Raw genomic sequence first — 57,671 nt, 5'->3', positions numbered from 1 at the left:
TATTAAAATAATGAAAGAATTGGGTGCGGCCGGAATTGTCTTCGGGGCAATAAACAATCAGCAAAAAGTAGATTTTGACATGCTCTCTATGGTGTTAGAAGAAGCGAAGGGACTCTCCGTAACGTTTCATCGTGCGATTGATGAAACAAATTCACTAGAGGCTTATCAATCCCTATGCCATTCTAGTTATAAAGTAGATCGAATCCTGACATCAGGTGGAAAACCGGCTGCGCATGAAGGACTTGATATATTAAAAAGAATGATTGAGGAGTCGCAGAAATCCGCAAACTCCCCAACCATCATGCCAGGTTCAGGTCTTTCCGCCAATAATATTGAATACATTCACGACCAGCTCCATGCTGCAGAATATCATTTTGGCTCTGCAGTAAGGATTGATGGTGATTTTAGCAATCGAATCAACGGAGTTGAGATTGAAAAAGTAAGGAAAAAATTAGTTAATCGGTATTAGCCGTCCAACTAAGAATACGAAGTAGTTTTTAACAAAAAAGAGTTGCAGCATATTAATTTTAGCAGCATTGCTTTTATCGGTGTCAGGAACTTAGACTAATCTTCATCCTGTATTCTATATCTCAAGTTATTTCGAATTTATCGCTATGGCGAAATAGCGATTAGGCAGCCATTCAACTGTTGCTTCATTATTGTTTTTCTTTCCTTTGGCGATCTTCCAATCCTCGCCTGAGAGGCCTAAATCATAAATACCTACAATATTTCCATCCGCTTTTGATCCGAGACTAATCAATCCATGAAGCGGTTTTTTTAGTTGATTCACATTTACGGTACTACCGTCAGGACGGATTCCATCCAAAGTAAGTTGGAAAATGTCACTAACCTTTTCAATCAAACCATTTTTATTATGTCGGGACTCTAGGAGGGATGTTGTCGCTTCATCCGACAAGCGGTGCACCTTGAAGGAAATGATTCCATCCGCGATTTCTTGCTTTTTCATCAAATCAGCCACTTCTGATAAAGTTGTTGAATCTATCGACCATGTCGCTTTTCCCAACATCACGTCTAATTTTTGATTCCCAAGCATTTCTGCTGCTGCTGTCGGCAGACGCAGTTCTCCTTCTTTACCTTCGAAAGTAATGGTAAGATTATTTTCCTCTAGCATTTTTTCTAAATCAGCTGTTGTTATTTTGACTAAAGATGGATCCTTCACATTAAGTAGATATTTTTTTCTAAAAGTATCATATTCAGCAGTTATAACCGTTTCTCCTTCGCTCAATGCTGTAACAAGACCTTCTGAATTAATGCTTGCTACAGATGGATCGGAGCTATGATAGGTTATGTTTTCTGTCTGTAGCTTTTTGCTGTTATCTCTATAAATACCATTAACTATTACTTGGTTCTTTTCACCAAGATTAAGTTTCTCTTTCCCTAATACCTCTATGTTTTTCACCCGTGGACTTGTTTTTGTAGCTTCTAAAGACTCTTTTACCAATCCAAGGAAACGGCTAATTTCCTCATGTGGAGGTTCGGTAAGAGTATTAGGATGGCCCTCATCTCCTGGTACCCATAGTAACTCAACCGGAATATATCCACGGTAGCTGCTATTTCTTACATCTGTAAATAGTCGATCCATATCGATTTTTACATCTGTTTCTTGTCCAGCAGTTTTCTTCTTTACTTGGAAGTTATTGGTGTAAGGGAGTGCCGCCCGCATGTCATGATACCAATTATAATCATATCCGTAGTTATTACTTCGGAAATTCCTAAAATAACCAGTATCATTAATAATTCCAATGTTAGGATGATCAACCCAGTTTAGGATTTGGATGATCTGTCCAGCAGTAGAAGTCATGTCACCATGGTTCTGAAGGCCGATCTTAACCCCCTTAGATGCCCCATATTCTGCAATTTCTCTTAAAGGAGGAGCAATTCTATCTCTGGCTATTGTTTCCCAGCCAAGGCTTTTAATATCTTTTGGTACATCACCAGAGAATACACGCATGACAGGTGCACCCATTTCTGCTGCTACATCAATCCAATATTTTATCCGTTCAACATCGAGAGCACGTCTTTCAGCATTAGTATCTGCAAAATCATTTTGTACACCCGTTCCGCTAATTTCCATTCCAAGTTCTTTACAAAGATCCTTTAACCGCTTAACGAAGTCATAAATCTCTTCATCTGATTTAGTAGGCATCGTTTTATTATCGTATCCTGGAATATAGTAAGCCGTAATATCTACCGCATCAAATCCAGCCTTTTTGGCTGCTCGTATTGCCTCAAAAGTATCGATTGGAGGTGGGCCATCTGATTTGTTGTCTCTCCAAGCGTTCAAATTTACATTATAGCTGTACAAATTAAGACTAACCTTATAATCACCAGTGTAATATTCACCTGTATATTGATAATCAAGATTTTTGTCGTATTTATAATCGTAAAATTGATTCTCGTCAATTACGTCATCATCTTCACTAAGATCACCAATCAGCTTTATTCTAAAATCCATAAACTCATAATTATCTTTATATTTTAGAATAGCTTCTTCGGTTGGAACATAAATCGTTAAATTTTGAACATCCTTAAACCAGTATCCCGTTGGAAGCATTTCTGGCGGCTCTTCTCCAAGGGTGAGAGATGTAATCGTAGTTCTATAAAATGCCCTATTACCCATAGCAGTTAATTTGGGCAGTTCCACAGCCTTTAAATTTCCTCCTCCAATTCTCCCTTGATAAAACGCTCTTCCTCCAAGGATTTTTGTATTAAGAAACTTTACGGTTTGAAGGCTTTGGTTTTCTTCAAACGCTTTTTCGGGCACAGTTGAATTCTCAAAATCAGCCTTGTCTACAAGCTCAAAAGTTAGAAGGCTAGTAAGACTTTCATTAATAAATTTCGTATCGGTTCCGTTCAGAATTCCATCGGTAATAGTAAGACTGGTAATCTCTTTATATCCGATACCAATACTATCAACTGCTTCTTTTAGTCCACCCCCGGCATTTGATATACGAATCGAAATAACACCTTCTCCATCCGGATTGGTTTCTGCAATTGCTGAAAAAGGCATTAAAGCAATTAACATCACTGTGGTAAGAATTAAACTATAAATCTTTTTTAATTTAAACATGTGAAAAACCACCTTTTTATTTTAGGTAATCGTTTACATAAATGTTTTAAACTATCAAAATCTAACTTCTTTTCATGTAAAATGACCACGGTAAAGTATTGGATGAAATTAAAAAGTTTAACATCTTCATAGAAAAAGGGACCTTTACATCAAGTAAAGTGCCTTTTAATTTTATTGATTCAGCATTATCCTCAAGTATGTTTTAATATCTCGTCTAGACGAGGCGTCAATATGTTTATCTGACATTCCTTCAACAAACTTCAGAGAATTCTCCAAATGCTTTTGGCGTTGATCAGCTGTTTTTGCTTTTTCAGCTGAGCTGATGTGAGCTTTGAGTGCATCTTTTTGTCCATGTTGAATTGTAGCATCATCAATTAACTGATAAAGATTATTAAATGTCAGTTTATCTCTTGTGACCTCAATCGTGTAGGTTTTCGTGGATTTATCCGTTCCTGTTACAACGATCGTAATGGTGTTCACCCCTGCGTTAAGCAGAATCTCTTTGCTCGGCTGACCGCTTTCGACGATCGTTCCGTTCACTTCTACAGTCGCCTCAGCCTCTGCTTTCATTGGTGTAACCGTCAGGCTTGTAACGCTATTTGCTACTAGCTGCGTGTAGCTCGTCTTTTCCGATGTAAAATCTTCTTTCAATGCGCCCGATGACAAGCTAATATCGCTCAAATCAGAATAAATATTGTTCCGTTTTGTATCTTCCATCACTTTTTTCATCATCTTAAGAAACGCTAATGTTTCTTCATAAGGAGGTGTGTCAAGTTTTCCCGGGTAGCCTTCGTCGGCGGGAAGCCACAAAAGTTCAACTGGTATATAACCGCGGTATGAGCTTCTTCTAATGTCCCTAAACAATCTTTCTAGATCCATAAGCTCTTCTGATTCGGCTCCGGCAGGTTTTTTCTTGACTTGAAAGTTGTTTGAATACGGGAGGACAAGTGCAATATCCTTATACCAATCATATTGTCTGCCATCAGTAGTCAAAAAGTCTTTGTAGAATCCAGTGTCATTCACGATGCCAACATTGTCTCTATCAAGCAATTCCAAAAACCGCAACACTTGGTTCGCCGTTGCCAGCATATCGCCATGGTTTTGGATGCCGATTTCTACGTCTGGATAATTATCTCTTGCGTAATCCGCAATTACCCGAACGTCAGGCACAATTCGGTCTTGCATAATCGCTTCCCAGCCAGTGCGCTTAATATCAACAGGTGGAGGACCAGTAAACACTCGGATAATAGGCGCGCCCATTTCATGTGCTACCTTAATATAAAACTTAATGCGCTCAATATCTAAATCACGTCTCGCCTTATTAGGATCAGCAAAGTTATTCTGAATGCCTGTACCGCTTATCGCAATACCCAATTTAGCGCTGAATTCTTTAATCTCTTTGGCATACGCGAGAATTTCCTCTTGCTGTTTAGGTGTCGGCATTGCTGTATTGCTATACCCGGGTAGGTAATAGCATGTGACGTCGACAGCGTCAAATCCGTGATCATGCGCCCACTGTATCGCCTCAATCGTCGTCATTGGGACAGGGGAAGTACGCCCTTGTATCCATGAGTTTATATTCATGTTAAATGTATACAAGTTGAGGCTAGTTTTGAACTCACCGTTATAATATGGCAATGCTTGATCTTGATCCACACGTAGATAGTCATAGTCAGCGTCAATGTATTCAGGCGCTCGCTCTACAACAGGTAAAACTTCGCCACTATCCGCGATAAAATCTAGTGCGCTCCAATCAATCTGATCGTTATTTTCAAGTTTGATATATTCATCATATGCTGCCTTGTCGGGCACATGTATGGTCATATCTGTCACATAATTAAACCACAGACCTTGTTTGCCTTCAGGCACAGTAAGCGTGGGCGGTACGCTTCCCAAGTACAACTGCTCTAAGCTCACACAAAAATAGAATGCCCGTTGTTCTATAACTTTAACTTTTGGAAACCTAGCTATTTTAAGCATGCTAGCAGTAGAACCCTTTGTTTGGGCAAATGCTTGCGAGCTTATTGTTGTAACATTCGGAAAGTCAACCTCAGTCAGGCTTTCAAATAAATTGAACGCTTTCACCCCGATTGTCGTTACGTTATCCGCTTTGACTTTTGTTAGATATCTATTGCCTTCAAAGGCATTTTTGGGAATGGTCCCGTTTACGAAATTAGCTGTACCAATAATGTAAAGTTCTTCAAGTTTTTTAAGACTGGTTGCAATAAAGGCACAGTCAGCAGGGTCTAAAACGCCCGCTTCAATGGTAAGTACTTTGATATCACTATAGTCGAATTTATATTTGTCAATGGCGTCCTTCAGCTTTTTAGTTGTAAAATTATTAATTACAACCTCTTTTGTTGCACGTGGTCCAGCGTCAGCATCTTTTTCGGCGTCATCGTCATTTGAAGTAAAGGTACAGCCAACACAATTGTTGATCCAGTCCTCGTCGTCTTTGAAGACAGAGACTGCAACTGTAGGAACATAAATGATGAGATTATCGGTATTGACGTCTTTGAACCAGTCGGTGGGTTCACCTGGAAATTCATCAAACGCAACTGGAAGATATGTTTTGTTAAATGTGAGTGATTTAAGACTTGTATTACCCTTGAAAGCCCCCGGACTGATCGTTCTAGTTAAGCCAAACTCGGCTTTCTCCAATAAGGAACAACCCTCAAAAGCCGATGAACCGATGTTAGAAGTATCAATTCCTATTTTTACGTCCTTCAAATTTGTAAGTCCTTTAAAGGCATTATTAGGCAATTTACCACCGTTCCATGTTAGATAAGTAGGGTCATCCGGCTTTTCTATCGTGAAAGATGTCAGGTTTTTATAATTACTAAAGGACTTACCCGCAGGGTTAAAGTCAGCATTCGCTAACGTTTTCTTTGCTTTACCTGCTTTGACAATAATAGTCTTCAACTTAGCGGCTTGCTCGGGATTTGTGCTGTCATAGCCGGCTTGCGCCAAAAGGTCAAGAAGACCAGTATTTGTATCAAAAGTGATGATAGCTTCCCCATCGGCGGCATTGTCGGCTGCTTGAACCTTCGTGCCCAATGTAAATTGAAGCGATGTCAATGTTAAAAGAGTCGCTAAAATAATGCTCAGTACTTTTCGTGCCTTTTTATACATGCTCTCACTCCTTTTATTCTAATTCGGGTTGATTTTTGCCACGTATTCTTGTAAATTACTATTCAATCACCTCCCAAAAAATTAAATCCCCTTAAGTAAACGTTTACATATTCTTCTTACCTGCACTTTTAAAAATAGCAGAGTAGGAGACAAAAAGGATATATTTTTTAAATATTCCGAATAGTCTTTAATGTAAACGTTAACCAAAAGTGTAACACTTCTTTTAATAAAGTCAATATTATAATGGTCACTTTTTGATCAGAAGTATATGAGTCGTTTGTTAGTTAGTAGTTGTCTAAACTAGATCTTTTAACGGGGGGAAAGTTTGTACTTTACCTGGCTCAAGTAAGCTATTGAACTATAATTTAGAACTGAAAACTAAATTTATAAATTTAAAAAATTAAAATTTTTCAAAAAATCATCTTGACATTGTATTATAAGATTCATAAACTTGGATTAAGTAAACGTTTACATAAATTTACCAAAGTGGACGTTTACTTTTAATTTATTTTTATAAGTAAACGTTTACTTAGAAGGAGGTGTTCAATCCTGAAGAAACAACCGAAAAAGAAATATACGACACTCCGTGACGTGGCCAAGTTGGCAGAAACATCTATTGCTACCGTATCTTATATTCTCAATGGTTCTGAGGGGCGCTACGTAAGTGCAGAATTAAGAGAACGAGTTCTTCAGGCTGCTAAGGAGCTAAATTACGTAAAAAGTGCTGTTGCAAGTAGCTTAAAGGGTAAGGATCGGGGTATCCTCTCGGTATTAGTTCCTCAGTTCGATAATCCATTTTTCACTCGGATTATTGTAGCAATTGAAGAAGTGGCACATCGTAATGGGTATTTTATTTCCATTAGCACCACAGTGGACGATATGGAGAGAGAAAGAGAAATTATCAAAAAAATGATTGAACAGCGTGTAGATGGTTTAATTATCAGCCCTACCATTCAGGGAACTGAAAATACGGACCATCTTAGGAACTTAGGGATCCCTTATGTGATACTTGAAAGACCGTTGATTGGACTTAGTCAATATGAATTCGTAGGTTCAGACAATTTGAGTAGTGGATATTCGGCTACAAAACATTTAATAGAAAATGGTCATACACGGATTGGCTTTCTCGGGTGGGACACCTTTATTAACGTCCAAGACAGGAAAGATGGATACCTGAACGCAATGGAGGAATCCGGTCTAGAAGTAAAGCAACAATGGATTCAACTAGGTTCTCTTGAAAGAGATTCGGGTTATCGTTTAATGAAGCATTGCCTTGATTCAAATATTACCGCTGTAGTATTTGGCCACCACATTCTGGCAGAAGGTGCGATTCGATTGTTAAGGGAGAGAAAGATAAGTATTCCAGAAGAGATGTCTGTTGTTATTGTCGGTACCCCTAGTTGGGCGGAGTTAAGTCTACCGAAATTTACCTGTGTCAAACAAGGTGAGGAGCAGATTGGCGAAATCGCCGCGGAAATTTTATTGAAAAACATAGCAGGAGAAACTGAGAGCCAGACATGGCATAAAGAAAAAGTTTTTTGTGAAGTTGTGCCGGGAGACTCTGTAAAAAATTTAAATAATCAGGGGGAATTGTAATGAAAAACAAAAAAGGAATCGTATGGGGAATTGTAATTGCGCTTGTTGTTGTACTTGCACTAGCATGGCCGAAATTTTCGGATAAATTCCAAGCTGAACCAAAATCAAATTGGCCTGAGAAAGATATTACCATGGTAGTTCCTTTTAATCCAGGTGGCGGAACTGATTTGACAACGAGAGCATTAGCAGATGAAATGTCAAAGAGTCTTGGGAAAAATATATCTGTCGTTAATACGCCAGGAGCTAGCGGTTCAGTCGGTACGCTAAGTGTACAGAATGCGAAACATGATGGCTATACAATGTTAGGTAACGGCTTCATGGCATTTGTCAGCTACCCAGTTATGGGATACACAGAACAAACACACCGTGATTGGAATATTTGGATTGCCACTCTTTCTCCGAACGTTATTGCTGTGAAGGAAGATTCTAAATACACTGATGTTAACTCACTAATAAAAGATTTGAAGGATCATCCTGGAGCGGTATCTGTAGGTACAGCTGGTATTGGTACAGGCGGACATATCGCAAGTGAAGTATTAAAGTCAGCCCTTGGATTTGATTACAAACATGTTCCATACCAAGGAGGAAATCCAGCTATTCTAGCAGCTCTATCCGGCGAAGTAGATTTTGTTCCACAATTATCGATGGAAATGGTAGATATGCTTAGAGGGAAAAAATTAAAAGGACTTGCAGCTCTAACAGAAAAGCCGCTTGAAATTGATGGAGCAGATCCAATTCCGTCCATTGCTGATACTCATCCTGAATTGAAGTCAATCGTTCCATTAGGAGAAACCTTTGGTATCGCAGTACCTAAGGATACTCCAAAAGACGTTGTAAAGAAGATTGATGAAGCGTTTAATAAAGCTATCAAAAGTGAAACAATGAAAAAATTTGCGAAGGAAAAAGGTGTAGAGGTTCTTGGCTATAGCGGCGATGAGGCACAAAAATTTGTCGAGAAGCTTGCAACTACTGTGGACTGGGCATTGTACGATGGTGGAGTTGCAAAGATTTCACCGGAGAAATTTGACATTGCAAAGCCAAAAAAATAATTCCAATGAAATTAGGTGGGTAACAAATGGAAGGGAATATTAAACATCTCGATTTTATTTCGGCAATCTGTTTGTTTCTGGTCTCTGTCTATATTATATGGGATAGCTGGAGAATTCATGAAGATGTTGGAGGTCCGCTTTACGCTTCGCCAGGACTGCTAACATTATTTCTTGGAACGATGATTGCGCTATGTTCCGTATTATTATTTATTAGATGTTTGAAAAATGTAGGATTCACAGGCAATATAAGTGCATTCAAACATTGGTTTACAGAATTCATCAAGATGAAAGAAACATTAAATACGTTGTTAGGAATAGGAATACTTGCATTATTCGTATTTATTCTGCTTCCTAGATTTCCGTTTTTGATTTCTTCATTCATATTTACGTTTATTTTGATGAAAGTGATGGAGGCTGGTTCCATTCTTAAAATCACTATTATATCTGCTTGTGTAAGCGGATCGATCTTTACGCTATTTGAAATTATATTTAAAGTACCATTACCTTAAAGAAAGAAGATGAATAACATGGCCTTACAATATATTCTCGATACGCTTTATCAACTTGTTACGCCAGTTAATCTTCTGACGCTAGTGCTTGCCGTGTTTTTCGGTCTATTAGTCGGTGTACTGCCGGGATTAACTTCTACAATGGCAATCGCGCTTTTGACTGGTTTGACTTATGGGATTTCTTCAGAGACAGCGATTTTATCATTAATTGGGGTGTATGTTGGGGCAATTTCTGGCGGAGTACAAACAGCCATCTTATTAAACATACCTGGAACCCCAGCTGCAGCTGCAACGGCAGTGGATGGTTATAAGATTGGGCAAAGGGGCGAAGCAGGCTTAGGCATTTTTCTCGGAAATGCCTCTGCTTTCCTAGGTACTTTATTCGGAGCAGTTTGTGTCTTAATACTAACACCGCTTCTGTCGATGCTATCTTTAAAATTCGGTTCTTGGGAGTTCTTTTTACTAGCTGTTTTCGGCGTCATGATTTGTGGTAGTTTGACATCAGGAGGCGACTCCTTAAAAGGTTGGATTTCCGGACTAATTGGGTTATTTGTTGCCCAGATTGGCTTAGATGCCTTGAACTCTTATCCACGGTTTACATTTGGAAGTATGGCCTTAATAGGAGGCATTCCATTAATTCCGATTATGATAGGATTGTTTGGATTTCCTGAAATCGTAAGTTCTTTTAAACATCAAGAAATGAAAGCCATTAAACAAGTCATAAATCTACGAGTAAAAAAGGGACTTTCTATTTTAAAAGGAAAGTTTCCTACCGTATTTAGATCCGGCTTCCTTGGAGTCGCTGTTGGGATTATTCCTGGAGTCGGGGAAGATGTGGCAGGTTGGTTGTCGTATTGGGCAGCGAAAATGCGCAGCAAAAAGAAAGAAGAGTTTGGTAAAGGTTCATATGAAGGTGTTATCGCAGCAGAAACCGGTATTAATGCGACGATTGGTGGAAACCTTATCCCTGTTCTAACTTTAGCTGTACCGGGAAGCACTTCTTCAGCTGTGTTACTAGCAGCTTTATGGTTACACGGATTTAGACCGGGGCCATTATTGTTGAGCGAATCTCCTGGATTTATCTATACAATGAGCATGTATTTGGTAGCTAGCGCATTTGTTATGCTGCTTTTGGGACTTCTCGTCTCTCGATATACGGTGAAAATGCTCAAAATTGACAAAAGAATTCTAATGCCAATCGTCTTCGTATTTTGCGCAGTTGGTTCATTCGTTATTGATAACTCAATCACCAGTGTTTACATGATGTTCATATTCGGAATTCTCGGTGTGCTTTTATCAGCAATGAAATATCCAGCCGCTCCATTTTTGCTAGGTGTCGTACTTGGTCCAATGGCTGATTCGAATTTAAGACGGGCATTGGTTTTGTCTGATGGAAGTCTGGCTCCTTTCTTAACTAGACCGTTATGTCTTGTATTCGTAATTGGTATTATCTTAATGATTTTAGCTCAGTTAAAAGTTTTTGATAAGTTAAAGCCAATTATTTCTAAAAAGAAAAACATCTCGGGGTGACTTTGGAATGAAAAAAGTGAATGTTGGTATCGTCGGCAGCGGGTTTATTGCGACAATCCACATAGATAGTTATAAAAAGGTATTTGGGATTGATGTTTGTTTGAAGGCAGTGGCATCAACCAATAAAAAGGTACAGTCTTTTGCAGACAAATACGGTATTGAAAAAGTTTATTCGCAGTTTGATCAGTTGCTGGAAGATCCAGAAATTGATGTTGTAGATATTTGTACTCCTGCCCACCTGCATGAGTCAATGATCATACGTGCTTTGTTGGCAGGAAAGCATGTTATTTGTGAAAAACCTATGACCGGCTATTATGGAACAGGGGAAGCAAATGTTGGGTCTACTGTTTCCAAAGAAGAGATGTATCATGATGTGATTCGTCGGATGGATAAACTAAAAGTAGTGGCCGAGCAAAGCGGCAAGTTATTCATGTATGCAGAGAATTGGGTGTATGCACCCTCGATTACAAAATGTGCAGAGATCATCAAAGAGAGAAAAAACAAAGTCCTTTTGTTAAAAGGTGAAGAGAGTCACAGTGGATCTCATGCTGCTCATTCTGCTTTATGGGCACAAACTGGCGGCGGTGCATTAATCCGTCAGGGATGCCACCCATTATCAGCCGTGCTTTATTTAAAACAAGTGGAAGCTCAGGCAAGGAATGAAGAAATTCATATTGAAAGCGTTGTTGCGGAAGTTGGAAATATTACAAATCATTTAACTGAGCAAGATAGAGGTGTTATTGCTGCACGCCCTGTAGATGTTGAAGATTGGGCAAATGTGAGTATTACTTTTTCAGATGGTACGAAGGCGGCAGTGATGGCTGGAGATATGATTGTTGGGGGAGTTAGAAACTTACTAGAGGTCTTTACCTCAGAAAGCGCACATATTTGTAATATGACACCAAATAACCATACATTATCCTATTTCGCGAATGAAATGAATATGGATCAAATTTTTATTAGTGAGAAAGTGGAAACGAAGCAAGGCTGGCAATTTGTAAGCGCAATGGATGAGTATGTAAGGGGATATATAGGCGAATTCCAGGACTTTATGGAGTGTGTTGCTTTCGAGAGAAAACCGAAATCTGATTTTAAGCTTGCATATGATACTACGAAAGCAATTTATGCTGCTTATTGGTCCGCTGCTGAAGGCAAAAGGATTTATCTATCGACCAAACATTCTATTAAAATTTGAACTTAGTATTAGGCAATTAAGGAGACATTCTAAATGCAAAAAAGTGATGGAATGAACTACGCTCCGCAAGGAAAGCCTAAACCAGTAATAGGCAAAGGTGAATTTGTTTTTGCTGCGATGGCACTTGATCATGGGCATATTTACGGTCAATGTAACGGTCTATTGGAGGCGGGGGCAACATTAAAGTGGGTTTATGATCCAGACCCTGCAAAGGTAAAGAAATTTTGTGAAGTATACCCAGGGGTGAGTGTGGCAAGCTCTGCTCAAGATATTTTACAGGATCCGGATGTGCACCTAGTGGCGGCGGCGGCTATTCCTTCTGAACGTGGATTGCTTGGGGTCGAAGTGATGGAGCATGGGAAGGATTATTTTACTGATAAAACTCCTTTCACATCCTTTGAACAATTGGAACAGGCAAAGTCTAAAGTACAAGCAACCGGACAAAAATATATGGTTTATTACAGTGAACGCTTACATGTGGAAAGTGCTGTCTTTGCCGGTCAGCTTATTCAAGATGGTGCGATTGGTCGAGTAGTTCAAGTGCTCGGATTAGGGCCGCATCGATTGAATGCGCATTTGCGCCCGGAATGGTTTTTTCAGCAAGAAAAATATGGGGGCATCTTATGTGATATTGGCAGCCATCAAATCGAGCAATTTCTCTTTTTTGCTGGATGTAAGGATGCAAAGGTGCTACATAGCAAGGTGGCGAACTATCACAGCAAGCAATACCCTGAACTGCAGGATTTCGGAGATGCTACCTTACTTGGTGACAACGGAGCAACCAATTATTTTCGTGTTGATTGGCTAACACCCGACGGACTGGGATCTTGGGGTGATGGGAGATTAACCATCTTAGGAACAAAAGGGTATATCGAACTTAGAAAGTATATTGATATTGCCCGTGATCCGAGTGGTGATCACCTGTATATGGTGAACGATGAAGGAGTACATCACTTGGAGCTAAGCGGAAAAGTCGGATATCCTTTCTTTGGAGAATTGATTTTGGATTGCTTAAACAGGACAGAACGAGCGATGACGCAAGAACATGCGTTTAAAGCTGCTGAACTTTGCCTGTCAGCTCAAAAACAAGCGATGGTTGTAGAGTAAATCAACAATGACCTTAAATACAGTCAAAACAAAAAAGAGCTGCAGCTTGAAAAGATCAAGCTGCAGCTCTTACTATTTTCTAAACCATTTTATCAAATCGAACACGTTTATTAATAACGTACATAACAGGCATGCCAACTGCCATCACGACAAACTCACCAATTGCTGTTGTCAGCCACGTGAACATGAACGGCAGATCAAACGCCAAATGCAGTTCAAGGGCAATCAAGAACATCGTGAACGTGAAGACAAGTGTATTGACGATCATTCTCGCCCAAATGCCTTTAATAAAGCGTGCACACGCAATCGTGATTAACAAGGCAATCACCGATTGGCCGACACCGAAAATCAGGTCATATGCCTTCATTGGTGAAAAGAATAAATTCGTCAAAAATACACCAAGGACGATTCCATAAATGTACTTTTTGTTAAAAACAATAAGATGATTAAACATTTCCGATACACGAAACTGTACCTGGGTAAATCCAAATGGCTGGATTAAGGCCGAGACTGCAATATACAATGCAGCAATAATCCCGTTAACGACAATTCCCTTTACCTTGCCTGCCGCGGCAGTTCCGGTGGAATTAGCCCCTGCATTAGCTCCCATTGGCTGCGCTAATGTATTAGTTGTTTTCTCCATAATCATTTCTCCTTAGTTTTTTTACGTGGGAGGTTCTCGAACCACGTTAAATATAATACTTGCAATCTAATATATTAATATAAATAAAGGTGCCCGTCAATGACACTATTTTGGAAAAAATTTAAATATTTTTCAAAAAACACATCCAGATTAATAAAATTCTTCCAATTTGTGCATCCTATAAGAAAAAAAGGAATGGCTGATAGATGAAATATAATAAAATGTTTTTACTCGCGATGATGCTAGTATCTTGGCTGTCATTGCCGCTCTTAGGGAAAAAATCGTTCCGGCGATTTTATCCTGGGGCCTTGCTTGTTTGCATCTGGGTAATTTGTGAAAGTCTTTTAGCAAAAAAACGGGTATGGTGGCGCTTTTATGAAAAACTCATTCCAAATGTAATGGGGGAAATTCCTTTTATTGTCGGGCCGTTCTTTATAGGTTCAATATGGATTCTAAAGTTCACATTTGGAAACTTCCTCCGCTTCTTGGTGGTGAATTTAGTAACGGACTTTTTGTTTGTATACCCCGGAATGATCATCCTCAGAAATATGGGAGTGGTTTCACTGGTCAGAATGAAACATTATCAAATGGGGATTTTATTTATGGCAAAATCTGTGCTAATGTATTTGTTTCAATTATTCGTCGAAAAATTAAGGAAAAAACCGAAAAATATTATTCAAAAAATACTTTCATAAAAATAAAGCACCACAAGTCGGATGAAATCGTTCAACTTGCGGTGCTTTATTTTGCATGGCTTGTATTATCAGAAAATCTGTAAAATGTTACAATTAGTATAAAGCCGATATTTGGAAAATAGATAAAAGGAGAATAGGGATGGAAAAAGAACAAATTTCATTGGCGAAAACTGGGGACTTAGCAAGAATAGAGCGACTTTTTCAAGATTGTAAAGAGGCACTGCAACAAAAGGGGATCTATCAATGGGATGATGAGTATCCGAATAAAGAGTATTTTGCACATACGATTAACGAAAAAGAAATGTTTATTTTACATAATGAATCGGAAATATTAGGAGCCATGGTTTTGAATGAATGGGAAATTGCTGAATGGGATGCGGTAGATTGGTCTAATAAGAATGGAAACTATTTAGTCCTTCATTCGTTTTGTACACATCCAACCGTTCAGGGAAAAGGTCTTGGTGGAATCATGCTGCAATTTGCAGAGAAAATGGCTAAGGAACAAGGATATGACGGAATACGGCTCGATGCTTATTCCGGAAACAAAGGATCATTAGGCTTTTATGAGAAAAGAGGCTACAACAAAACAGGCGAAGTATTTTTCTCTTCGAAACCTGCTGAGCATGGAACGTACTTTTGTTATGAAAAGTTGTTTTAATATAGTGGGAATTTACGAAATCGTCACTAAGGAGGGAAGCCAATCAAGTGAGCACTAATAAAACAGCCCTTGTTTTAGGGGCAAGCGGTCTTGTCGGTAATGAGTTAGTAAAAACACTTATCCAGCGAAATCAATATAACAAGATTCATTTGTTAATCCGCAGACCGATTGAAAATTTTGAATCACCAGTTTGCGAACAGTTTATAGCTGATTTTGATAAGCTAGAAGCCTATTCCGAACTATTTCAGGTAACAGATGTTTTTTGTTGTTTGGGAACAACGATTAAAAAAGCGAAGTCAAAAGAAGTGTTTCGGAAAGTGGATTTTGAATATCCGTTAGAGGCCGCAAAATTAGCGTTAAAGGGCGGCGCAGAAAAATTTCTCATTGTATCCGCAATGGGGGCAGATTCCAAATCCCGATTTTTCTACAATCAGGTAAAAGGTGATGTTGAGAAATCGTTAAAAACATTAAATTTGCGATCATTACATATATTTCGCCCATCTTTGCTATTGGGTAAACGTAAAGAGTTTCGCTTTGGAGAAAAACTAGCGGCGAAAGCTAGTGGATTATTAAATAAAGTTATGGTAGGACCGTTGCGTCCCTATAAAGCAATTGAGGCGAAAAAAGTCGCACTAGCAATGGCTATAACTGCGGAATCAGGCAAAAATGTTATGAATACTTATCCTTCACATGAAATTGAAAGAATCGCGAATCAAAAATAACTCAGGGAAGTGTCCGTTTCTCTGAGTTATGTTTCATATTATGAAAATGCCTTCAAACCTATGACCCCAATGATAATCAACCCAACACTTACGATCCGTCCGATGTTTTTTGATTCCCCAAAAAGGAAGATGTTAATGAGTACAGCGCCTGCAGTGCCAATGCCGACCCAAACGGTATAGGCAACACTCAGCTGCAAAAAATGGAACGAGGTATATAAAAAAGCAAAGGAAGCACCGAATCCGCCGATATAAAGCAAACCATTTCTGAAGGTTTTCCGTTGACTATATAAATTCAATCCAGCAGCACCGGTAATTTCACCTACAGCCGCCATAAGAACAAACAACCAGCCCATGTTTTAGGCAGCTCCTTTCGCGGTTTCTTTTTCCTCAACTTTTGCTTTATTATCAGCAAGGTTTAGACCGATGACACCAATTACGATTAAAGCGACGAATAAAAACATACCCGTATTAAAACTTCCGCCAAATAGGAAAACATCCATTAACGCAGTTCCAACAGTGCCAACTCCCGAAAAAACAGCATAAACCGTTCCTGTTGGAAGACTTGCACATGCCTTTGGAAGGTAGTGGAAATCGATTAAGATGATCCCTATTACAATTCCCCATTCCCACCAAGTCTCAGCAGTATTAAAACCGTACACCCAAATAAGTTCAAACAAACAAGTTAAAACTACATAAAACCAGGCTTTATTCATTTTATTCACCTCTAGAAGATGCCTGCTATGGTCTCATTACTATTCCCTAAGCGAAACCGACATATTATGTTAGGATACCATATCATCTGAAAAAGCTGCTTGAAGTTGCCTGTAAAAGCATGGGGAATTTCCTTTAGTAAGAAATTTGGTGTGATTTAAATCACAAAACTCTTGCTGGATAATCATTATAATAAATTTAAACAGGGGAAAAATAAAAGAGGATGGTGAAGAAATTGGAATATACTTTTAAGTCACTTTATAGCGAAATTGGCGGACAGGAAACAATTGATCAGCTGGTCAATGCGTTTTATCCGCGTGTATATGATGATCCCGAATTGGCACCATTATTTGAAGGGGATATGGAAGAGATTAAGCGGAAGCAAAGGATGTTTCTGCCGCAATTTTTGGGAGGCCCAGCGCTTTATAGCCAGGAATTTGGTCCACCTGCAATGAGGGATCGTCACCTGCCATTTGAGGTAACTCCTAGAAGGGCACAGTGCTGGCTTCGCTGTATGAGAGAAGCCTTTCAGGAAATTGGACTTGATCAAAACCCGGCAGGACGTGCCTTTTATGATCGATTAACACAAGTTGCCGGAATCATGGTGAATACACCAGACAGTGAGTAACAAAGATCCCGACACCGGTGTCGGGATCTTACTTTGTTTAAAATGAAAAACTCCTCTGCAAAAAGAGGAGTTTTTCGGATTATCATCATTATTTTTTCAATTTAGCCCATGTAGCATCAAAAGCTTTCAATGCTTCGGCAGCAGTTTTTTGACCGCCAACATATGCTTGAAGTGTTGCACCAAATTCTTGACCTGCGCCATCAGGATATTTCATAAACTGCCAAGAATAAGTTTTGTCTTCTTGTGAATATTTTTGAAGATCAGCACCTAGAGGTCCAATATCTTCTGCTTTTGCTTCAATTGTTTTAAAAGCAGGAAGGTATTTGAAATCCTTCACTAATGCTTCTTTACCAGCATCAGATGAAACCATCCAATTTAAGAAATCTTTTGCTGCTTTTTTGTCTGCTTCAGGTGCCTTGTTATAAACGACCCAGTTTGTAGGTACGTCAACCATTAACTTATCGGCTTGTTTAGCATCGTCAGTTAAAGCAAGTGGAATAAAGCCAACTTCCATACCAGGGTTTAATTTATCAAGCATTGGCTGAATCCAGTTACCTTGCTGAATCATCGCAGTTTCGCCGTTAGCGAATTGGGTAACTTCCGTGTTATAGTCAGTTGTTAATGGATTTTTGTTACCGTATTTAACAGTTAAATCAACAAGCTTTAGGTAATCTTCAAAATATTTATTGCCTTCAATCTTAGATTTACCATCGTTTAAGCCAGGGATGAAGTTTTCATCGTCAGCTTGTTGGTACGCGAATGGAACGTTAAGACCATGGTTTGCTAACACCCACCATTCAGCATAGCCAACTGAGAATGGAGTGATTCCAGCATCCTTCAGTTTTTTCGCAGCTGCTTCTAACTCTGAATAGGTTTTTGGCAGTTCTTTAATACCGGCTTTTTCAAATAACTTTTTATTGTATGCGAAGCCGTAGCCTTCCATGTTAACAGGCTGTCCGTAGATTTTTCCATCCATTGTCATTGGCTTTAATGCATTTTCATAAGCATCTTTTACCCAAGGCTGATCAGATAAATCTTCAAATTTATCTTTCCAAGTAATAGCTTCTTGATAGCCGCCGTTACCAAAGATATCAGGCGCTTTGTTGGAAGCAAATTTTGCTTTTAGAGCTGCCGAACCATCTGCACCGCCGCCTACTGATTCAATGTTAAACGTAACATCAGGGTGTTCTTTTGTGTATTTATCTGTTAACGCTTTCAATTGATCTGCAATTTCAACTTTTCCGTTAAAGATATCGACCACTACTTTACCATCTTTGCTGCCGCTGTCTTTCTTATTTCCAGAAGCACTGTCGCTGTTACCACAAGCCCCTAATAAAAGTGATGCGGATAAAATCCCTGCTGCGATTGAATATTTTTTCAAAGCCATTTGTTTTCCCTCCTGGTTTGTTAGATCTAATTTTTATATAAATCCCTGCTGCCCGTTTTAATTCAGACAGCAGAGGTTGTTCCCAACATAAAATTACTTACTTTATTGAACCGCTAGTTATACCCTTGATAATGTGTTTTTGCATCGAGAAGAAGAAAATTAACAAAGGTATGATACCAAGAACAAGTGCTGCCAGTGCTAAATCCCATTGTTTTGTATACTGGCCAAAGAAGAAGAACGTTGCCAATGGAATCGTTCTTAATCCAGGATCCTGTAAGACTAATGATGGTAATAGGTAGTCATTCCAAATCCATAAGCTGTTCAGGATGACAATGGTAACAGTGATTGGTTTTAGTAATGGAAACACAATTCTCCAGAACACGCCAAACCGTGAACAACCATCAATAATGGCGGCTTCTTCAAGTTCTACAGGAATTCCTTTGACAAACCCATGATATAGGAAGATGGTCATTCCGGAACCGAAACCAAGGTACATGATGACAAGGCCCCAAATACTGTTTAACATTCCCAAGTTACCTGCTGTTTTAATGAGCGGAATCATAATCGATTGAAACGGAATGATCATCGCCGCAACGAAGGTCATGAAAATAATATTGCTGATTTTCTTTTTTGTTCGAACCAGCATGTACGCTGCCATGGAGCAAAAGATCACCAAGACAACATTACTCACAACGGTGATAATCAATGAATTTGTAAAAACCTTTAGATAATCTAATTTTTCAAAAGCGTTCACATAGTTATCCAACATCAATACTTTTGGTAATGCTGATGTGTTCGTTAAAATCTCGGCGAACGGTTTCAAGGAGTTTGTAATCAAATAATAGAATGGAACTAAAAAGACAAGACCAAGCAGGATGGCAAAGATTTCACCAATAAATGTCTTGCTTGTATACTTGTTTCCCATTAGGATTCAACCTCCCTCTTCTTCGAAATCGTTACTTGAAGGACGGTAATTGCTGCCACAACGATGAAGAAAATTAATGCTTTTGCTTCACCAATACCGTAACGGTTATTGACGAATGCTTCGGTATAAATGTTAAGCGCTAACATTTCGGTTGATTTAAATGGACCACCGTTCGTTAACGATAGGTTTGCATCGAAAATTTTAAAGGATGAAGCTGTTGTTAAGAATAAACAGATCGTTACGGCTGGTGCTACGAGTGGCATCGTGATGTGGCGTAAAATCTGCCATCTGTTTGCCCCGTCTATTTTCGCCGCTTCGATTAATTCCTGTGGAACGTTTTGCAATGCAGCAATATAGATAATCATGATATAGCCTGCACCCTGCCACACACTAACAATCACAATTCCCCAGAATGCAGTCTTTGCGTCTCCTAACCATGCTAACTCGAAAAAGGGAATTCCGGTTAGCTCTCCAAGGGAGGCAAATCCTTTTACAAAAATGAACTGCCAGATAAATCCTAGTAACAACCCGCCGACCATGTTCGGCATGAAGAAAACTGTTCGCAAAATGTTACTTGCTTTCAACTTCTGTGTCACTAGCAAGGCTAATCCAAATCCAATCACATTCGTTAAAATAATAGCTACTACTGTATATTTGGTTGTAAGTAGGAAGGACTGCTGAAATTGCTTGTCCTCGGTAAATAAGTATTTAAAGTTATCTAGTCCAACCCATTTGATGTCTCCAGTAATTCCATTCCAGTCCGTAAAGGAATAATAAATACCTGTAAAGAAAGGGACTAGGACTATCAGGGTGAAGGCAAGAAAGACCGGTCCAACAAATAGGGCGAATAACCCTGCATCTTTCAGTTTCTTCTTATTCTTTAAGGTAACCGATTCTTTGCTATTTGTGATTGTTCGTTGATTTATGGCCGTATGTTCTACGGTCTCTACTTTACTTTGGTTATTCACGACTGCACCTCCTATAACTTAATTTTAGGGATTTTAGAAAATTATGAAACGGCTTACATTGACCAAAAGGGTGGAAAATATTGAACTGTCTTTAAGAATCACAATATTCCCCTCTCTATATGAAAGGCTTTGTTAAGTTATGATACTATAAGGGAAATCTCCTTTTTAGGAGGAACATCACTGAAAAATGTTGAGCAAGGGGAGGAAGGTTAGTCATAATTCACTCATGATGAACACTAACCGATGAAATATGGGCTGGAGCATTCGAAAAAAATTAATCATTTTTTTAATAGCAGCAACGGTTCTCCCTTTTGGAACTTCCATCGCTATTACGTATTATCAAACGACTACGTCTCTTAATAAGCGATTTGTTTCGACCAATCATGAACTGATTGAAAAAGGGGAAGAAGAGCTTACCGTGTATTTAGACGATGTTGCGCAAATGTCTTCGGTACTTTACCGCTATACTCCTTTTATGAGTGTGATGAGAGATGGCATCTCGCAGGACTATATTAACAATCAGGAAGAGGTGCGCAGGGCACTAGCCTATTTATTTAACTCTCGTCCTGAAATTGAACAAATGCATATTTATATTGATAAGGGAAAGGATTCTTATACTAATTATCATTCAAGAATTAGCGGCAGGGGGAAGTATGAGAATATCTTTTCAAATCCCTACTATGCCCGGTTACATCATTCTGATGATTTTTCGGTGATTCAGCCGCCGCATGAAATTTATAGTTATAATCAGCAATCAGTCATTCCTAATTCCCAGAAGAAGAATGTGTTAAGCTTCCATAATTCCTTAATCGACCTTCCGTCAGACCATTTTTTAGGGCTTTTGTCGATTGATATTAACCTTTCAAAAATAAGTGCAATTGCCGGCCGATTATACACAAAAGATGTAGAAGATCTTTACATAATGGATGATAACGGAACAATTATTTATTCTTCAAATGAAAAAGACATTGGAACTAAGAACGACGAAAAGTGGTACAAAGATGTGAAGCAGAGACCGCTTAATGGAAAAAGTATCGAGTGGAAGGATAAACAATTTTCAGGCGTTATTGTTTATCAAAGATTTTCCGAACCGTATAAGAATTGGAATATTGTAAAACGCATTCCTTATAATGTCTTATATCAAAGTGCCCGACAAACAGCGCTAATGAATATATTTATTGGGCTAGTTACACTTGTGGTTGTCTTATTAGCCACCATGGTCATCTCATTTAAGATTACAGCTCCGATTAAAGTATTGATTAGTAATATGAAAAAAGTAGAAAAGGGTGAGTTTGAGGCTGATTTTGACTCATTAGGAACAGATGAAATCGGCATGCTCGGCCGCCATTTTATACGAATGATTAATCAAATCAATGAATTAATTTTACGTGAATATAAACTAGAACTTGAAAATAAATCCTCACAGTTGAGGGTGTTGCAATCGCAAATCAATCCGCACTTTTTATATAATGCCTTTCAATCGATTGGCACATTGGCGCTTAAAATGCAGGCAGTCCCGGTGTATTCGTTACTGACCTCATTATCAAATATCATGAGATACAGTATGAATATGAAGGAAGATATCGTTCCGTTCGAAAAAGAAATCAAGCATGTTAAGGCATATCTTTCCTTACAAAAACAGCGTTTTGATGAGCAGCTCGACTTTCATATAAATGTTGAAAAAGAAGTTGAAGCGATTCTCGTCCCGAAAATGATACTTCAGCCAATTGTGGAAAATTGTTTTAAGCATGGGTTTGATCAACAGATTGAAAAAGCAGTGATTCATATTGGGGCAACCATAAACGATGAAGATATGGTTTGTATCAGTGTCAATGACAATGGAATCGGAGTATCAGAAGAGCAATTGGATGGAATCCGCCAAGAATTGTTTGAGGGGCGTATTCTAGAAGGGAAGCATAGAGAATCCATCGGGTTAAAAAACATCTATGACCGTCTGCAGATTTATTATGGCACTAAAGCTGCCATTTCTTTCGAAAGCGCGGAGGAAGGCTTTACGGTTAAAATCTGGATTCCCAATGTAATGCAAAAAGAGGTGGAGCATTCATGAGAGTTTTAATTGTCGATGATGAAAAACATGTGCGCGAAGGAATTAAGCTCCTTGGAGAATGGGAGCGGAACGGAGTCACAGAAATTTATGAGGCGGCGAATGGCGAAGAGGCGATTGGGCTGATTCAAACCTTTAGGCCGCAGATCATTTTTTCAGATATGAAAATGCCGAAAATGGATGGAACGCTGCTGTTAGAATGGATTAAAGAAAACCAACCTACTAGTAAAACGATTGTTGTGACTGGCTACGATGACTACTATTATATGCGGAAGGCCATCCATTTCGGGAGTTTGGACTATCTATTAAAGCCTGTTGATCCAGAGATTTTAAATCTTACATTGGAAAAGGCGGTTAAGGAATGGAAGAAGGAAGAAGCGGATCGAGAGAGAAAGGCGAGCAGCGCCCAATTAATCAATGAGATGAAGCCTGTTTACCGTGATCGAAAGCTGACTCAGCTTATTACTAGTGAAAGTATTGAGGAAGATTTGTATGAGGAATTCGGTTTTCTTCCATCGCTCCATTATACAGTTGCATTAGTCAGGATTAATCGTATGGCGAGTATGGCGTTAAATGGTGACAGGGACTTAGCGTACTTTACCATCTTGAACATCATTAATGAATTATTGTTGGAAAACGAATGTGGAATTGGTTTTCGTTATTTGGCTAGTAAGGGCGAAATTGTTATCATCTTCTGGAATCAGTTTGAACGTATGGAGGAACTGTTAGCGCAAATCTACAAGACAATTAAACAGGTCATTCATGTTTTTTGCCCAATAGCAATTGGAAAAGCAATTGATAAACGTACAAAATTAATGGACTCTTATCAGCATGCAAAGCAGGTTTTGTTAAATGGTAATCTGTTGGAGCAAACGGAGAGCCGAGTATATCGACAGGATATACTGCCTGGGGAAACGCTAAAAAGTTTGATGTCTTATTCTTCCGATATTGAGCTAGCAGTACAAGCAAATGAAATCGGAGCATTTGAAGAATTGATTGAGCAAATTACAGGCGATTATACGGAAAACCATTATTTATCCCTGAAGCAGCTGCTTCATTTCGAAAATGAATATTTGGTGATCAGCCATCAATGGTATAAGAAATATGACATTTCCATAAAGGCTGTAGAAGAGATTGAAAGACGAATTGACGGATTTTTTGACAAAAACGGCACCTTTCTTTTGGATGATTATATAAAAAGAATCAAACAGGAAATTTCCTTCTTTTTAAAAAGAGTAAAACAGAAAGCAAGCCAGAAAAATAGTAATGTGATTGTTGAAATTGAAAAATATCTACAAGCCAATTTTGACCGTGATGTGAAATTGCAGGAAATATCGAATCATTTTTACATAAGCAGAGAATATATATCGAGGAAGTTTAAACAGGAGTTCAATATAAACATCTCCGATTATATTGTCAATATTCGCATGGAACGGGCAAAAACTTTATTGAAAAATAGCGAAATGAAAATCTATGACATCGCAAATATGATTGGGTATCAAGACGATAAGTATTTTCGCAAGGTGTTTAAGAAGGTGGTCGGTGTTACACCGAATGAGTACCGGGCAAATTAACACCGAAGATATCTCAATTTAAAATAAAAGGTCTTTTACAAATGATGTTCTTGAAATAGAATTAGTATTATTGTTATATTATTTTTACTTAACTAAGGGAAGGAAGATAAGGCATGGCTACAATTGCAGATGTTGCCAAAAAAACAGGACTGTCTATTACGACAATCTCAAGGGCATTAAACAATCATCCATATGTATCTGATAAAACAAAAAAGTTGATTTTTGATACGATGGAAGAGATGGATTTTTACCCTAATAGCGTTGCCCAGCAATTAAGGGGGAAAAGTACTAAACTTATAGGTGTTGTAATCTCTTATATCACGAATCCATTTTTTGCTTATTTAGTTGATGCAATTGAGAGAGAAGCCTATGAAAGAGGATTTCAGGTTGTAGTTTTGCAAACCCTAGAGGATCCAAAGAGGGAATTGACATTTATTGATATGCTTAAAAAAAAGCAATTAGATGGCATCCTTATGACAAATACTGAAAATGATACGGAAATCATAAAAAAATACCTATTGGATGGAAGAATCGTAATGTGTAATCGTTATATAGGTAATGAAAAGCTTCCAATTATTCATATAGATGAAAAGCAAGCGACTTATGAAGCAATTAAACATTTACTTGAAAAAGGCTATCGGAAAATTGCTTACTGCACTGGGTCAAATTATCACAAAAATGACCACAGGTATGAAGGATATTTACAAGCATTATCAGAGTATAATCTTGAATTTGATGAAGATTATTATTTTTCATATAGACTAAATATTAAAGATGGTCAGCGGACTCTCCATGATATTGTTGCATTAAAAGAGAAGATGCCAGATGCTGTATTTGCAAACGGAGATGAAGTTGGGGCAGGAATTATCAGTGAAGCGCCCAAATTGGGAATTAAAATTCCCAAGGATTTAGCAGTAGTTGGTTTTGATGACCAGCCAATTGCAGAAGTTCTTCATCCGTCACTAACAACTGTCCGACAGCCTATTAAGGAAATGGGGAAATATGCTGCTGATGTATTAATATCCAAATTGTTAGATGAAGATCCACCTAAACCAATAGAGCTAAGGACAACATTAATTATTAGAGAAACAACATGAAAACGATTAACATAAATTTTTGAACAATGTATGAAAACGTTTGACATATGAAAACGATTGACATATAATTTTTTTAGAAATGAGAAAGGTATATTTGAAAATAAATATAGTAGAAATTTTTTTAGTAGTTTATGAAAACGATTGACATATTGATGTGGGAGCTACTTTTTGTTTAAATATAATCTTCTTAATATTGAAGTATTTTAAAAAATTTGTAAGGGAGAAAAGTAGAGATGAAGAAAAAAATAATTAGTTTGGTAGCAGTACTATGTTTAATGCTTGGTGTTCTTGCAGGCTGCGGAGGATCTGACGGTAGTAAGTCGGACAAGACAGAAGTGACATTGCTTATCGGTAAAGAAGAAGTAGCTAAAGAATTAGATGAAATGGTAAAAGCATACAATGACAGTCAAGAAAAATATACGGTGAAAGTTTTACCGTTAGCAGGACAAAATGTAAATGAAAAATTAAGTTCATTATATGCATCTAAAAATGCACCAACCATGATTAACATGGGAGTAGCTGCTGAATTAGAAAACTGGTCTGATAAATTACTAGACTTGTCAGATATGGATATTGTTAAAGGGATTGATCAAGTCTATCTTGATACAACAACTGTAGATGGAAAGATTTATGGAATCCCCGCTACAATTGAGGCCTTTGGATTATTATACAATAAAGATGTGTTAGATAAAGCCGTAGGAGGTAAGTTTGATCCAACTACGATCAAAACAAGATCAGATTTAAAAGCTGTATTTGATAAAGTTGAAAAGTTAGGTAAACGTGCTATTCAAATTTCCCCAATGGATTGGTCATTAGGAGCTCACTTTACAAATTTAGTATTTGCAGATCAGTCAGAAGATAGTTCTAAACGCCATGACTTTTTAAATAATGTAGCTGCTGGAAATGAAAAATTAGAAGGTAATAAAACGTATGATAACTGGGTAGCTACTTTTGATTTAATGAAAGATTACAATCAAGCTAAGAAAAATCCATTAGCTGTTGAATATGACACGTCTACATTAGCATTGGCAAATGGAGATATTGGCTTCTGGTTTATGGGAAACTGGGCTTATCCACAGTTAGCTGAAGCTAATCCCGATGCAAAGTTTGGCATTCTACCTGTACCGATTTCGGATGATGAAGGTGCATACGGCAACTCGCAGATTTCTGTAGGTGTACCACAATCATGGGTTATTGATAAAGATCAATCTAGTAAAGCGCAACAACAAGGTGCGAAGGACTTTTTAACTTGGATGTATCAAGATAAAGCCGGACAGGATTACTATGTGAATAAATTAAAATTCTTACCAATTTCTAAAGACTTTAAGGGTACTTTAGATGATCCTTTATCAAGTGCTATTGTTAATTATGTACGCTCTGGAGATACTTTAGAATGGATGAATACTTACTATCCTGCTGAAGCGTATCCAACCATGGGCGCGTCATTACAAAAATATTTAGATGGTAAAATCGACAAAAAGGGCTTAACAAAGGAATTACAAGACTATTGGTTAAGCACTAAGAAAAAATAATAGACTTTTATTATAGCAGAAAAGTTAGCAAGACAGCTTTTCTGCTATTGCTTATTAGGGCCTTTATTTTAAAGGAGGATAAAAAAATGTATCAAGAAAAAAACTTATTAGATAAAATAAAAGTTTTTCTCACTTTTGGCGGTATACCTATTTTTGCCTTTTTAACTGTAGTATTTATTCCGTTTATTATCGGTGTTTATATGACCTTTACTAACTCGACAGGTACAGGGATTTCAACTGAGTTTGTAGGATTAAAGAATTATTTAAATGCTTTCAAGGATCAACAGTTTTGGGATGCATTATTGCTAACCTTCAAGTATACAATCGGCTCTTTAATCATTACAAACGTTGTTGCCTTTGCTTTAGCATTAATTGTTACCAGTGGGATGAAAGGCCAAGATACATTCCGAATGGGATTCTTCACACCAAACTTAATTGGCGGGGTGTTACTGGGTTTTATCTGGCAATTTATTTTTTCAAAAGTATTAGTCTATTTTGGTACGGCATTTAACATTGAACTATTAAGCAGTTCATGGCTTGCAGACCCTAAAACAGCATTATGGTCATTAATCATTGTCGGTGTCTGGCAAAACTCAGGTTATATGATGCTCATTTATATAGCAGGTCTGTCCGGTATTCCTAAGTCGTTATTAGAGGCTGCAGCATTAGATGGTGCCGGCAAATGGAGAATTCTAACAAGGATTAAACTGCCGTTAATGGTGTCATCGTTTACAATCAGCATTTTCTTAACACTTCAAAGAAGCTTTATGGTGTATGATACAAACCTTTCCTTAACAAAGGGCGGGCCATACCGGTCAACCGAGTTAATTTCCATGCATGTATATAATGATGCCTTTTTATATCATAATTACGGCACAGGTCAAGCGAAGGCTATTATTCTATTTCTAATCGTTGCCGCAATCGCGATTACCCAGGTAGTTGTAATGAAAAAGAAGGAGGTTGAAGCATAATGAAAAAAGTGAATCTCAGTAAAATCTCTTTATGGATTATTAGTGCACTAATTTTCGTTTTGTACATTTTTCCTTTCTTAATGATTATTGTCAATTCGTTTAAAGAAAGATTAGAAGTAGTAGCAGATCCAATTAGTATTCCTAAGGTCTTTTCTCTAGAAAATTATAAATCTGCCTTTGAAACAATGAATTTTGGAACGTCCTTCATTAATTCTCTTTTGGTCACAACGGTTTCGGTAATAGTAATTGTTTTTTTCTCATCAACACTAGCTTATTTTTTGGTTAGATGGAAATGGAAAATAAATGGAATTATATTAATGCTAATGATTGCTTCCATGATTATTCCATTTCAATCGATTATGATCCCTTTTGTTTCTATTTTTGGAGAATTTGGTCTTTTGAATAGTAGAGAGATGCTAATTTTCTATTACCTTGGATTTGGTATTAGTATGGCAACATTTATGTATCATGGCTTTATTAAGAATATTCCGGTGGAACTGGAAGAGGCAGCAATAATCGATGGTGCAAGCAAGTTTACTGTATTCTTTAAAGTTGTTTTTCCATTACTAAAACCTACAACAACAACGATTGCCATTCTAGATGTACTTTGGATTTGGAATGATTTCTTATTGCCTTCATTAGTATTGGTAAAAGATGACATTAGAACATTGCCGTTGTCTACCTTCTATTTCTTTGGTAAATATACTGCTGACTATAATATTGCAATGGCAGCCTTAGTACTGTGTATTATTCCAATTTTAATCTTCTATTTCATCATGCAAAAACAAATTATTCAAGGTGTTATGGACGGTGGTATTAAATAATTTCAAAACTGAATGGGGTGAAGCATCAATGAAATGCCATGCCGCTGAAAAAGCTACAGTGTATACACGAAATAATAAAGCTAAGGTAAATTCTCAGTATCGGATGAATTATCATTTGATGCCGGAAATTGGCTGGATGAATGACCCAAATGGTTTTATCTTTTATCAAGGTCACTATCATTTGTTCTATCAATATCACCCTTATGACAGTGTGTGGGGACCGATGCATTGGGGTCATGCTATAACAAAGGATCTAATCTCTTGGGAGCATTTGCCTGTAGCGATTGCTCCAGAAGATTCTTTTGATAGTATGGGATGTTTTTCAGGAACGGCAATAGAAAAAGATGAGGATTTGAACATTCTATATACGGGTTGTTACAAAAATTCGGATGGAGAAGTAGTTCAAAATCAAAATGTAGCTTTTTCAAAAGACGGGGTAAGCTTCACAAAATATCCATTTAATCCTGTTATACCAAGTGAAAAGGTTCCAGAATTTGCAAGTTCGATAGATTTTAGAGATCCTAAGATTTTTAAGAAAAATGATGAATACTATTGTATTGTGGCTTCATGTACCCAAGATCGTACTCCTCTATTATTACTGTATAAATCGGTGGACCTAATCGAATGGAACTTCTTTTCTGAATTATTAAAAGGGATGGACGGGCAAGGGAGAATGTGGGAATGTCCTGACTATGTGCATATTGATGGGACTGATGTTCTCATTTTTTCTCCAATAGAACTGCTATCTGATGTTCAGGATTTTCAAAATCTTTCATCATGTGTATATGTGACAGGTAAAATAGATTGGGAAAAAGGTATATTTTTGCTGGAGGATATGAACGAAATTGATCATGGGCTAGATTTTTATGCAGCTCAGACTACGATTTCAGAGGATGGTAATCCAGTATTAGTCGCTTGGATGCAGATGTGGGATCGAAATATTCCAACACATACTGAAGGACATAAATGGGCTGGGGCAATGACTATTCCCAGACAACTACAATTGAAAAACAAGCAACTGTACCAAGTTCCGATCCCCTTAATAGATAACTATTTCGAACGGGACACTTTTTTGCAAGAACATACAATAGAGAATAATGAGTTATTTTCCATTACTGATTGTTGTCGCATAAAAGTGATAATGAAGAAAAATGACAATATCACACTAAAGTTTTCCTCAACAGAGGAAGAGTATATGTTAATTGATTATACAAAACAAGAGAATGAAGTTACTTTTTCCAGAAGTCAAATGGGCCATAAGATTATTGGAAAAGAAAACCCTCCATTGAATTCTCGTCGTGTGAAAGTAAGTTCAGAAACAGACAATGTGCAACTTGATATCCTATTAGATGTTTCAAGTATAGAACTATTTATAGATGGGGGTAAGGATACAATGTCTTCAAGAATTTATCCTTTTGAAAAAATAAATAAATTAATGATTTCTGGGGGAAATGTTGAAATTGTTTCACTAGAAATTCTAAATTATATAGGAAAAAGCGGTAAATAAGGGAGAGTATAGAATGAAGAAAAAATGGTGGAAGGAAGCAGTAGTGTATCAAATTTACCCAAAAAGCTTCCAAGATTCCAACGGGGACGGAATTGGAGATATCCGTGGGATTATTAATCGTCTGGATTATTTGGAAAACTTAGGCGTGAATGTCCTGTGGCTCTGTCCAGTATTTAAATCACCAATGGATGATAATGGCTATGATATTTCAGATTATTATCATGTAGACCCAATGTTCGGCACAGATGAAGATTTAGATGAATTAATTGAAGAAGCAGGCAAAAGAGGAATAAAACTATTAATGGATTTAGTCATTAATCATACTTCAGATGAACATGAGTGGTTTCAAGCAGCTTTGAAAGATAAGCATAGCAAATATCGAGATTACTATGTGTTTAGAGAAGGAATAGAAGATGGTCCTCCCAATAATTGGCGTTCTTACTTTGGTGGTTCTGCTTGGGAAAAAGTAGGAGACGATTCTAATACCTACTATTTACATGCATTTAGTAAGAAACAACCTGACTTAAATTGGGAAAATGAAGAAGTAAGAGAAGAACTTTATAAAATGGTGAACTATTGGTTAGAAAAAGGGCTTGGTGGGTTTCGGATTGATGCAATATTAAATATAAAGAAAAAAATTGAGAGTGGCAGATTTGAACCGGATGGTGAAGATGGTTACGTATTTATCGGCAATTGGATATTAAATCAACCTGGTATTGGTGAATGGCTGAATGAATTAAATGAAAGGACATTTAAATTACACAATAGTATGACTGTCGCTGAAGCGAATGTTCCCGATTATTTATTACCTAAGTACATTGGTGATGGAAATGGATACTTTTCAATGGTATTTGATTTTGCCCATAGCGATATTGATGTGCCAGAAACAGGGGAATGGTATAAACAATACAATTGGACAGTCCCAGAATTAAGAGATGCATTATTTAACTGTCAATTAGTGACACAGAAAGCTGGTTGGGGAGCAACTTATTTTGAAAATCATGATCATCCTCGATCAATTAATAAGTATATTCCAGAAGATTACATTAGTAAGACAAGTAAAAAAATGCTTGGAACATTGTTCATGTTCTTACAAGGAACCCCATTTGTTTATCAAGGGCAAGAATTAGGGATGACGAATATTCCAATGGATTCAATTGAAGATTATGACGATATCGCGACACATGACCAGTATAACCGTGCACTATTATCAGGTTTTAGTGAAGAGAAAGCCTTAGAAGGTATGTTTCGTCGAAGCCGTGACAATTCCAGAACACCTATGCAGTGGGATGCCAGCAAGAATGGTGGCTTTTCGAAAGCTGATACAACTTGGTTAAAAGTAAACCCGAACTATAAAGAAATTAATGCAGCGGAAGAAGAGGATAACGATCAGTCAGTATTAGCCTTTTATCAAGAATTGATTTCGATGAGAAGAAAAGGTAAATATAAAGAAACTATCGTTTACGGAGAGTTTGTTCCGGATAATGCTAGTGAAGGAAATGTCATTGCCTATCAAAGGCAACTAGATGATGAGAAAATACTTATAGTTGTGAACTTTGATAATCAGTTAGCGGAAGTAAATGTTTCTCCTCTATTTTCAGAAGTTGTAATGAACAATTATGAAGACGTTAAGCTTGAAAAAGGTGGAAGAGTTACACTTCGTCCCTATGAAAGCCTTGTTTTAGCAAATTTCTAGGTTAGAAAAAATAATAAACTGTGTAAGGCTTTAAACAGCTTATTTAACTTACCGTTAAGTGGTTTGAAGATATTATAATGAAGTAAAGTTGAGGGACTAGTATGTTTAAGTTAAGCGATAAATTAGAATTTCATAACAAAAGGAATGATATCTTAACTGTTGGTGAACTTCTCATAGATATGATATCTGATGACTATGATGACCATTTTGAGTGTAATTCGTATAAAAAGTTTTTCGGAGGATCACCCTCTAATATTGGTATGAACGTAAAGAGGTTAGGAATAAATTCACTTGTTGCATCAGCTGTTGGTGAAGATGGATTAGGGACCTTTTTAATCGGCTATTTGCGTAATGCCGGAATAAATACTGGCTGCGTGCAGCAGGTAGATTATTCGACAAGTATGGTAGTCGTATCAAAGAGTCAATTAACACCTGTTCCGATCTTTTATCGAGGGGCTGACTACCATTTAGCTTATACTTCTAAACTCGAAGAAGCCTTGCTAAATTCCAAGATTGTTCACTTTTCCTGCTGGCCAATCTCGATGGAACCAGTTCGTCAGACAATTGAAAAAGTGCTTGATGTGGCAGCTGAGAATAAGATTCTTGTATGTTTTGATCCAAATTATCATCCGATGATATGGCAAAAGGGTGAAGATGGTGTCGAATACGTGAAGTCTATTATTAGCAAAGTTGATATAATCAAGCCGTCAGAAGATGATGCCGAAAGATTATTCGGAAAAGATACCTATGAAAATCAAGTGCAGAAATTTTTACAGCTGGGCGCTAAACTTGTCATCATGACGTTAGGTAAAGATGGTGCGATTGTCTCGAATGGAATAGAGACGCTTAAATTGGACACCTTGGCCACAGAGGTAGTGGATACGACAGGTGCAGGTGACGCATTCTGGTCGGGATTTTATGCAGCAGTTGTCAAAGGATATTCAATCAGACAGGCGTTATCACTGGGTTTTGCCGTTAGTGCCTATAAATTGAAATATACCGGGGCAGTGGTCAATTTACCGACGCTAGAAGTCATCAAAGAAATGTACGGTTTAAAGGAGGAATAGGGAATGGCAGTAAAGAATCAAGTTCAGCTGATTACGTATCCAGATTCACTAGGGGGAGATTTAAAGACTCTTAATCAAGTGCTTCTTACGCATTTTTCGGATATTTTTAAAGGCGGAGTTCATATTTTGCCGCCCTTTCCTTCATCGGGTGACCGAGGTTTTGCTCCATTAACCTATTTAGAAATTGAGCCGAGCTTCGGTACATGGGAAGATATACGATCCATTGGAGAAAACTTTGATGTGTTGGTTGATTTAATGGTGAATCATATTTCCCAGAAATCCGAATACTTTCAGGACTTCTTAAAAAAAGGCCGTGGATCCAAGTATGCCGATCTGTTTATTACTTTGGATAAGCTTTGGAAGGATGGGCAACCGGTACAAGAAGATATTGAAAAAATGTTCTTGCGCAGACCATTACCCTATTCCACATTTACGATAGAAGAAACTGGTATAGAGGAAAAGGTATGGACAACGTTTGGTAAAACAGATCCTTCTGAGCAAATTGATTTAGATGTGAAATCAGAAAAAGTAAAACAGCTGCTTACAGATTTTTTTATGAATTTCAAAGAGCAAAATGTGAAAATCGTCAGGCTGGATGCTGTAGGATATATTATTAAAAAGCTTGGTACAAGCTGCTTTTTTGTCGAACCGGAAATCTATGAGTTTCTTGACTGGATTATGGAGCTAGCCCATTCTTTAGACATTGAACTGTTACCAGAGGTGCATGCCCATTATTCAATCCAATATAAATTGGCTGAGCATGGCTGCTGGATCTATGATTTTATTTTGCCATACCAAATTCTAGATACATTGATTAATAAGTCTAGCGGCGATCTTCGTCACTATCTTCAGACACGCCCGCACAAGCAGTTTACGATGCTTGACTGTCATGACGGGATTCCTGTGAAACCAGATATGGATGATTTGATTGATACAAAAGAGGCAAAAGCATTAGTTGATGTTTGTGTAGAGAGAGGTTCGAACCTTAGTCTTATTTTATCTGAAGACCACAAGGATAAGGATGGATTTGATGTCCATCAAATCAGATGTTCCTACTACTCCGTGCTTAATTGTGATGATGATGCTTACATAGCGGCAAGAGCGATTCAATTTTTTGCACCTGGCGTGCCGCAAGTGTATTATGTGGGACTGCTTGCAGGGGAAAACGATGTTGAAAAAACCGGGGAAGGCCGTGAAATTAACCGGCACAACTTCACACTTGATGAAATCGAACAGTCTCTTGAAAAAGATGTTGTCCAGCGTTTGTTAAAGTTGATACGCTTTAGAAATGAGTATGATGCTTTTAACGGGGAGTTTAAAGTTATAGAATCTTCCGATGATGAGATTCGCCTTTCTTGGCATCAGGCTGAAAAGTGGTGTACGTTGTTTATCGATCTTAAATCGAATAAATCGGTAATTGATTATCTTGACGATAAAGATCAGGTAGTTCAATATTTTGTATAATATATTGGATTATTTGAAATCCTTCAAATAGTGTAATGTTGACCCAGAGGGATTAATTCACCCTTTTGGGTCTCTTTTATTTTTTCAGGTATAATGTTAAATTGAATTTATAATAGATAAAGGTAAAGTCTAGATTAGTGGATTTGCTTACTTTTGTAAGGGGTTACGCTTTGAGGGGGGCTGAGATGTTTTTTTCCTTAAGAAATCGTTTATTTATCGTTTTTACATGTTTATTAACGATTCCATTACTCATATTGTCCATTATTATCCCAAGCTGGTTTACATCAATTATTGAATCTCAGACTCAGGAATTAACAATAGAAGCAATGGATCAGTACTCACTTTATATTGACTCAATCACAACGCAAGCTGAGGATTTAGGGAAGCAGGTTCTTGTCAATCAAACCACACAACAGTGGCTGAAGCTGGAAAATGCGGAGGCAAATATACCTAAAGAACAGAGCTTGCTGCAAAAGAATCAGCTCAAAACGCTGCTATCCTCTATGATGATTAACAATTCAAATGGAATGACTATTTCAGTCGTTCTTAATAATGGCGAAGGGACTTGGGGGAATAATCCCAATTTGCATAAAATAGATTGGTTTCAAGACTTTGCGATAAATGAACAACGATTTGTAAAGTCACATATTGATCCATATATGCCGGCACAAGGTAATAGTAATAGCTACATTTTACCACTCGTTGACTTAAATACGGTTGTTTCCTACGGATTTATAAAGGTCAATTTCCCTACCACTTTGTTAGAGACCGCCTTAAAAAAAATCACGATTGGAAAAAACGGACATGCCTATTTGCTGGATCAACAGGGGGCTAATGTTCTACAAGGGAAAATCAACACCCCTGCAAAGGTAGTAAACCAAAGTCTCAAAAAAATAAAAAATAGCCCTAAGGAAAAGGGGTTATTTGAAACGGAGTATTATGGAGAAAAATACATTGTTTTCTATCAAAATTTATCGGTGGGTGATTGGATTCTAGTCAGTGAAGTAACCAAGTCTGACTTATTTTCAAAAGTTTATCTTTTGCAGCGAAACCTACTTTTAATCAGCGTCATCGTTTTTTTGTTAACGATTTTAGCTTCTTTTATGCTTTCTTCCAATATCGTAAGTCCCTTAGGAAAACTAGCAAAAGCGATGAGATTTATGGAACGTGGAGATTTTTCGGGGGCCAAACGCTTTATGCCAACGATAAAATCCTCTAATAATGAGGTTGGATATGTTATAAAAGTGTTTGACCATACCATTGATCAATTAAAGAAGGTCATTGAAACGGAATATGAAGCTAATATTCGCCGAAAAGATGCTGAATACAAAGCCTTATTACTACAAATTAATCCACATTTCTTAAACAATACGCTTGAAATCATCGGAGGATTAGCGGCACAGGGGAAAAATAAAGAAGTCATGAATGTAAGCATCTACTTAGGCCGAATGATGCGATATTCCTTAAATACGCATAGTGATGTGGTGCATTTGGGTGAAGAACTTAGCTATATCCGAAGTTACACTGACATTTTAAAGGTGCGGTATGAAGATGCAATCACGATTAATTTCGACGAAGATTCAGAAACAAAAACGTTGCCTATTATTAAATTTATACTACAACCACTTGTAGAAAATGCAGTGAAATATAGTTTTATTGAAAAGGCATCTGCCGAGATTTTTATCAAAACGCGGAAGATAAACAATCAAGTATATATTGTTGTAGAAGATAAGGGGATAGGGATGTCGGAAGAAGTAATCTCTGACTTATTAAACGAAGAAAAAGAATATGAAATAAATAGTGTATTAAAAAGTAAAGGAAGCAGCATTGGGCTAAAGAATGTCCTTGGGCGCTTGAAGCTTTACTATGGTCAAAACTTTTCGTATCAGATTGAATCTGAAAAGAATGCGGGCACAAAGATTACATTATGTATAAATATTAATAGAGGTGATATCCATGATGAAGATCATGATCACAGATGATGAGATTCAAATTCGTAAAGGCTTACGGATGAAAGTGGATTGGGAAGAAGAAGGGTTTCAAATTGTTGGAGAAGCATCCAATGGGAAGGAAGCACTTGAATTGCTCGGTAAAATGGATATAGATGTCGTCCTTACCGATATGAGAATGCCCATTATGGATGGGATTGAATTAGCGAAGCGTTGTCAGCAAGAATTTCCGAACGTAAGAGTCATAGTTTTATCGGGATATTCCGATTTTGAATATGTAAGGGGATCAATGAAGGAAGGGGTGAAAGACTATTTGTTAAAACCGGTTGCCCCTGACGAATTAGTAGAAGTATTACGAAAAGTCGGTAAAGAAATAAAGGAAGAAAAGAGAAAACAAGTGGAAACAGCTCAGATGCGTCAGCTTGTTTACACCCAGCTGCAGGAAGTACAGGAACAATATTTGCTGTATTTAGTAAAAGAGGAATGGCTACAACTAAATTTGATAACAGAAAGGCTCCATCAGCTCCGGTTAGAGGAACTTGTAAATGAGAATGTATCCGTGCAATTTTTTACGGTGGAAATTAGAGTGAGCGATGACAATCCGTCAAGATTAAAGGAACTCTGGCTTCCTTTTCAAATGTTATGTAAGGAAATTGCTAAAGAGCATGCCGGAACGTATTCATTTTACGACCCAAGTTATGCAAATATGGTTCATTTTTTAAAGCTGATGGATAAGGAAATGGTATATAGTACTTCCAGTTTAGTGGAAAATATCCAACGCAATGTGAGGAAGTTGTTGAAATTAGAAACAGTGATTGGAATTGGGAATACAGTCACTGGTCTTCCAAATTTTAAGATGGGTTATATTTCAAGTTTACTTGCTTGGAGCCAAAGTCATCTTGGTTCACAATCGCAGGTGATTGACGCGGCAATCACGAAAGAGGAAGTATTTGAAGTATTACCTGATTTTGAGAGAAAGTTAACAAATGCAGTCGAAAATGTAAATTTTGGAGCATTTAAGGAAAATATTCACACTTTATTGCATGGGAATGGAAACCAATCGATTTTATCCTTTTCATTTGCCGCCAATCGGGTGTTATTTTTGTTAGAATCGCTGGCAAGGAAATATGATAACGAAACGAAGGATATTCAAAAAATGATTTGGAATTGCCAACAAAGTATTTGGGAACTCAACTCCCAAAGTAGGGTGATTGAGAATCTCCTTCAATTAGCGCAACAAATTATTGAAAAGGTTCGAACTGCACGCTTTTCGAATGGGAAATTAATTGTTGATAGTGTTCGGCATTATTTGGACCAGCATTATGCCAGTGAAATTTCACTTACATTATTATCTGAACTGTTTCATATCAATAGTGCGCATTTATCTGAGACGTTTAAAAATTATATAGGGCAGAATTTTAGTGATTATCTTGTAAACTTACGAATGGAGAAAGCCCAACAGTTCCTGAGAGATAAGCAACTTAAAATCATTGATGTCGCAAACTTAGTGGGCTTTTCTAACTCAGGATATTTCAGTACTGTTTTTAAAAAGCACATTGGACAAACACCTGTGGAATTTCGAAATTCTTTGGATTCATAAGTTTTAAAAAGTTAGGAAAGAGAGGGAATGTAGATGAAAAAGTGGCCTACAATAATTATTTTTGCCATTCTGCTTATTACTATTTTAGTATTTGCGTTGTCCTTTTTTGATACATTCTCTGGCAGCTCAAAAGATAATGAGAAGAAAACAAATACTTCCAACAGAATCCAGCTGACGTTCTGGCGAAACTACGGGAATGCAGCGGAAAATAAGGCATATGAAGAATTGGTTTCTTCTTTTGAAAAAGCTAACCCCCATATTGCGGTGAATATGAAGTCCATTCTATATAGCGATTATGAAATAAGGCTGAGAACAGAGCTTGCTGCAGGGAACCCTCCAGATATAATGACCATTGACAGTCCAACCCTGGCGCTATATGCCAATGCAGGGTCGCTACTATCAATTGATTCGTTTATGAGAACAGAGGGAAAGATGGAGGATATACCAGTCTCAACCTTAAAAGGGTTAAGTTATCATGGAGAAATTTATCTTGCCCCTATCGTAGAGTCAAGCATTGCTCTATTTTATAATAAACATCTTTTTAAAGAAGCGGGTGTCTCTTTTCCAACAGAAGACCCCAATAACCCCTTAACATGGGATGAGGTTTTGGAGATTGCCAAAAAGGTAAATAATCCCGCGAAAGGAATCATCGGCATTGACCCCGCACAGGGGTTTGGTGGCGGAGAATCTCCAGCCTATTTTAAAACCCCGCTCCTATGGCAGTTTGGTGCCAGCGTTTTAAGCCCTGATGGAAGTACCGCCAGCGGATATTTGGATTCAAAAGAGGCAATAGAGGCTCTTCGATTTTACCAAAATCTGTATCATAAAAATGGAGTGGCTGCATTTGAATTACCACCGGCCGTATTCGAGTCGGGTAAGCTTGGGATGACTGTGCTGGGCTCATGGACACTATCGGATTTTGAAAAAAATCACCCCGAATTCAAACTTGGAGAGGATTTTGGGATAACGCCACTGCCAAAGGAAAAGAATCAGTTTGTTCCAAATGGAGGCTGGGCACTCGGAATCTCCGCAAAATCAAAACATCCTAAGGAGGCTTGGAAGTTTATTAAATATGTAACTGGTTATGAAGGCATGAAAAAATATGTCACCATAACTGGTGATATACCTGCGAGATATTCCGTTGCGGAAGATTTCCCAAAGCTTAATGAATATCCGGCAAATATATTTTTACAGCAAGCACAAAAGTATTCAAGAAACCGTCCGATTACACCTGCCTATGCGGTTGTCAGTGATACAATCAAGAAATTATTTGAGGACGTTGGAATTGGCGGAAAGGATGTAAAGACTTCTGCGAAAGAAGCGGTAGAAACCATCAATACAGCCTTAAAGGAAATACAAAATCAATAATTATCATTAATTTACCCCTCTAGTTTTGTAACTAGAGGATTTTTTATTTTCACTTGTAACTTGAAAATTGTGAAGCGAATGAGACCGTTTTCAAGTGCCGAAAATTTTAAATGCCGTTTTCCGAAGATATTAAACTCTCTCTTTTTTCAATTTTGTTAAAGTTAAAATCAGAAAAGAAATTACAAACAAGTAGATAGGAGGTAAAGAGATTGCAAGAATTAGTAAATGCTTCAAAAGATACAGCTGTACAAATAAAGACAAAAAAGAAAGCGGCATCAAAAGTAAAATATCAATTGGAGTATATCAGGAAAAACTACTATCTTTACTTGCTTATCGCGCCAGCCGTTATTCTTACCATTATATTTAAATATATACCCATGTATGGTGCCATTATTGCCTTTAAAGATTTCAGTACGATTAAAGGTATTTTAGGCAGTGACTGGGTGGGGTTTGATAATTTCACTAAATTTTTATCCTCACCTAACTTTGCAGACATTTTTTTGAATACGCTTAAACTCAGTTTCTATGGTTTAATCCTTGGGTTTCCAGTCCCTATCATCCTTGCATTAATGATTAACCAATTACGCAGGGCGGGGATAAAGAAGAATATTCAGCTCGTTCTCTATGCCCCAAATTTTATTTCCGTGGTCGTTATTGTTGGGATGGTATTTATTTTCTTATCACCAACAGGCCCTATCAATCAAATCGTTAGCTTCATAACGGGGAAGCCGCTTATGTTTATGTCCAATCCAGATTACTTCCGATCCATCTATATTATCTCAGGAATTTGGCAGGCGGCAGGCTGGTCCTCCATTATATACGTTGCAGCGTTAGCAAATGTTGATCCTGAATTGCACAATGCGGCGACAATAGACGGAGCAAATATTTTGCAAAGAATTATCCATATTGATTTACCGACACTTAAACCGTTAATGGCGGTTACCTTTATTTTAGCGGCGGGAGGCATTATGTCGATTGGCTTTGAAAAAGCTTATTTAATGCAAACCTCAATGAATCTGCCATCTTCCGAAATCTTGCCAACTTATGTTTATAAAGTAGGTTTACAAGCAGGGGATTATGCCTATTCAACAGCTGTTGGCCTGTTTAATTCCGTCATAAACGTGATCTTGTTGGTGGTAGTGAATAAAATCGTTAAGAAATTAAACGAAGGAGAAGGTTTATATTAACGAGAAAGGAGTCTTGATATGAATATAAAGCATACTCGCATAGATCGCCTCATATTAAGCTTGAATAATATCTTTCTATGCATCGCCGTTTTAGTTGTCTTAGTTCCTTTGGTGTATGTCGTTCTTGCATCATTTATGGATCCAACCGTGCTATTAAATAAAGGGATATCATTTCACTTTTCAGATTGGAGTTTTAAAGGTTACAAGCTGATTCTATCTAATGATGCGATGGTACGAGGCTTTCTTAATTCCATACTCTACTCAGTTGGTTTTGCCGTTATAACTGTTGTCGTATGTATTTTTGCAGCCTATCCGTTATCTATTAATGGTTTTGTTGGGAAGAACTTCTTCATGACACTATTTATAGTTACCATGTTCTTCGGCGGCGGGCTGATCCCAACGTATATGGTTATAAAAGACTTAGGCATGTTAAACACTATATGGGCCATTTTGGTGCCTGGAGCTGTAAACGTTTGGAACATTATTTTGGCGAGGACTTACTTTAAAGGAATTCCCTATGAATTACATGAAGCAGCAAAGGTAGACGGAGCATCGGATCTGCTAATCTTCTTTAAGATTGTCTTACCGCTTTCAAAACCTATTATTTTTGTATTGGCCATGTACGCTTTTGTAGGCCAATGGAACTCTTATTTTGATGCGATGATTTATCTCGAAGATCCTGATTTACACCCATTACAATTAGTTTTGAGATCAATCTTGATTCAAAATCAAACGGGACCTGGGATGATTAGTGATCAATTGGCAATGGCGGAACTGAAAAAGCTATCGGAAATGATTAAATATTCATCCATTGTGATTTCCAGTCTGCCGCTAATGATTATGTATCCATTCTTCCAGAAGTACTTTGAAAAAGGTGTCATGGTTGGCTCATTGAAATAATGAACTAATAAACTAGACATTTGCAAATGCTTACACAAACAAATTGGAGGGTATTTCATGAAAAATGTAAAAAAGGTTATGGCCGCATCACTTGCAACGATATTACTAGTTTCAGGCTGCAGTAATAGCGGGAAAAGTGAAACAGCATCTAAGGAGTATAAACTAAATGATATTACCTTTCCATTAAAGGAAAAGGTAACATTAAACTTTATGACTCAAAGCTCACCATTAGCCCCATCAGATCCAAATAAAAAATTAATTTATAAGCGTTTAGAAAAAGATTCAGGAGTTCACATTAAGTGGAAGAATTACACATCCGATTCTTTTGTTGAAAAAAGAAACCTTGCCATTGCGAGCGGTGATATGCCTGATGCCATTCTAGATGCAGCATATGGAGACTATGATTTATTAAAACTAGCAAAAGATGGTGCGATTGTTCCAGTTGAAGATTTAATTAAGAAGCACATGCCTAATCTAGAAAAAGTTCTTGAACAAGCACCTGAATATAAAGCGATGATGACGGCTCCTGATGGGCATATTTATTCTTTCCCATGGATTGAGGAACTAGGTTCAGGGAAAGAAAGTATTCACTCTGTGGATGATTTTCCTTGGATCAATGTAGAGTGGTTAAACAAATTAGGGTTAAAAATGCCAACAACAACAGAAGAATTAAAGCAAGTATTGATTGCCTTTAAAACCCAAGATCCAAATGGAAACGGAAAAGCTGATGAAATACCAATGTCATTTATCGGCAAACAAGCCGGCGGGGAAGACTTAGCATTCTTATTTGGCTCATTTGGCCTTGGTGAAAACTGGGATCATACAGTTGTAACCAACGACGGTAAAGTTACTTTCACTGCATCGGATAAAGGGTATAAAGAGGGAATTAAATTTCTTAATGAGTTGTATAAAGAAGGCCTGATCGATGTTGAGGCTTTTGAACAAGATTGGAACACATACCTAGCAAAAGGTAAGGACGATCGGTATGGTTTATATTTCACTTGGGACAAAGGCAATATTACCGGTATGAATGACAAATATGAATTGATGCCGCCATTAGCGGGTCCGGATGGAAATGTAAATGTTGCGAGAACCAATGGTATGGGATTTGACCGAGGAAGAATGGTCATTACAAGTGCGAACAAAAATCTGGAGTTAACAGCAAAATGGATTGATCAATTATACGAACCAAAACAATCAGTACAAGACAACTGGGGAACTTATGGTGATAAGAACCAGCAAAATATTTTTGAATTAGACGAAGCAGCAGGAATGCTGAAGCATTTGCCTTTAAACGGAGCAGCGCCGGTAGAATTGAGACAAAAAACAAATATTGGCGGGCCATTAGCCATTTTAGATGAGTATTATGGAAAAGTGACCACAAAACCAGATGATGCAGCGTGGAGATTAGGATTAATGAAGGATGTCATGGTCCCTCATATGAAGGCGGAAAATATTTATCCTAAAGTATTTTTCTCCTTAAAAGAACTAGACAGGCTTTCAGCTATTGAAACAGATATGTTTGCCTATGTGATGAGAAAACGTGCAGAATGGATTCAAAATGGTAAAGTAGAACAAGAATGGGATGGCTATTTGAAAGAATTGGATCGTTTAGGTCTGCAAGAGTGGTTAAAAATTAAGCAATCCGGTTACGATAGAAACACAAAATAATAGTCTATTAAATAAATAGGGAATATAGGCTGTACACTACAAAAATCGTACAGCCTTCTTCCAGTTTCCAAGTTGCTAAAAAATAAAAAAGGGGAATCACATAATGAAACAAATATATAGCGAAAAGCATCGTCCGCAATTTCATTTTTCACCGAAAGAAAAATGGATGAACGACCCTAACGGAATGGTCTATTTTAATGGAGAGTATCACCTTTTCTATCAATTCCACCCATTTGGGATAACTTGGGGGCCTATGCATTGGGGGCATGCCGTTAGTAAGGATTTAATTCATTGGGAACAGCTGCCGATTGCTTTATATCCGGATGAGCATGGAGCGATTTTTTCTGGAAGTGCAGTTGTGGATTGGAATAATACGACAGGTTTTTTTGAAAATGCCCCTGGTTTAGTTGCAATCTATACAAGTGCCGACAATTACCCTGAATCAGACAGGCCTCGTCAACGCCAGAGTCTCGCTTATAGCAGTGATAATGGTAGAACGTGGACTAAGTACGAAGGAAATCCTGTACTTTCAGACGTTGCTATTACCGATTATCGTGACCCAAAGGTTTTTTGGCATCAAGAAACCGAAAAATGGGTGATGGTATTGGCTACTGGACAATCCGTCACCATTTATACATCTACTGACCTAAAAGAGTGGAAATTTGCCAGTGAATTTGGCAATCATGCCGGGTCACATGATGGTGTTTGGGAATGCCCTGATTTATTTGAATTACCAGTAAATGGTGATGAAAATAATCAAAAATGGGTGATGTTTGTCAGTATCGGTGATAACCATGAGTTCAAGGAGGGTTCGAGAACACAATATTTTATTGGTGCTTTTGACGGGACAACATTTCATAATGAAAATCCTGACGAAAAGGTTCTTTGGTTAGATTATGGCAGGGATAATTACGCAGGTGTAAGCTGGTCTGATATCCCATCAAAAGATGGGAGAAGAATGTATATTGGCTGGATGAGCAACTGGCGTTATGCGAATCAAGTACCGACTGAGGGCTGGCGCAGTGCGATGACATTGCCAAGAGAATTATCGTTAACTGCCAGCGAGATAGGCGTTCGCGTCATCCAAAAGGTGGTATCAGAAATAAATGTGATTCGAAACGGTTCGGAAAGTTACAAAGATCTAACAATAGAATCGAACCAAACTAAGACTTTTACTATGGTCAGTCCATTAATAGAAGTGAATATTGCGTTTGAAAAACAAACCTCGACATCCTTTGGTATCGTTTTTCAAAGTTCTAACGATGAAAAGATAGGAATTCGCTATGATGTAGAAAAGGAACTGTTGCTCGTCGATAGAACGAAAGCTGGAGAAAATAGCTTTTCAGAGTCATTTTCAACCGTACAAGAAGCCCCCTTAAAGATGGAAAATGATCGGATTAAGCTGCAAATCATTATTGATGCTTCTTCCATTGAGGTATTTGCAAATGATGGCAAGGCAGCCCTAACAAGCTTAATTTTTCCCAACCGGCCATATGAGCAAATGGCATTGTTTTCGAATGAAGGATCTACCCTAGTGTCCTCGTTAAGCTTAACGGAACTTAATTCGATATGGGATAAGTGATTTTGTCCTCATGAACGTACATTGAAATGAGAGGTTGAGAGTAAATGAATACAAATTCATCAGTCATTTGTATTGGAGAATTATTAATTGATTTTTTCTGTACAGATGTGGATATTGACTTAGTTGAAGGTCAAAATTTTGAAAAGCAGGCCGGAGGAGCCCCCGCTAATGTTTGCGCAACAGTCGTAAAATTGGGGGGCAATGCATTATTCAGTGGAAAAGTTGGAAATGATCCATTTGGGCATTTTTTAAGGAATGCATTAGATGAAGTGAATGTCGATACCTCTATGCTGGTACTCGATCATGAACATCCAACAACACTTGCCTTTGTTTCATTAAAAGCAAATGGAGAAAGAGATTTTGTTTTTAACCGTGGGGCGGATGCCTTCTTAACCGAAAACGACCTTGATAAAAAAAGAATAATGGAATCGAGTATCCTGCACTTCGGTTCAGCAACCGCTTTATTAGTTGATCCCTTTCAATCTACCTATTTACATCTCATGCAAGCAGCAAAGGAAGAAGGGAAGTATATCTCATTTGATCCTAACTACCGAATTGACCTTTGGAAAGGCAAGAATGATCGCTTTGTTGATTTAGCCAAAAAGGGAATCGCGCTTGCTGATTTTGTAAAGGTTAGCGATGAGGAATTAAAAATTATCTCTGGCATGAACGATGTAAGTAAAGGAATCACAGTTCTTCATCAGTTTGGAGCAGCTGTAGTAGCTGTTACCTTAGGAAAAGAAGGAACGATGATTTCGAATGGTCAAAATTCGGCATTAGTTCCAAGTATATCAGTAAATTCTATTGATTCTACTGGTGCAGGTGATGCCTTCGTAGGAGCAACGCTTTACCAATTAGCTAAAGAGGATGAGCCGAAAAAAGTTTTACAAGACTTTGAAAATCTAAAAGGAATCATTTCCTTTAGTAATAAGGTAGGAGCAATGGTTTGTACGAAAGTGGGAGCCATTACTGCATTACCCTCCCATGAGGAAGTAAAACAGTTTAGATGAATAAGAGATTGAAAAAGGATATGCGGAAGAGCCCTTCTTAATAAAGGGCTCTTTATCGTTTTTTTTTAGGTCCGTCTATATACTCCAGGTGATTTTCCGTATTTCTTTTTAAAAACCTTATGAAAATAAGGATAACTGCCAAATCCGCATTCTATAGCAATCTGATCAAGTGTCATAGATGTATATTTCATCCGCTCCATGGCTGCCGCCAGCCGAATTTCCTGCGCATATTCCATCATTGTTTTCCCCACACTACTTTTGAATAAATGAATAGATCGGGAGATACTTAGACCGGCATGCCGTGCAACATCTTCAACCTTAAAGACTGTCATGGCATGCTCTTCAATATAGCGCATCATCCGTGTCACCGGATAAGGATGACTGAATGAGGAACCTGCTTCGCTGATGACACGTTCTAGAGTTAGACAAAGAGATCGAAGTAAATATCCGGTAAGCTCTTCATTTTGACTGGATTGTGGACGGCGTTTTTCAATCATAATATAACGCCATAATGCTAACAGCTTTTCATCCAACTCGATTTGAGAGACATCTGGCTTGGCGAAACCGCTCCACCACTCGTCAATCCAAGTACCTTCGCAGATTAAGTGATAGTCACCGCTTACTTGTCCCTCCTTAACCAACAGTTCATAATGATCCCCTGGTTTAATTAGCAGGAGATCGCCTTTCTCAAGATTCATTTTTCTCCCTTTTACCACTACCTCACAAATCCCTTCTGTTTGCAAGCGGAACAGATAGGAAGGGTATCCGGATTTATGTTGGGAATGGTATCCAATTGTATGAAATGAATAGCCGCAGAATAATATGTTTGTCTTCATTTACTCACCTTCAAAAAATAGCAAAATAGTAGATGTTTTGATTATATCATCTATGTTGATTTATCAATAAGTATTGTAGGATGTAATCAAATAAGTGATGTTTAAAGGAGTGAAGGCTAAGGATGTCAAATATACCAGTAGCAGTACAAATGTACACATTGCGGGAAGAAAGCGAGCAAGATTTTGCTGGCACCCTGAAAAAAGTGGCGGAACTAGGCTTTGATGGCGTTGAGTTTGCAGGGTTTGGAGGATTGACAGCAAAAGAGGTAAAGGCGTTATTGGATGAATTTGGACTGCAGGCAGCGGCAAGCCATATACCGCTTGATGAATTGGAAAACAATCTAGCCGGGGTCATTGATGATCAAAAAATAATAGGAAGTAAATATATTGTCTGTCCCTACCTAATGCCAGATCGTCGAAGTGAAGAGGATTATAAAAAGCTTATTTCCTTTTTGGATCAAGCTGGTGCAACGTGTCGTAGTGAAGGGATTACCCTTTGCTATCATAATCATGATTTTGAATTGGAGCGCTTATCCGACGACAGAATGGCACTTGAATCTATTTTTGAAGACACAAATAGTGAAAATCTAAAGGCAGAACTAGATGTATATTGGCTGACAAAAGCAGGTGAAAAGCCAGTGGAATGGATCAATCGCTATCAAAATCGAACACCGCTTATTCATTTGAAAGATATGACAATGGATGCCGATCAATTTTTTGCAGAGCTTGGAACAGGTGGAGTTGATATTGAAGCTGTGCTCAGTATTGGCGAAAAAGCCGATGTCCAGTGGTGGATCGTCGAGCAGGATTCATCCCGCAAGACGCCATTTGAAAGCATTGAAATTAGTAGGGATTATTTAGAAAAGATTGGAATTATGTAATCTTCATAGTTCAATATTTTCCACCCTATCTGTCAATGTAAGCAGTTTCATAATTATTTTGATTCTCTAAAATTATAGATAAAGTGAACGATTAAAAGGAGTGTTTGATTATGTTGAATATAACAGTATGGAATGAAAACCGTCACGAACAAAAGAATCCAATGGTTAGAGATATATACCCGAACGGAATCCATGGGACAATTGCTGAATTTCTTAAGGCTGATGGATTCAAAGCAGGAACGGCTACTCTTGATGAGCCAGAACATGGTTTGACGGATGAAGTATTAGCTAACACTGATGTTTTAGTATGGTGGGGCCATTTAGCACACGGCGAAGTAAAGGATGAAATCGTGCAAAAGGTGCAGCAGCGTGTACTAGACGGCATGGGACTGATTGTTCTTCATTCCGGTCATTTCTCCAAAATCTTTAAAACATTAATGGGAACAAGCTGTGATTTGAAATGGCGCGAAGCAGATGAAAAAGAACGTCTTTGGGTCGTAGCGCCAAACCATCCAATTGTTGAAGGAATTGGCGAATATATCGAATTAGAAAAAGAAGAAATGTACGGCGAGCATTTTGATATTCCACAGCCAGATGAACTTATTTTTACAAGCTGGTTTGAGGGAGGCGAGGTATTCCGCAGCGGTTGTACATACAAACGCGGGAATGGAAAAGTGTTCTACTTCAGACCAGGACATGAAACGTATCCAACCTACCATAACGAACAAATCCAGCGTGTAATCATCAATGCAGTCAAATGGGCGCAGCCAGTCAAACGCGAACGTCCAATCTATGGAAACGCCAAGCCTTTAGAAGAAATTAAAGGAGGAAAATAATCATGGGAAAATTAAGAGTTGGAGTGATCGGCTGCGGAAGCATTGCGCAGCACCGTCATTTACCTGAATATAAAGCAAATAAAAATGTAGAGCTAATTGCGGTTTGTGATATCAATGAAGAGCGTGCAAAGGAAGTAGCTGAAAAATTTGGAGCCGTTGCTTACACTAGCTATGAAGAGTTAATAACTAGCGGTACAGTGGATGCGGTCAGCGTTTGTACGCCGAATTATCTTCATGCACCAATCTCGATTGCGGCATTAGAAGCAGGCCTGCATGTGCTATGTGAAAAACCAATGGCAACATCGAAACAAGAAGCAGAGGCAATGATTGCAGCTGCAAAAGCAAGCGGCAAAAAATTAATGATTGCGCACAATCAGCGTTTCGTTCCTTCACATCAAAAAGCACGACAGCTAATTGCGAGCGGCGAAATAGGCAAAATTTACAGTTTCCGTACTGCTTTTGGTCATGGCGGCCCGGAAGGCTGGAGTGTCGAGGGAAAAGAAGGCTGGTTTTTTCAAAAGGAAAAAGCGTTTGTGGGTGCGATGGGCGATTTAGGTGTTCATAAAACGGACTTATTGCGATATGTATTAGGAGAGGAAATAGTCGAAGTTGGTTCCTTTGTAGAAACGAGTGCAAAGGACTTCGCCACGGTCGACGACAACGCTGTTTGTGTGTTAAAAACAGAAAGCGGCATTATCGGTACGTTAGCGGCAAGCTGGGCATACGTAAGTAAGGAAGATAATTCTACTATTATATATGGTGAAAAGGCGATTCTTCGCTTAGAAGAAGACCCAACACATTCGCTCGTGGTTCAATATGCAAATGGTGAAGTAGTTAAATATGAGCTTGGAAAAATCCAGTCCAATGATGAAGGCGGTCAAAATACCTCCCATGTGATTGATAAGTTTGTGGATTGTGTTCTTCTTGATGATGAGCCGCCAGTTCCGGGTGAGGAAGGCATGAAGTCTTTAGAGGTTATTTTAGCAGCACTCAAGTCAAATGAAACTAAACAAATTGTAAGAGTGAACTAAAGATGAAAAAACTTCGTATTGGAATTATAGGAGTAGGCGGTATTGCACAGGATCGACATATCCCGGCTTTTCTTCAATTAAATGATAGGTGTGAAATTACAGCGGTAAGTGATGTAAACATCGAACGCGCAAATCAAATTGCAGAAAAACATAGCATCACATATGTTTTCCAGGATTACAAGGAGCTTTTTTCGAAGGTGGATGCCGTTTGTATTTGTACACCGAATAAATTTCATGCTGAAATTACGATTGCTGCCTTTGAGGCAGGAGTCCACGTTTTGTGCGAGAAGCCTATGGCACTGAGTGCAAATGAGTGCGAGGCAATGATTACAGCTTCTGAAAAAGCCGGAAAAGTTCTGGCCATTGCGTATCACTACCGTTTTATGAAAGAAGTTCAAGCCGCGAAGAAGGTAATGAACGAAGTTGGGACACCGCTTGTCGTTAGAGTCCAAGCATTAAGACGCCGCAAAGTACCGGGTTGGGGGGTTTTTACCAATAAAGACCTTCAAGGCGGGGGCAGCCTCATCGATTTTGGCTGTCATCTTCTTGACTTAGCCCTATGGCTGATGGGAAATCCAAAGCATATCGAGGTGTCAGGCACCACTTATAATGAGTTAAGCAGAATCCCTGATCAAGTGAACCAATGGGGAACATTTGATCACGAAACCTTTAATGTCGATGATCATGTTACGGCTTATATGAAATTTGAAAATGGCGCTTCTATGTTGTTCGAGACATCATGGGCAGCGAATATTAAAGATGATGTAGCAAATGTCAGCATTTCAGGTATCGACGGCGGTATTAATGTGTTTCCTTTTGAACTATATACCACAAAGAACGGAATGTTGTTAAATAGCCAAGCTGCCTGGATTCCAGGTGAGGACAATCCAGGATTGTCGCAGGCAAAAAACTTTATCGATGCCTGTTTGGGATTAGCTGAGTTGATTGTAAAGCCTGAGGAGGCGTTACAAGTTTCACAGATCATTGATCGTATTTATGAGAGTGGAGGGACTACACTATGAAACTAGGTGTGTTTACCGTTTTATTTGCGGAAAAATCGTTCGAAGAAATGCTGGATACTGTAAAGGAAGCTGGTTTGAGTGCGGTTGAAATTGGAACTGGCTGCTATCCGGGCAACAACCATTGTGATTTAGATGCGTTGTTGGAAAGTGAAGCTGCCCGTGTAGAGTATATTCAAAAGGTTGAAGAACGCGGGCTGATGATTAGTGCATTCAGCTGCCATGGTAATCCAATTTCTCCTGAAAAGGAATTTGCTCAGAAGTCTCATGATACTCTTTTAAAAACCATTAAATTAGCCTCGTTACTTGGTGTACCGGTTGTCAACTGTTTCTCCGGTACAGCTGGCGACCATGAAGGGGCAAAATATCCAAACTGGCCAGTTACTCCATGGCCGAATGAATATGGTGATGTATTAAAGTGGCAGTGGGAAGAAAAGCTGATTCCCTACTGGAAAGAAGTTGGCCAATATGCTAAGGATCACAATGTGAAAATTGGCCTTGAGCTTCATGGCGGTTTCTTAGTCCATACACCATACACATTGTTAAAACTCCGCGCGGAAACATGTGATGCCATCGGTGCTAACTTAGATCCAAGCCATATGTGGTGGCAGGGAATTGATCCTGTTGCCGCTATTAAGATTTTGGCAAAAGAAAATGCAATTCATCATTTCCATGCAAAAGACACCTACATTGATCAGGAAAATGTCAATATGTATGGGTTAACGGATATGCAGCCATACGGTGAAGTACGTTCGCGTGCTTGGACTTTCCGTTCAGTCGGATGCGGACATAGTTTAAAAGAATGGTCGGATATGATGAGTGCTCTTCGCACATATGGTTATGATTATGTTGTCAGCATCGAACATGAGGATCCAATCATGTCAATCAACGAAGGCTTTAACCGTGCTGTAGTAAATTTGAAATCGGTGTTAATTGAGGAACCCGTTTCGCAAATGTGGTGGGTTTAACAGCTAACTTTTAAAAAGAGGTGCAGCATGAGCAAAAAATGGTGGAAAGAAAGTGTCGCCTATCAGGTTTACCCAAGAAGCTTCATGGATAGCAATAGTGACGGGATTGGTGATTTAAAAGGAGTAACCTCCAAACTAGATTACTTAAAAGAGTTAGGGATTGATGTCATTTGGCTGTCGCCAATGTTCAAATCGCCGAATGATGACAATGGCTATGATATATCTGATTATCAGGACATTATGGATGAATTCGGGACGATGGACGATTTCGATGAGCTGCTTGAAGGCGTTCATCAGCGCGGCATGAAGTTGATCTTAGATTTGGTCATCAATCATACAAGTGATGAGCATCCATGGTTTATTGAATCTCGTTCTTCTAAGAATAATCCAAAGCGTGATTGGTATATTTGGCGGGATGGTAAAGATGGAAAACAACCTAATAATTGGGAATCGATTTTCAGCGGTCCTGCATGGAGATATGATAAAGAAACTGACCAATATTTCATGCACATCTTTTCTGCCCGTCAGCCTGATTTAAACTGGGAAAATCCTGATGTTCGAGATGCGCTGCACAAAACGGTGAATTGGTGGCTGGATAAAGGAATCGACGGCTTCCGGGTGGATGCCATTTCCCATATCAAAAAAGAACCTGGTTTCCCGGATATGCCTAACCCGGACAATTTAGATTATGTCCCATGTTTTCCAAAAATGATGAATGTCGAGGGCATTGATGGTTGGTTACAGGAGCTTTCTGAGAAAACAATCAAGAACTATGACGTGATGACCGTTGGCGAAGCTAACGGTGTTGGGCTTGATGATGCTGATCGCTGGGTTGGCGAAGAAAATGGCTATTTCAATATGATTTTTCAATTTGAATTTTTAAACCTTTGGAATAAGGATGCCGACGGCGGTACCGATGTCCGAGCCTTGAAAAAGAATTTAACCAAGTGGCAAATTGGGCTTGAAGGTAAAGGCTGGAACGCATTATTTATTGAAAACCATGACCAGCCGCGCCGGGTTTCAAGCTGGGGCAATGATACGAAATATTGGAAGGAAAGCGCCAAGATGCTTGGTGCACTATACTTCCTCATGAAGGGCACGCCTTTTATCTATCAGGGTCAGGAAATTGGGATGACCAATGTCCAATTCCCAACGATTGAAGAATATAATGATGTCGGGATGGTCAATTTTTACAAAGTGGAAACAGCAAAGGGCCGTCCGCATGACGAAATTATGGAGATCATTTGGAAGCAATGCCGTGACAATGCCCGGACACCGATGCAATGGGACGCCACCAACATGGGTGGATTTACAACGGCAGATCATACATGGCTGGGGGTAAATCCTAACTTTCCGGAAATCAACGTCGCGAAGCAAGTAAACGATCCGGACTCTATTTTGAATTTTTATAAAAAATTGATACAATTACGCAAAGATAATCGATTATTTGTTTACGGCACCTATGAATGTTTGCTGCCAAACCATCCTAGATTGTTTGTATATACACGCAAATTAGGCAGCCGCAAGGCAATTGTTATTAATAATTTCGGTGCAAAAGAAACTAGATTTAAATTGCCATCAAGTGTGTCCTTTAAAACAGCTGAACTTGTCCTAAATAATTATCAATTAGCGAATCATAAATTACGAAAAGAGTTCACTCTTAAGCCGTATGAAACAAGGGTATATTTATTGCAATAAAAAAAGACGATTCGGTTTCCGAATCGTCTTTTTGCTGTCTCCAGCTAAGTTAAGCAGTTACTTTAGGTTTTCCACGATTGCCAATCTCTTTTTTGCTCAATTTTCTAAAGAATGGAACGACCCATCTGTCTAAACCAATTTTTCCAGCGTTACAACCTGCTGCCAAGATGATGAAACCAAGGAGGATGTCTGTTGGGTTGTGAGATACAGTTCCAGCTAGGAAGAAGCTGAAGTTCATCACTAGACCAAAGAACATGGCGGCGGTAGTTAAGCAGCCTAAGAGTAAGCCCAAACCGATTAATAATTCACCCCAAGGGACAATGAAGTTAAAGATTTCAACATTTGGTAAGGCAAAGCCTTTTAAGAATTCGACGTACCAGCCGTAAACAACACTTCCGTCTGGGCCCTTCACCGGATTAGCGGTTGCCCCTTTCAAAAATCCAGCTGCATCAAACCCGCCAGTTAGTTTGTGTAATCCAGCTGTGAACCAAGCATAACCGAGATATAATCGTATGACTGTTAAGAGGACGGCAGAGATTTTATTTTCCCTTAAAAATTTATTAAACATAATTCCTTCCGCCTTTCGTTTATTATTTTGTTTCTCTTTCTACTTCCAATATATTAGATTTTTCCATTAAAAACATGACAATAGTGATAAGTTCAAATTTTGTTCGAAATGTTTTGACAAAGGAGTGAACAACACAAAAGTGTCATATTTTAGGTTATCAATAATTAAGGAATAAATTTCGACTCTTTCTCACTAAACCAAAGCAAAGTGATGAATTTGCTTCCACTGGTAAAACCTTCGATTGTTAAAAAAGTCGAATTTTGTTATTTTATAGGTATAATATTTTAGTGGATTGACCAAATGAATGGATACAAGGGAGAAGATTTTTTAAATGAGGAACCCGAATAAATTAAACTATCAACATATATGTATATTAATTCTTTGTTTAATTGTCTTTTCATTGTTGCTTGATTTTGTAGCTGCATCTCTTTTTCCACACATTCAGTTTTTTAAGTATGCTTCCACTATCCTTCTAATTGGAATAGTACCTGTCCTGATTGTTACGATTAAGGGAATAGGGAAAAATGACGAAGAGCTTAGGCAAAGTAAACAGAAATTGAAAAATATCTTTGATACGCTGGATGTCGCCATTTGGTCACATGATTTGAAGTCCGATACGCTATTAATTACCCCAGGAATAGAAAAATTATATGGTTATTCTTATATCGATTTTTATAAGGATTTAGATTTGTGGAGAAAAGTTATATATCCAGACGATTTACATCTTTTATCTGATAGAGAAAAGAAATTAGCCGGAGGAAAGACTGTAACAAGTGAGTATCGGATTATTCGCCCTGACGGTGAAGTTCGTTGGATTCAGGACAGGGGATTTCCAACGCTTGATCTTGACGGAAACTTTGTTGATTTTAATAGTGTTTTGTTTGATATAACCGACCGAAAAGAAAGTGAAGACCGCTATCGTAGTCTAGTAGAAATGTCCCCTGATATTGTTGCTGTTGTCAACCAAAATAGAATCGAATATATTAATGAAGCGGGCTGTATGCTAATAGGAGCTAAATATCCGGAAGAGATCATTGGACAATCTCCGTTGAAATTTGCCCCTGCAGAAATTGTTGAAGCATTTAAAATAATGAAAAGCCAGGAAAAAAGAACAAGACTTGAATTCCAGATTAGACAACTGAATGGAGAGACCATTGATGTGGAAATGGCTTCGACTACCCTTTTTTATGAAGGCAGGTTTGCTGTCCAGGTGGTGGGCAGGGATATCACGGAACGAAAGGTTGCCGAGAGGACAATTAAGAGCTTAGCCTATCATGATTCGTTGACTGGTTTAGCAAATCGAAATAGATTTAGGGATTACCTTAACAAAGTGCTGAATCGGTCTCATACGAATAAAATGCTGGCTGTATTATTTTTAGATTTAGACCGGTTTAAAATTATTAATGATACTAAGGGTCATACGGTTGGAGATAGAATTCTGCAAAAGGTAGCGAACCGGTTGGAAATAGCTGTTCAAGAGGAAGGGTTTGTATCAAGGCAAGGCGGGGACGAATTTATTATATTACTTGATGATACTGATAAAGAAAAAGCAGCAATAGTAGCCCAGCGAATTCTTTATGAATTTTCTAAACCCTTCGAAGTAAATAATCAGGAATTTTTCGTTACTCCAAGTATTGGAATTAGCCTTTATCCAACAGATGGCAATGATGAGGAAACCTTAATAAAAAATGCAGACACGGCTATGTACCAGGCGAAAGAACGTGGGAAAAATAATTTCCAGTTCTATTCCTCTAATTTAAATGGCCTATCTGTTCGGAAGATGGAGTTGGAAATTGGCTTAAGAAAAGCGCTGGAAAACAATCAATTCACGCTTCATTATCAACCGCAGATGTCCCTAGTAACAGGGAAATTAGTGGGATTAGAGGCGTTAATTCGTTGGCAGCATCCGGAGCATGGATTTATTGCACCTTCTGAATTCATTCCATTGGCAGAAGAAACTGGACTGATTGTTCCAATTGGAAAATGGGTGTTGTGGGAAGCTTGCAACCAAAGAAAGGCTTGGGAAAGCATCGGCCTTTGCGATGTTCCAATCGCCGTCAATGTTTCGGTTCGCCAATTTGAGGATGACCATCTGATTGAATATATTTCAACCGTATTGGATGAAGTGGGTCTGGAGGCAACCCAATTAGACTTGGAAATTACCGAAAGTATTATGCAAAACTTTGAGAATTCAACGGTCATTCTAAATCAGTTGAAAGAACTTGGTGTATTACTGTCCATCGATGATTTCGGAACAGGCTATTCCTCGTTAAGCTATTTAAAGTACCTTCCGATCGATAAAATAAAAATTGATAAATCCTTTGTCGATGATATTCTTTACCATTCAAACCAAGGTGTGATGGTAAAAACGATTATTGATATGGGGATGAATTTGAATTTTACCGTTATTGCCGAGGGGATCGAGACAGTTGAGCAACTATCTTTTCTAAAGGAAAATGCTTGTAAGATTGGTCAAGGCTATTTGTTTAGCAAACCACTCCCAGCTTGTGAAATGCAAAATTATCTTTTAAATAGAAAAAGTGGTGCCCCGATTTGAATTAGGGTACCACTGTTTTTATCTTATTTACATATCAATCTTAAGTGCTAAACATGCGCTTCTATCTTTTTAACCTTCCGCACACGCTCCCACGGTTTTGAAAGCCAGCGTTTCAAGGCGAAACAGCCCCTGAGCCATTCATCTGCCCCTGAGGCAAGCCAAATGCCTAATAATCCTAAGCCATAATGAACACCGAGTAGATAACTAAGTGAAACAGCAATGCCCCACATTGAAATCATGCCAATGATGACTGGAAAGCGAACGTCACCTGCAGACTTGAGAGAACTCATCAAAACGATATTCATTGCCCTGCCGGGTTCAACAAAGACAATTGCCCATAAAACTGGCAGACTGACAGCAATGATGCTTGGGTCTTTTGTGAATAACTCCAGGATTGGCGATCCAATTAAAGCAATGATGAGTGAAGTAACAAGGGAGGCGACCATCGAAATCTTTAGCGTGCGAATGCCTCGCTGGAGTGCCCGATTAAATTGCCTGCCGCCAATGTCACGTGCCACAAGGAGCTGTGTCCCTTGGGCAATCGCGAGAGTGAACAAAAAACAGAGCATGTTAATATTTAATATATACACACGGGCAGCCAGGGATGCCGTTCCCATCGAAACAACAAAGCTTGTAATAATCAGCTGGGATAGTTGATAGGAAAGATTCTCGCCCGCTGATGGGATGCCAATTTCTAAAAGCCCTTTGATGTCTTCCTTTTTCGCATTAAAAATATCGCGAAAAGTCAGTTTTAAAGATAGTCTGTTATACACAAGGTAAATGAGGGCGCAAACGGCATATGCCCGTGCGATCACCATCGCCCACGATACACCTGTTACTCCTGTAATTGGCAAGCCAAAAATCCCCGAGATGGCGATAATATTTCCGGCAATACTAATAAAGTCCATCACCACGGTTACAACCATTGATTCCTTCGTATACCCATGACTGCGGAGGACAGCACTTAATGCAAGTGAGATCGATTCAAAAAAGAGAGAGATTCCACAAATTCGAACAAATATTAATCCGTAGTCGAAAACTTTACCCTGAATATCGAATAAGCGTAAAAGCTGTTCGCCAAAAAGGAAAACAATGACCGCCACCATAATGCCAAACCAAAAGTTTAATCCGAAGACAGAGCGAGACAGCCGCCTTGCCTGTTTCATGCGGCCGGCACCGAGGTTTTGGCTGATCAAAACTGTTGCTCCAATCGAAGTAACCGTAAAGACTAAAATAAAAATGTTCAATAGTTGGTTTGCCACACCTACTCCGGCTGCTGCCTCATCCGAGTAATGGCTTAACATGAACGTAGCGATGATGCCCATACCCATATGTAGGGCTAGCTCAATAAAGAGTGGCCAGGAAATGCTGAATAACGATTGTTCCTGATACCTGTTAGTTTGATCCTCCAAGCTGCAATACTCCTTTGTCCTATTATCTTATGAAAATATAATTTCCATTGTACACCTAACAGGGGTTAATAGGTATCCCTTTTCATTAATCTTACGCTGGATCGCGACCTGTAAGAATATTAATAAAAAAATACCTGCTGACTTCAGAGAATTTCTAAGTCTTACAGATATTTTTAATAGATAAGAAAGAAATTTTCGACTTTGAGAAATGTCTAGCTCCAGCGCCCTAGCGACTAGTGTCCTTCGCTCTCCGCC

General features: G+C 38.3%; 47 protein-coding genes and 1 riboswitch (1 of these 48 running past the window's edge). Of the genes, 36 read left to right on the top strand and 11 right to left on the bottom strand.

The window, feature by feature from the left end; translation table 11 throughout:
- On the top strand, nucleotides 1–469 hold the 3' portion of the coding sequence (locus BABA_RS08105) for a copper homeostasis protein CutC (protein ID WP_007084673.1). Its footprint begins 233 nt before the window's first position; only the last 469 of its 702 coding nucleotides appear in the window; its start codon lies off the left edge, out of view; the stop codon is at nucleotides 467–469.
- Between the two features lie 126 nt (nucleotides 470–595).
- On the opposite strand, the gene BABA_RS25985 is transcribed toward BABA_RS08105, so the two are convergent.
- Both BABA_RS25985 and BABA_RS25980 read right to left on the bottom strand, forming a co-directional pair.
- Entirely contained in the window at nucleotides 596–3,091 is a 2,496-nt protein-coding gene (locus tag BABA_RS25985) for a TIM barrel protein (RefSeq protein WP_007084672.1), read from the bottom strand.
- Between the two features lie 171 nt (nucleotides 3,092–3,262).
- Nucleotides 3,263–6,223, bottom strand: coding sequence for a leucine-rich repeat protein (locus BABA_RS25980; protein ID WP_007084671.1), 2,961 nt, complete (start codon nucleotides 6,221–6,223; stop codon nucleotides 3,263–3,265).
- A 591-nt stretch (nucleotides 6,224–6,814) separates the two neighbouring features.
- On the opposite strand from BABA_RS25980, the gene BABA_RS08090 reads away from it, so the two are divergent.
- The 6 genes from BABA_RS08090 to BABA_RS08065 are packed head-to-tail and all read left to right on the top strand — an operon-like array spanning nucleotide 6,815 to nucleotide 13,209.
- Nucleotides 6,815–7,819, top strand: a complete 1,005-nt coding sequence (locus BABA_RS08090) for a LacI family DNA-binding transcriptional regulator (protein ID WP_083865333.1) — start codon at nucleotides 6,815–6,817, stop codon at nucleotides 7,817–7,819.
- Nucleotides 7,819–8,868: a Bug family tripartite tricarboxylate transporter substrate binding protein gene (locus BABA_RS08085; protein ID WP_007084669.1), complete on the top strand. Its 1,050-nt coding sequence runs from the start codon at nucleotides 7,819–7,821 to the stop codon at nucleotides 8,866–8,868. Before BABA_RS08090 ends, BABA_RS08085 begins: the two co-directional genes overlap by 1 nt.
- A gap of 26 nt (nucleotides 8,869–8,894) precedes the next feature.
- Complete coding sequence (locus tag BABA_RS08080) at nucleotides 8,895–9,377, top strand: tripartite tricarboxylate transporter TctB family protein (protein ID WP_007084668.1); 483 nt, start codon at nucleotides 8,895–8,897, stop codon at nucleotides 9,375–9,377.
- Nucleotides 9,378–9,395: 18 nt separating this feature from the next.
- On the top strand, nucleotides 9,396–10,907 hold the full coding sequence (locus BABA_RS08075) for a tripartite tricarboxylate transporter permease (RefSeq protein ID WP_007084667.1): 1,512 nt from the start codon (nucleotides 9,396–9,398) through the stop codon (nucleotides 10,905–10,907).
- A gap of 7 nt (nucleotides 10,908–10,914) precedes the next feature.
- Nucleotides 10,915–12,102, top strand: coding sequence for a Gfo/Idh/MocA family protein (locus BABA_RS08070; RefSeq protein ID WP_007084666.1), 1,188 nt, complete (start codon nucleotides 10,915–10,917; stop codon nucleotides 12,100–12,102).
- A gap of 33 nt (nucleotides 12,103–12,135) precedes the next feature.
- Entirely contained in the window at nucleotides 12,136–13,209 is a 1,074-nt protein-coding gene (locus BABA_RS08065; protein WP_007084665.1) for a Gfo/Idh/MocA family protein, read from the top strand.
- 79 nt (nucleotides 13,210–13,288) lie between these two features.
- Here BABA_RS08065 and BABA_RS08060 read toward each other — a convergent pair whose 3' ends face one another.
- Nucleotides 13,289–13,819, bottom strand: coding sequence for a QueT transporter family protein (locus BABA_RS08060; RefSeq protein ID WP_051186030.1), 531 nt, complete (start codon nucleotides 13,817–13,819; stop codon nucleotides 13,289–13,291).
- 39 nt (nucleotides 13,820–13,858) lie between these two features.
- Nucleotides 13,859–13,903: riboswitch (PreQ1 riboswitch) on the bottom strand.
- 155 nt (nucleotides 13,904–14,058) lie between these two features.
- Between BABA_RS08060 and BABA_RS08055 the strand changes: the two genes are divergently transcribed.
- From BABA_RS08055 to BABA_RS08045, 3 genes are all read left to right on the top strand, one after another.
- Nucleotides 14,059–14,547 carry a hypothetical protein gene (locus tag BABA_RS08055; protein WP_007084663.1) on the top strand — a complete coding sequence of 163 codons (489 nt, stop codon included), beginning with the start codon at nucleotides 14,059–14,061 and terminating at the stop codon, nucleotides 14,545–14,547.
- Between the two features lie 139 nt (nucleotides 14,548–14,686).
- On the top strand, nucleotides 14,687–15,205 hold the full coding sequence (locus BABA_RS08050) for a GNAT family N-acetyltransferase (protein ID WP_007084662.1): 519 nt from the start codon (nucleotides 14,687–14,689) through the stop codon (nucleotides 15,203–15,205).
- 47 nt (nucleotides 15,206–15,252) lie between these two features.
- Nucleotides 15,253–15,927, top strand: a complete 675-nt coding sequence (locus BABA_RS08045) for an oxidoreductase (protein WP_007084661.1) — start codon at nucleotides 15,253–15,255, stop codon at nucleotides 15,925–15,927.
- A gap of 38 nt (nucleotides 15,928–15,965) precedes the next feature.
- Here BABA_RS08045 and BABA_RS08040 read toward each other — a convergent pair whose 3' ends face one another.
- Together BABA_RS08040 and BABA_RS08035 are read right to left on the bottom strand one after the other, a co-directional pair.
- Nucleotides 15,966–16,280: a DMT family transporter gene (locus BABA_RS08040; RefSeq protein WP_007084660.1), complete on the bottom strand. Its 315-nt coding sequence runs from the start codon at nucleotides 16,278–16,280 to the stop codon at nucleotides 15,966–15,968.
- 3 nt (nucleotides 16,281–16,283) lie between these two features.
- Complete coding sequence (locus BABA_RS08035; protein WP_007084659.1) at nucleotides 16,284–16,640, bottom strand: DMT family transporter; 357 nt, start codon at nucleotides 16,638–16,640, stop codon at nucleotides 16,284–16,286.
- Between the two features lie 221 nt (nucleotides 16,641–16,861).
- Between BABA_RS08035 and BABA_RS08030 the strand changes: the two genes are divergently transcribed.
- Nucleotides 16,862–17,266 carry a globin domain-containing protein gene (locus BABA_RS08030; protein ID WP_007084658.1) on the top strand — a complete coding sequence of 135 codons (405 nt, stop codon included), beginning with the start codon at nucleotides 16,862–16,864 and terminating at the stop codon, nucleotides 17,264–17,266.
- Between the two features lie 88 nt (nucleotides 17,267–17,354).
- Here BABA_RS08030 and BABA_RS08025 read toward each other — a convergent pair whose 3' ends face one another.
- The 3 genes from BABA_RS08025 to BABA_RS08015 form a co-directional block, all read right to left on the bottom strand.
- On the bottom strand, nucleotides 17,355–18,653 hold the full coding sequence (locus BABA_RS08025) for an ABC transporter substrate-binding protein (protein WP_007084657.1): 1,299 nt from the start codon (nucleotides 18,651–18,653) through the stop codon (nucleotides 17,355–17,357).
- Nucleotides 18,654–18,750: 97 nt separating this feature from the next.
- Nucleotides 18,751–19,578: a carbohydrate ABC transporter permease gene (locus tag BABA_RS08020; protein WP_007084656.1), complete on the bottom strand. Its 828-nt coding sequence runs from the start codon at nucleotides 19,576–19,578 to the stop codon at nucleotides 18,751–18,753.
- On the bottom strand, nucleotides 19,578–20,504 hold the full coding sequence (locus tag BABA_RS08015; RefSeq protein WP_420805985.1) for a carbohydrate ABC transporter permease: 927 nt from the start codon (nucleotides 20,502–20,504) through the stop codon (nucleotides 19,578–19,580). Before BABA_RS08015 ends, BABA_RS08020 begins: the two co-directional genes overlap by 1 nt.
- Before the next feature lie 292 nt (nucleotides 20,505–20,796).
- Here BABA_RS08015 and BABA_RS08010 point away from each other — a divergent pair, with 292 nt between their 5' ends.
- The 18 genes from BABA_RS08010 to BABA_RS07925 all read left to right on the top strand — a co-directional run bounded on the left by BABA_RS08010 (nucleotide 20,797) and on the right by BABA_RS07925 (nucleotide 45,610).
- Complete coding sequence (locus BABA_RS08010; protein ID WP_007084654.1) at nucleotides 20,797–22,614, top strand: sensor histidine kinase; 1,818 nt, start codon at nucleotides 20,797–20,799, stop codon at nucleotides 22,612–22,614.
- A complete protein-coding gene (locus tag BABA_RS08005) occupies nucleotides 22,611–24,185 on the top strand; it encodes a response regulator (protein WP_007084653.1) in 1,575 nt (524 codons plus the stop codon). Before BABA_RS08010 ends, BABA_RS08005 begins: the two co-directional genes overlap by 4 nt.
- 113 nt (nucleotides 24,186–24,298) lie before the next feature.
- A complete protein-coding gene (locus BABA_RS08000) occupies nucleotides 24,299–25,282 on the top strand; it encodes a LacI family DNA-binding transcriptional regulator (protein ID WP_007084652.1) in 984 nt (327 codons plus the stop codon).
- Between the two features lie 233 nt (nucleotides 25,283–25,515).
- Entirely contained in the window at nucleotides 25,516–26,814 is a 1,299-nt protein-coding gene (locus BABA_RS07995; RefSeq protein WP_007084651.1) for an ABC transporter substrate-binding protein, read from the top strand.
- Between the two features lie 86 nt (nucleotides 26,815–26,900).
- Nucleotides 26,901–27,785, top strand: coding sequence for a carbohydrate ABC transporter permease (locus BABA_RS07990; protein WP_007084650.1), 885 nt, complete (start codon nucleotides 26,901–26,903; stop codon nucleotides 27,783–27,785).
- The gene (locus BABA_RS07985; RefSeq protein WP_007084649.1) at nucleotides 27,785–28,609 is read left to right on the top strand and encodes a carbohydrate ABC transporter permease; all 825 of its coding nucleotides are present in this window, start codon (nucleotides 27,785–27,787) and stop codon (nucleotides 28,607–28,609) included. The genes BABA_RS07990 and BABA_RS07985 overlap by 1 nt, the downstream gene beginning before the upstream one ends.
- Nucleotides 28,596–30,116 (top strand): glycoside hydrolase family 32 protein, encoded by a 1,521-nt coding sequence (locus BABA_RS07980; protein ID WP_007084648.1) that lies wholly within the window; start codon nucleotides 28,596–28,598, stop codon nucleotides 30,114–30,116. Before BABA_RS07985 ends, BABA_RS07980 begins: the two co-directional genes overlap by 14 nt.
- Before the next feature lie 13 nt (nucleotides 30,117–30,129).
- Entirely contained in the window at nucleotides 30,130–31,812 is a 1,683-nt protein-coding gene (locus BABA_RS07975; RefSeq protein WP_007084647.1) for a glycoside hydrolase family 13 protein, read from the top strand.
- 101 nt (nucleotides 31,813–31,913) lie between these two features.
- Nucleotides 31,914–32,879 (top strand): carbohydrate kinase family protein, encoded by a 966-nt coding sequence (locus BABA_RS07970; RefSeq protein ID WP_007084646.1) that lies wholly within the window; start codon nucleotides 31,914–31,916, stop codon nucleotides 32,877–32,879.
- Between the two features lie 3 nt (nucleotides 32,880–32,882).
- Nucleotides 32,883–34,343: a sucrose phosphorylase gene (gene gtfA, locus BABA_RS07965; protein WP_007084645.1), complete on the top strand. Its 1,461-nt coding sequence runs from the start codon at nucleotides 32,883–32,885 to the stop codon at nucleotides 34,341–34,343.
- A 185-nt stretch (nucleotides 34,344–34,528) separates the two neighbouring features.
- Nucleotides 34,529–36,325, top strand: coding sequence for a sensor histidine kinase (locus tag BABA_RS07960; RefSeq protein WP_007084644.1), 1,797 nt, complete (start codon nucleotides 34,529–34,531; stop codon nucleotides 36,323–36,325).
- The gene (locus BABA_RS07955; RefSeq protein ID WP_007084643.1) at nucleotides 36,303–37,892 is read left to right on the top strand and encodes a response regulator transcription factor; all 1,590 of its coding nucleotides are present in this window, start codon (nucleotides 36,303–36,305) and stop codon (nucleotides 37,890–37,892) included. The genes BABA_RS07960 and BABA_RS07955 overlap by 23 nt, the downstream gene beginning before the upstream one ends.
- Before the next feature lie 33 nt (nucleotides 37,893–37,925).
- A complete protein-coding gene (locus tag BABA_RS07950; RefSeq protein WP_007084642.1) occupies nucleotides 37,926–39,260 on the top strand; it encodes an ABC transporter substrate-binding protein in 1,335 nt (444 codons plus the stop codon).
- Nucleotides 39,261–39,511: 251 nt separating this feature from the next.
- Nucleotides 39,512–40,447 carry an ABC transporter permease gene (locus BABA_RS07945; RefSeq protein ID WP_087946596.1) on the top strand — a complete coding sequence of 312 codons (936 nt, stop codon included), beginning with the start codon at nucleotides 39,512–39,514 and terminating at the stop codon, nucleotides 40,445–40,447.
- 18 nt (nucleotides 40,448–40,465) lie between these two features.
- A complete protein-coding gene (locus BABA_RS07940) occupies nucleotides 40,466–41,347 on the top strand; it encodes a carbohydrate ABC transporter permease (protein WP_007084640.1) in 882 nt (293 codons plus the stop codon).
- A gap of 57 nt (nucleotides 41,348–41,404) precedes the next feature.
- Nucleotides 41,405–43,018, top strand: a complete 1,614-nt coding sequence (locus tag BABA_RS07935; protein WP_007084639.1) for an ABC transporter substrate-binding protein — start codon at nucleotides 41,405–41,407, stop codon at nucleotides 43,016–43,018.
- A gap of 103 nt (nucleotides 43,019–43,121) precedes the next feature.
- Nucleotides 43,122–44,600: a glycoside hydrolase family 32 protein gene (locus BABA_RS07930; RefSeq protein WP_007084638.1), complete on the top strand. Its 1,479-nt coding sequence runs from the start codon at nucleotides 43,122–43,124 to the stop codon at nucleotides 44,598–44,600.
- Nucleotides 44,601–44,644: 44 nt separating this feature from the next.
- Entirely contained in the window at nucleotides 44,645–45,610 is a 966-nt protein-coding gene (locus tag BABA_RS07925) for a carbohydrate kinase family protein (protein WP_007084637.1), read from the top strand.
- A 65-nt stretch (nucleotides 45,611–45,675) separates the two neighbouring features.
- Here the strand turns inward: BABA_RS07925 and BABA_RS07920 are convergent, their stop codons facing one another.
- Entirely contained in the window at nucleotides 45,676–46,446 is a 771-nt protein-coding gene (locus BABA_RS07920; protein WP_007084636.1) for an AraC family transcriptional regulator, read from the bottom strand.
- Nucleotides 46,447–46,568: 122 nt separating this feature from the next.
- On the opposite strand from BABA_RS07920, the gene BABA_RS07915 reads away from it, so the two are divergent.
- The 6 genes from BABA_RS07915 (at nucleotide 46,569) to BABA_RS07890 (ending at nucleotide 52,879) form a co-directional block, all read left to right on the top strand.
- Complete coding sequence (locus tag BABA_RS07915) at nucleotides 46,569–47,327, top strand: sugar phosphate isomerase/epimerase family protein (RefSeq protein ID WP_007084635.1); 759 nt, start codon at nucleotides 46,569–46,571, stop codon at nucleotides 47,325–47,327.
- 110 nt (nucleotides 47,328–47,437) lie between these two features.
- Nucleotides 47,438–48,163 (top strand): ThuA domain-containing protein, encoded by a 726-nt coding sequence (locus tag BABA_RS07910; protein ID WP_007084634.1) that lies wholly within the window; start codon nucleotides 47,438–47,440, stop codon nucleotides 48,161–48,163.
- A gap of 2 nt (nucleotides 48,164–48,165) precedes the next feature.
- Complete coding sequence (locus BABA_RS07905; protein WP_007084633.1) at nucleotides 48,166–49,194, top strand: Gfo/Idh/MocA family protein; 1,029 nt, start codon at nucleotides 48,166–48,168, stop codon at nucleotides 49,192–49,194.
- Nucleotides 49,195–49,196: 2 nt separating this feature from the next.
- Entirely contained in the window at nucleotides 49,197–50,216 is a 1,020-nt protein-coding gene (locus tag BABA_RS07900; protein WP_007084632.1) for a Gfo/Idh/MocA family protein, read from the top strand.
- Nucleotides 50,213–51,181 carry a sugar phosphate isomerase/epimerase family protein gene (locus BABA_RS07895; RefSeq protein ID WP_007084631.1) on the top strand — a complete coding sequence of 323 codons (969 nt, stop codon included), beginning with the start codon at nucleotides 50,213–50,215 and terminating at the stop codon, nucleotides 51,179–51,181. The genes BABA_RS07900 and BABA_RS07895 overlap by 4 nt, the downstream gene beginning before the upstream one ends.
- Nucleotides 51,182–51,208: 27 nt before the next feature.
- Nucleotides 51,209–52,879 carry a glycoside hydrolase family 13 protein gene (locus BABA_RS07890; RefSeq protein WP_007084630.1) on the top strand — a complete coding sequence of 557 codons (1,671 nt, stop codon included), beginning with the start codon at nucleotides 51,209–51,211 and terminating at the stop codon, nucleotides 52,877–52,879.
- Between the two features lie 49 nt (nucleotides 52,880–52,928).
- Here BABA_RS07890 and BABA_RS07885 read toward each other — a convergent pair whose 3' ends face one another.
- On the bottom strand, nucleotides 52,929–53,447 hold the full coding sequence (locus BABA_RS07885; protein WP_007084629.1) for a DoxX family membrane protein: 519 nt from the start codon (nucleotides 53,445–53,447) through the stop codon (nucleotides 52,929–52,931).
- A gap of 331 nt (nucleotides 53,448–53,778) precedes the next feature.
- On the opposite strand from BABA_RS07885, the gene BABA_RS07880 reads away from it, so the two are divergent.
- A complete protein-coding gene (locus tag BABA_RS07880) occupies nucleotides 53,779–56,004 on the top strand; it encodes a bifunctional diguanylate cyclase/phosphodiesterase (protein ID WP_007084628.1) in 2,226 nt (741 codons plus the stop codon).
- A 47-nt stretch (nucleotides 56,005–56,051) separates the two neighbouring features.
- Here BABA_RS07880 and BABA_RS07875 read toward each other — a convergent pair whose 3' ends face one another.
- Entirely contained in the window at nucleotides 56,052–57,416 is a 1,365-nt protein-coding gene (locus BABA_RS07875; protein ID WP_007084627.1) for an MATE family efflux transporter, read from the bottom strand.
- Nucleotides 57,417–57,671: the final 255 nt, after the last annotated feature.

This window comes from Neobacillus bataviensis LMG 21833, assembly GCF_000307875.1.
GTDB lineage: Bacteria > Bacillota > Bacilli > Bacillales > Cytobacillaceae > Neobacillus > Neobacillus bataviensis.
Note: the sequence above shows the minus strand (reverse complement) of the source record. Positions and strands in the feature narration are given on the sequence as shown.

Excerpts from the sequence above, each read along its gene's own strand:
- BABA_RS08005 (WP_007084653.1), top strand. The coding sequence starts at position 22,611 with ATGAGAGTTTTAATTGTCGATGATGAAAAACATGTGCGCGAAGGAATT.
- BABA_RS07985 (WP_007084649.1), top strand. The coding sequence starts at position 27,785 with ATGAAAAAAGTGAATCTCAGTAAAATCTCTTTATGGATTATTAGTGCA.
- BABA_RS07940 (WP_007084640.1), top strand. The coding sequence starts at position 40,466 with ATGAATATAAAGCATACTCGCATAGATCGCCTCATATTAAGCTTGAAT.
- BABA_RS08020 (WP_007084656.1), bottom strand. The coding sequence starts at position 19,578 with ATGGGAAACAAGTATACAAGCAAGACATTTATTGGTGAAATCTTTGCC.
- BABA_RS08075 (WP_007084667.1), top strand. The coding sequence starts at position 9,396 with ATGGCCTTACAATATATTCTCGATACGCTTTATCAACTTGTTACGCCA.
- BABA_RS08055 (WP_007084663.1), top strand. The coding sequence starts at position 14,059 with ATGAAATATAATAAAATGTTTTTACTCGCGATGATGCTAGTATCTTGG.
- BABA_RS08065 (WP_007084665.1), top strand. The coding sequence starts at position 12,136 with ATGCAAAAAAGTGATGGAATGAACTACGCTCCGCAAGGAAAGCCTAAA.
- BABA_RS08070 (WP_007084666.1), top strand. The coding sequence starts at position 10,915 with ATGAAAAAAGTGAATGTTGGTATCGTCGGCAGCGGGTTTATTGCGACA.
- BABA_RS08040 (WP_007084660.1), bottom strand. The coding sequence starts at position 16,280 with ATGGGCTGGTTGTTTGTTCTTATGGCGGCTGTAGGTGAAATTACCGGT.
- BABA_RS07880 (WP_007084628.1), top strand. The coding sequence starts at position 53,779 with ATGAGGAACCCGAATAAATTAAACTATCAACATATATGTATATTAATT.
- BABA_RS08035 (WP_007084659.1), bottom strand. The coding sequence starts at position 16,640 with ATGAATAAAGCCTGGTTTTATGTAGTTTTAACTTGTTTGTTTGAACTT.
- BABA_RS07885 (WP_007084629.1), bottom strand. The coding sequence starts at position 53,447 with ATGTTTAATAAATTTTTAAGGGAAAATAAAATCTCTGCCGTCCTCTTA.
- BABA_RS08030 (WP_007084658.1), top strand. The coding sequence starts at position 16,862 with ATGGTGAAGAAATTGGAATATACTTTTAAGTCACTTTATAGCGAAATT.
- BABA_RS07920 (WP_007084636.1), bottom strand. The coding sequence starts at position 46,446 with ATGAAGACAAACATATTATTCTGCGGCTATTCATTTCATACAATTGGA.
- BABA_RS07905 (WP_007084633.1), top strand. The coding sequence starts at position 48,166 with ATGGGAAAATTAAGAGTTGGAGTGATCGGCTGCGGAAGCATTGCGCAG.
- BABA_RS07890 (WP_007084630.1), top strand. The coding sequence starts at position 51,209 with ATGAGCAAAAAATGGTGGAAAGAAAGTGTCGCCTATCAGGTTTACCCA.
- BABA_RS07950 (WP_007084642.1), top strand. The coding sequence starts at position 37,926 with ATGAAAAAGTGGCCTACAATAATTATTTTTGCCATTCTGCTTATTACT.
- BABA_RS08010 (WP_007084654.1), top strand. The coding sequence starts at position 20,797 with ATGGGCTGGAGCATTCGAAAAAAATTAATCATTTTTTTAATAGCAGCA.
- BABA_RS07915 (WP_007084635.1), top strand. The coding sequence starts at position 46,569 with ATGTCAAATATACCAGTAGCAGTACAAATGTACACATTGCGGGAAGAA.
- BABA_RS08000 (WP_007084652.1), top strand. The coding sequence starts at position 24,299 with ATGGCTACAATTGCAGATGTTGCCAAAAAAACAGGACTGTCTATTACG.
- BABA_RS07990 (WP_007084650.1), top strand. The coding sequence starts at position 26,901 with ATGTATCAAGAAAAAAACTTATTAGATAAAATAAAAGTTTTTCTCACT.
- BABA_RS08050 (WP_007084662.1), top strand. The coding sequence starts at position 14,687 with ATGGAAAAAGAACAAATTTCATTGGCGAAAACTGGGGACTTAGCAAGA.
- BABA_RS08080 (WP_007084668.1), top strand. The coding sequence starts at position 8,895 with ATGGAAGGGAATATTAAACATCTCGATTTTATTTCGGCAATCTGTTTG.
- BABA_RS07995 (WP_007084651.1), top strand. The coding sequence starts at position 25,516 with ATGAAGAAAAAAATAATTAGTTTGGTAGCAGTACTATGTTTAATGCTT.
- BABA_RS25980 (WP_007084671.1), bottom strand. The coding sequence starts at position 6,223 with ATGTATAAAAAGGCACGAAAAGTACTGAGCATTATTTTAGCGACTCTT.
- BABA_RS07900 (WP_007084632.1), top strand. The coding sequence starts at position 49,197 with ATGAAAAAACTTCGTATTGGAATTATAGGAGTAGGCGGTATTGCACAG.
- gtfA (WP_007084645.1), top strand. The coding sequence starts at position 32,883 with ATGGCAGTAAAGAATCAAGTTCAGCTGATTACGTATCCAGATTCACTA.
- BABA_RS08085 (WP_007084669.1), top strand. The coding sequence starts at position 7,819 with ATGAAAAACAAAAAAGGAATCGTATGGGGAATTGTAATTGCGCTTGTT.
- BABA_RS07895 (WP_007084631.1), top strand. The coding sequence starts at position 50,213 with ATGAAACTAGGTGTGTTTACCGTTTTATTTGCGGAAAAATCGTTCGAA.
- BABA_RS07970 (WP_007084646.1), top strand. The coding sequence starts at position 31,914 with ATGTTTAAGTTAAGCGATAAATTAGAATTTCATAACAAAAGGAATGAT.
- BABA_RS07955 (WP_007084643.1), top strand. The coding sequence starts at position 36,303 with ATGAAGATCATGATCACAGATGATGAGATTCAAATTCGTAAAGGCTTA.
- BABA_RS08060 (WP_051186030.1), bottom strand. The coding sequence starts at position 13,819 with ATGGGAGCTAATGCAGGGGCTAATTCCACCGGAACTGCCGCGGCAGGC.
- BABA_RS08025 (WP_007084657.1), bottom strand. The coding sequence starts at position 18,653 with ATGGCTTTGAAAAAATATTCAATCGCAGCAGGGATTTTATCCGCATCA.
- BABA_RS07925 (WP_007084637.1), top strand. The coding sequence starts at position 44,645 with ATGAATACAAATTCATCAGTCATTTGTATTGGAGAATTATTAATTGAT.
- BABA_RS25985 (WP_007084672.1), bottom strand. The coding sequence starts at position 3,091 with ATGTTTAAATTAAAAAAGATTTATAGTTTAATTCTTACCACAGTGATG.
- BABA_RS07930 (WP_007084638.1), top strand. The coding sequence starts at position 43,122 with ATGAAACAAATATATAGCGAAAAGCATCGTCCGCAATTTCATTTTTCA.
- BABA_RS07975 (WP_007084647.1), top strand. The coding sequence starts at position 30,130 with ATGAAGAAAAAATGGTGGAAGGAAGCAGTAGTGTATCAAATTTACCCA.
- BABA_RS07910 (WP_007084634.1), top strand. The coding sequence starts at position 47,438 with ATGTTGAATATAACAGTATGGAATGAAAACCGTCACGAACAAAAGAAT.
- BABA_RS07960 (WP_007084644.1), top strand. The coding sequence starts at position 34,529 with ATGTTTTTTTCCTTAAGAAATCGTTTATTTATCGTTTTTACATGTTTA.
- BABA_RS07935 (WP_007084639.1), top strand. The coding sequence starts at position 41,405 with ATGAAAAATGTAAAAAAGGTTATGGCCGCATCACTTGCAACGATATTA.